The organism is Enterobacter sp. CC120223-11 (genome assembly GCF_900215375.1).
Classification (GTDB): Bacteria; Pseudomonadota; Gammaproteobacteria; order Enterobacterales; family Enterobacteriaceae; genus Scandinavium.
On sequence record NZ_OBEF01000024.1, the window covers coordinates 1 to 57,000 of the forward strand.

Annotated in this window: 54 protein-coding genes (1 of these 54 only partly in view); 36 read left to right on the forward strand and 18 right to left on the reverse strand. The window is 55.2% G+C overall.

The genetic code is table 11. The annotated features are described in order from the left end of the window. From CRO87_RS20600 to CRO87_RS20690, 19 genes are all read left to right on the forward strand, one after another. Window positions 1-349, forward strand: a 349-nt coding sequence (locus CRO87_RS20600) for a DUF3304 domain-containing protein (RefSeq protein ID WP_141398723.1), incomplete at its 5' end; no start/stop codon positions are given. After that, window positions 337-585, forward strand: a complete 249-nt coding sequence (locus tag CRO87_RS20605; protein ID WP_097164788.1) for a hypothetical protein — start codon at window positions 337-339, stop codon at window positions 583-585. The genes CRO87_RS20600 and CRO87_RS20605, both read left to right, overlap by 13 nt. 83 nt (window positions 586-668) lie before the next feature. Then, window positions 669-1,202 (forward strand): DUF3304 domain-containing protein, encoded by a 534-nt coding sequence (locus CRO87_RS20610; RefSeq protein WP_097164789.1) that lies wholly within the window; start codon window positions 669-671, stop codon window positions 1,200-1,202. After that, window positions 1,190-3,643, forward strand: coding sequence for a DUF2235 domain-containing protein (locus CRO87_RS20615; RefSeq protein ID WP_097164790.1), 2,454 nt, complete (start codon window positions 1,190-1,192; stop codon window positions 3,641-3,643). Before CRO87_RS20610 ends, CRO87_RS20615 begins: the two co-directional genes overlap by 13 nt. 14 nt (window positions 3,644-3,657) lie before the next feature. After that, on the forward strand, window positions 3,658-3,915 hold the full coding sequence (locus CRO87_RS20620; protein WP_097164791.1) for a PAAR domain-containing protein: 258 nt from the start codon (window positions 3,658-3,660) through the stop codon (window positions 3,913-3,915). A 98-nt stretch (window positions 3,916-4,013) separates the two neighbouring features. After that, complete coding sequence (locus CRO87_RS20625; RefSeq protein WP_097164792.1) at window positions 4,014-5,039, forward strand: hypothetical protein; 1,026 nt, start codon at window positions 4,014-4,016, stop codon at window positions 5,037-5,039. Continuing rightward, on the forward strand, window positions 5,026-8,469 hold the full coding sequence (locus CRO87_RS20630) for an ImcF-related family protein (protein WP_097164793.1): 3,444 nt from the start codon (window positions 5,026-5,028) through the stop codon (window positions 8,467-8,469). The genes CRO87_RS20625 and CRO87_RS20630 overlap by 14 nt, the downstream gene beginning before the upstream one ends. Before the next feature lie 86 nt (window positions 8,470-8,555). Continuing rightward, a complete protein-coding gene (locus CRO87_RS20635) occupies window positions 8,556-9,332 on the forward strand; it encodes a DUF4123 domain-containing protein (protein ID WP_097164794.1) in 777 nt (258 codons plus the stop codon). Between the two features lie 24 nt (window positions 9,333-9,356). Then, window positions 9,357-9,881 (forward strand): DUF3304 domain-containing protein, encoded by a 525-nt coding sequence (locus CRO87_RS20640; protein ID WP_097164795.1) that lies wholly within the window; start codon window positions 9,357-9,359, stop codon window positions 9,879-9,881. A gap of 58 nt (window positions 9,882-9,939) precedes the next feature. Then, window positions 9,940-10,461 (forward strand): DUF3304 domain-containing protein, encoded by a 522-nt coding sequence (locus CRO87_RS20645; RefSeq protein WP_097164796.1) that lies wholly within the window; start codon window positions 9,940-9,942, stop codon window positions 10,459-10,461. Window positions 10,462-10,519: 58 nt separating this feature from the next. Next, a complete protein-coding gene (locus CRO87_RS20650) occupies window positions 10,520-11,041 on the forward strand; it encodes a DUF3304 domain-containing protein (protein WP_097164797.1) in 522 nt (173 codons plus the stop codon). After that, window positions 11,029-13,428, forward strand: coding sequence for a DUF2235 domain-containing protein (locus CRO87_RS20655; protein ID WP_097164798.1), 2,400 nt, complete (start codon window positions 11,029-11,031; stop codon window positions 13,426-13,428). Before CRO87_RS20650 ends, CRO87_RS20655 begins: the two co-directional genes overlap by 13 nt. 62 nt (window positions 13,429-13,490) lie before the next feature. Next, on the forward strand, window positions 13,491-15,092 hold the full coding sequence (gene tssA / locus CRO87_RS20660) for a type VI secretion system protein TssA (protein WP_097164799.1): 1,602 nt from the start codon (window positions 13,491-13,493) through the stop codon (window positions 15,090-15,092). Between the two features lie 27 nt (window positions 15,093-15,119). After that, complete coding sequence (gene tssF / locus CRO87_RS20665; protein ID WP_097164800.1) at window positions 15,120-16,874, forward strand: type VI secretion system baseplate subunit TssF; 1,755 nt, start codon at window positions 15,120-15,122, stop codon at window positions 16,872-16,874. Continuing rightward, window positions 16,838-17,923: a type VI secretion system baseplate subunit TssG gene (gene tssG, locus CRO87_RS20670; RefSeq protein WP_097164801.1), complete on the forward strand. Its 1,086-nt coding sequence runs from the start codon at window positions 16,838-16,840 to the stop codon at window positions 17,921-17,923. The genes tssF and tssG overlap by 37 nt, the downstream gene beginning before the upstream one ends. After that, on the forward strand, window positions 17,901-18,446 hold the full coding sequence (tssJ, locus tag CRO87_RS20675; protein ID WP_097164802.1) for a type VI secretion system lipoprotein TssJ: 546 nt from the start codon (window positions 17,901-17,903) through the stop codon (window positions 18,444-18,446). Before tssG ends, tssJ begins: the two co-directional genes overlap by 23 nt. Then, a complete protein-coding gene (tssE, locus tag CRO87_RS20680; protein ID WP_097164803.1) occupies window positions 18,446-18,901 on the forward strand; it encodes a type VI secretion system baseplate subunit TssE in 456 nt (151 codons plus the stop codon). The genes tssJ and tssE overlap by 1 nt, the downstream gene beginning before the upstream one ends. A 55-nt stretch (window positions 18,902-18,956) precedes the next feature. Next, the gene (locus CRO87_RS20685; RefSeq protein ID WP_369680103.1) at window positions 18,957-19,409 is read left to right on the forward strand and encodes a hypothetical protein; all 453 of its coding nucleotides are present in this window, start codon (window positions 18,957-18,959) and stop codon (window positions 19,407-19,409) included. A 37-nt stretch (window positions 19,410-19,446) separates the two neighbouring features. After that, window positions 19,447-20,787 (forward strand): VasL domain-containing protein, encoded by a 1,341-nt coding sequence (locus CRO87_RS20690; protein ID WP_097164805.1) that lies wholly within the window; start codon window positions 19,447-19,449, stop codon window positions 20,785-20,787. Between the two features lie 26 nt (window positions 20,788-20,813). Here CRO87_RS20690 and CRO87_RS20695 read toward each other — a convergent pair whose 3' ends face one another. Continuing rightward, on the reverse strand, window positions 20,814-21,782 hold the full coding sequence (locus CRO87_RS20695; protein ID WP_097164806.1) for a GlxA family transcriptional regulator: 969 nt from the start codon (window positions 21,780-21,782) through the stop codon (window positions 20,814-20,816). Between the two features lie 111 nt (window positions 21,783-21,893). On the opposite strand from CRO87_RS20695, the gene CRO87_RS20700 reads away from it, so the two are divergent. Then, window positions 21,894-22,535, forward strand: coding sequence for an HD domain-containing protein (locus CRO87_RS20700; protein WP_097164807.1), 642 nt, complete (start codon window positions 21,894-21,896; stop codon window positions 22,533-22,535). Window positions 22,536-22,578: 43 nt separating this feature from the next. Here the strand turns inward: CRO87_RS20700 and CRO87_RS20705 are convergent, their stop codons facing one another. Then, window positions 22,579-22,896 (reverse strand): putative quinol monooxygenase, encoded by a 318-nt coding sequence (locus CRO87_RS20705; RefSeq protein ID WP_097164808.1) that lies wholly within the window; start codon window positions 22,894-22,896, stop codon window positions 22,579-22,581. 67 nt (window positions 22,897-22,963) lie between these two features. Continuing rightward, window positions 22,964-23,884 (reverse strand): transcriptional regulator CynR, encoded by a 921-nt coding sequence (gene cynR, locus CRO87_RS20710; RefSeq protein WP_097164809.1) that lies wholly within the window; start codon window positions 23,882-23,884, stop codon window positions 22,964-22,966. A 116-nt stretch (window positions 23,885-24,000) separates the two neighbouring features. Here cynR and CRO87_RS20715 point away from each other — a divergent pair, with 116 nt between their 5' ends. Beyond that, complete coding sequence (locus CRO87_RS20715) at window positions 24,001-24,471, forward strand: nucleoside deaminase (protein WP_255252526.1); 471 nt, start codon at window positions 24,001-24,003, stop codon at window positions 24,469-24,471. Here the strand turns inward: CRO87_RS20715 and CRO87_RS20720 are convergent, their stop codons facing one another. Beyond that, a complete protein-coding gene (locus tag CRO87_RS20720) occupies window positions 24,472-25,290 on the reverse strand; it encodes a LysR family transcriptional regulator (protein WP_097164811.1) in 819 nt (272 codons plus the stop codon). It lies immediately after the preceding gene. 107 nt (window positions 25,291-25,397) lie between these two features. Here CRO87_RS20720 and CRO87_RS20725 point away from each other — a divergent pair, with 107 nt between their 5' ends. Together CRO87_RS20725 and CRO87_RS20730 are read left to right on the forward strand one after the other, a co-directional pair. After that, entirely contained in the window at window positions 25,398-26,132 is a 735-nt protein-coding gene (locus CRO87_RS20725; RefSeq protein ID WP_097164812.1) for an SDR family oxidoreductase, read from the forward strand. Window positions 26,133-26,318: 186 nt separating this feature from the next. Then, complete coding sequence (locus CRO87_RS20730) at window positions 26,319-26,732, forward strand: hypothetical protein (protein ID WP_097164813.1); 414 nt, start codon at window positions 26,319-26,321, stop codon at window positions 26,730-26,732. 50 nt (window positions 26,733-26,782) lie between these two features. On the opposite strand, the gene CRO87_RS20735 is transcribed toward CRO87_RS20730, so the two are convergent. The 3 genes from CRO87_RS20735 to CRO87_RS20745 form a co-directional block, all read right to left on the reverse strand. Continuing rightward, on the reverse strand, window positions 26,783-26,974 hold the full coding sequence (locus tag CRO87_RS20735; protein ID WP_097164814.1) for a YegP family protein: 192 nt from the start codon (window positions 26,972-26,974) through the stop codon (window positions 26,783-26,785). Window positions 26,975-27,047: 73 nt separating this feature from the next. Next, window positions 27,048-28,226: a voltage-gated potassium channel protein gene (gene kch, locus CRO87_RS20740; protein ID WP_097164815.1), complete on the reverse strand. Its 1,179-nt coding sequence runs from the start codon at window positions 28,224-28,226 to the stop codon at window positions 27,048-27,050. 24 nt (window positions 28,227-28,250) lie between these two features. Beyond that, entirely contained in the window at window positions 28,251-28,637 is a 387-nt protein-coding gene (locus CRO87_RS20745; protein ID WP_097164816.1) for a hypothetical protein, read from the reverse strand. Between the two features lie 146 nt (window positions 28,638-28,783). Between CRO87_RS20745 and agp the strand changes: the two genes are divergently transcribed. Then, window positions 28,784-30,031, forward strand: a complete 1,248-nt coding sequence (agp, locus tag CRO87_RS20750; protein ID WP_097164817.1) for a bifunctional glucose-1-phosphatase/inositol phosphatase — start codon at window positions 28,784-28,786, stop codon at window positions 30,029-30,031. A gap of 49 nt (window positions 30,032-30,080) precedes the next feature. Here the strand turns inward: agp and CRO87_RS20755 are convergent, their stop codons facing one another. Next, window positions 30,081-30,308, reverse strand: coding sequence for a YccJ family protein (locus CRO87_RS20755; protein ID WP_097164818.1), 228 nt, complete (start codon window positions 30,306-30,308; stop codon window positions 30,081-30,083). 19 nt (window positions 30,309-30,327) lie between these two features. Continuing rightward, a complete protein-coding gene (gene wrbA, locus CRO87_RS20760) occupies window positions 30,328-30,933 on the reverse strand; it encodes an NAD(P)H:quinone oxidoreductase (protein ID WP_097164819.1) in 606 nt (201 codons plus the stop codon). 378 nt (window positions 30,934-31,311) lie between these two features. Between wrbA and CRO87_RS20765 the strand changes: the two genes are divergently transcribed. The 4 genes from CRO87_RS20765 to rutR all read left to right on the forward strand — a co-directional run bounded on the left by CRO87_RS20765 (window position 31,312) and on the right by rutR (window position 33,864). After that, the gene (locus tag CRO87_RS20765) at window positions 31,312-31,596 is read left to right on the forward strand and encodes a hypothetical protein (protein WP_141398724.1); all 285 of its coding nucleotides are present in this window, start codon (window positions 31,312-31,314) and stop codon (window positions 31,594-31,596) included. Window positions 31,597-31,970: 374 nt separating this feature from the next. Continuing rightward, a complete protein-coding gene (locus CRO87_RS20770) occupies window positions 31,971-32,147 on the forward strand; it encodes a general stress protein (RefSeq protein ID WP_097164821.1) in 177 nt (58 codons plus the stop codon). Window positions 32,148-32,288: 141 nt separating this feature from the next. Then, window positions 32,289-33,215, forward strand: a complete 927-nt coding sequence (locus tag CRO87_RS20775) for a DMT family transporter (protein WP_097164822.1) — start codon at window positions 32,289-32,291, stop codon at window positions 33,213-33,215. A 10-nt stretch (window positions 33,216-33,225) separates the two neighbouring features. Then, a complete protein-coding gene (rutR, locus tag CRO87_RS20780) occupies window positions 33,226-33,864 on the forward strand; it encodes an HTH-type transcriptional regulator RutR (RefSeq protein ID WP_097164823.1) in 639 nt (212 codons plus the stop codon). On the opposite strand, the gene CRO87_RS20785 is transcribed toward rutR, so the two are convergent. Together CRO87_RS20785 and putA are read right to left on the reverse strand one after the other, a co-directional pair. Continuing rightward, window positions 33,861-34,256 carry a lysozyme inhibitor LprI family protein gene (locus tag CRO87_RS20785; RefSeq protein ID WP_097164824.1) on the reverse strand — a complete coding sequence of 132 codons (396 nt, stop codon included), beginning with the start codon at window positions 34,254-34,256 and terminating at the stop codon, window positions 33,861-33,863. The two genes, rutR and CRO87_RS20785, sit on opposite strands and share 4 nt — an antisense overlap. A gap of 128 nt (window positions 34,257-34,384) precedes the next feature. Beyond that, window positions 34,385-38,347 carry a trifunctional transcriptional regulator/proline dehydrogenase/L-glutamate gamma-semialdehyde dehydrogenase gene (gene putA / locus CRO87_RS20790; protein WP_097164825.1) on the reverse strand — a complete coding sequence of 1,321 codons (3,963 nt, stop codon included), beginning with the start codon at window positions 38,345-38,347 and terminating at the stop codon, window positions 34,385-34,387. A gap of 399 nt (window positions 38,348-38,746) precedes the next feature. Here putA and putP point away from each other — a divergent pair, with 399 nt between their 5' ends. From putP to CRO87_RS20805, 3 genes are all read left to right on the forward strand, one after another. After that, a complete protein-coding gene (gene putP, locus CRO87_RS20795; RefSeq protein ID WP_097164826.1) occupies window positions 38,747-40,252 on the forward strand; it encodes a sodium/proline symporter PutP in 1,506 nt (501 codons plus the stop codon). Between the two features lie 211 nt (window positions 40,253-40,463). Then, window positions 40,464-41,000 (forward strand): POTRA domain-containing protein, encoded by a 537-nt coding sequence (locus CRO87_RS20800; RefSeq protein ID WP_097164827.1) that lies wholly within the window; start codon window positions 40,464-40,466, stop codon window positions 40,998-41,000. Window positions 41,001-41,101: 101 nt separating this feature from the next. Beyond that, window positions 41,102-41,530 carry a DUF3574 domain-containing protein gene (locus tag CRO87_RS20805; RefSeq protein WP_097164828.1) on the forward strand — a complete coding sequence of 143 codons (429 nt, stop codon included), beginning with the start codon at window positions 41,102-41,104 and terminating at the stop codon, window positions 41,528-41,530. Between the two features lie 82 nt (window positions 41,531-41,612). On the opposite strand, the gene CRO87_RS20810 is transcribed toward CRO87_RS20805, so the two are convergent. Beyond that, window positions 41,613-42,797, reverse strand: coding sequence for a NupC/NupG family nucleoside CNT transporter (locus tag CRO87_RS20810; protein ID WP_097164829.1), 1,185 nt, complete (start codon window positions 42,795-42,797; stop codon window positions 41,613-41,615). Window positions 42,798-43,047: 250 nt separating this feature from the next. Here CRO87_RS20810 and efeU point away from each other — a divergent pair, with 250 nt between their 5' ends. From efeU to phoH, 4 genes are all read left to right on the forward strand, one after another. Continuing rightward, the gene (gene efeU / locus CRO87_RS20815; RefSeq protein ID WP_097164830.1) at window positions 43,048-43,881 is read left to right on the forward strand and encodes an iron uptake transporter permease EfeU; all 834 of its coding nucleotides are present in this window, start codon (window positions 43,048-43,050) and stop codon (window positions 43,879-43,881) included. Between the two features lie 45 nt (window positions 43,882-43,926). Beyond that, window positions 43,927-45,054: an iron uptake system protein EfeO gene (efeO, locus tag CRO87_RS20820; RefSeq protein ID WP_097164831.1), complete on the forward strand. Its 1,128-nt coding sequence runs from the start codon at window positions 43,927-43,929 to the stop codon at window positions 45,052-45,054. Between the two features lie 4 nt (window positions 45,055-45,058). Continuing rightward, window positions 45,059-46,342 carry an iron uptake transporter deferrochelatase/peroxidase subunit gene (gene efeB / locus CRO87_RS20825; protein WP_097164832.1) on the forward strand — a complete coding sequence of 428 codons (1,284 nt, stop codon included), beginning with the start codon at window positions 45,059-45,061 and terminating at the stop codon, window positions 46,340-46,342. A gap of 623 nt (window positions 46,343-46,965) precedes the next feature. Further along, a complete protein-coding gene (gene phoH, locus CRO87_RS20830; RefSeq protein WP_176504347.1) occupies window positions 46,966-47,754 on the forward strand; it encodes a phosphate starvation-inducible protein PhoH in 789 nt (262 codons plus the stop codon). Between the two features lie 58 nt (window positions 47,755-47,812). Here phoH and CRO87_RS20835 read toward each other — a convergent pair whose 3' ends face one another. The 6 genes from CRO87_RS20835 to CRO87_RS20860 all read right to left on the reverse strand — a co-directional run bounded on the left by CRO87_RS20835 (window position 47,813) and on the right by CRO87_RS20860 (window position 55,726). Then, entirely contained in the window at window positions 47,813-48,151 is a 339-nt protein-coding gene (locus CRO87_RS20835) for a tryptophan synthase subunit beta (RefSeq protein ID WP_097164834.1), read from the reverse strand. A 17-nt stretch (window positions 48,152-48,168) separates the two neighbouring features. Further along, the gene (locus CRO87_RS20840) at window positions 48,169-50,103 is read right to left on the reverse strand and encodes a LapD/MoxY N-terminal periplasmic domain-containing protein (RefSeq protein ID WP_097164835.1); all 1,935 of its coding nucleotides are present in this window, start codon (window positions 50,101-50,103) and stop codon (window positions 48,169-48,171) included. 9 nt (window positions 50,104-50,112) lie between these two features. Then, a complete protein-coding gene (gene lapG, locus CRO87_RS20845; protein WP_369680104.1) occupies window positions 50,113-50,790 on the reverse strand; it encodes a cysteine protease LapG in 678 nt (225 codons plus the stop codon). Next, on the reverse strand, window positions 50,780-52,141 hold the full coding sequence (locus CRO87_RS20850; protein WP_097164836.1) for an HlyD family type I secretion periplasmic adaptor subunit: 1,362 nt from the start codon (window positions 52,139-52,141) through the stop codon (window positions 50,780-50,782). Before CRO87_RS20850 ends, lapG begins: the two co-directional genes overlap by 11 nt. Next, on the reverse strand, window positions 52,128-54,317 hold the full coding sequence (locus tag CRO87_RS20855; protein ID WP_097164837.1) for a type I secretion system permease/ATPase: 2,190 nt from the start codon (window positions 54,315-54,317) through the stop codon (window positions 52,128-52,130). Before CRO87_RS20855 ends, CRO87_RS20850 begins: the two co-directional genes overlap by 14 nt. Before the next feature lie 62 nt (window positions 54,318-54,379). Then, entirely contained in the window at window positions 54,380-55,726 is a 1,347-nt protein-coding gene (locus CRO87_RS20860) for a TolC family outer membrane protein (RefSeq protein WP_097164838.1), read from the reverse strand. 272 nt (window positions 55,727-55,998) lie between these two features. Here CRO87_RS20860 and CRO87_RS20865 point away from each other — a divergent pair. Beyond that, window positions 55,999-57,000: part of a retention module-containing protein coding region (locus CRO87_RS20865; RefSeq protein ID WP_141398725.1), annotated on the forward strand (this coding region is incomplete at its 3' end). 308 nt of the annotated region lie beyond the right edge of the window; the window shows 1,002 of its 1,310 annotated nt.

Here is a 57,000-nt window from a genome sequence, read left to right on the forward strand (position 1 = left end):
TGACGGTGGTGGTGGTGGGTGTTGTTATGGAGTACCTGCTGTGTGGAAACCCGGAATGATGGTTAATATAGACTGGGAAACTGGACGTGGGGACACCGACGGATTCCCAGGATTCGGTGATGATGCTAAGTACCTGGCATGGGAAAAAAAAATGAAGGCCGAGAATCGTCAGCACAGTAAAACAGTGCCACTGCCAGATTATACGGGACAGGAAACCTGCGGTATTACGGTGCACTTTTTACCCTGCGATGACGTCAAGGTAACGACCAGCTGCTGGTCACCCGCTAATGCAAATTATCCGATCAAACTGCCGCTGGAAATGAAGGAGCCGAAAGTATGTCCGAAATAACCACGGATCTGGCCTGGTACCCACCGGAATTTCCAGCGCAGGGTCGTTTGCCGTCGCAGGCGGCGCTGGTGGGGAAAAATTGTAAGCAGCAGGAGAGTCTGGAGCGAATCTATCGCAATGAACTTTGCAAGGCCGACAATAAGTTGGTAGATATGCCGTGCTGTAAAACGCTGCATATTAGCCTATTTTTTGATGGTACCGGTAATAACCTTAATAACGATATGTCTCAATGCTAAAAATGATTTAATTATGCCAGTCAGTGGCACAATTAAATCATTTTATCTGTAAGTGTGGACGGCGCAATAAAAGGAAAATAAGGATGAAGATAACAATCTCTGGCGTACTACTGAGTGTTTTTTTGCTGGCCGGATGCAGCCAGCCAAAAGCAGAAGCACAAACGCAAAGCGGTGGCTCTGGAACAATTGAAGCCATTAACCATACCAAATGGGCCATCAACCATTTCAGCGTTAACGGACAGTCGGGCATTGATATTATCGGACCCTTTGACGGTGGTGGTGGTGGGTGTTGTTATGGAGTTCCTGCTGTGTGGAAACCTGGGATGACAGTACGTGTAGATTGGGAAACCGGCCAGGGTTCTTCAGCTGGTTTTCCTGGGTTCGCAGATGAAGAAAAGTATCTTGCCTGGAAAACAAAAATTGATGCACAAAAGAAACATCATAGCCAAATAGTTTCTCTACCGGATTACACAGGACAAAAAACCTGCGGTATTACGGTGCATTTTTTACCCTGTGACGACGTGAAGGTGACAACCAGCTGCTTTACCTACGGTAGCCCTTCTTACCCGATCAAACTGCCGCTGGAAATGAAGGAGCCGAAAGTATGTCCGAAGTAACCACGGATCTGGTCTGGTACCCGCCAGAATTTCCGGCGCAAGGGCGTTTGCCGTCGCAGGCGGCGCTGGTGGGCAAAAATTGTAAGCAGCAAGAGAGTCTGGAGCGTACTTACCGCAATGAACTTTGCCAGGCCGACAACAAGCTGGTAGATATGCCGTGCTGTAAAACGCTGCATATTAGTCTGTTTTTTGATGGTACCGGCAATAACCTGAATAACGATTTTTATTTGTCTAATCCAAAACACCCAACCAACATTGCTCGTTTATTTCGTGCCACGATCGGCAATGGCACCGTTGGCGGCGTGTCTTCCTCTGCTGGGTTGATCGATTCTGATTCAGGTCTTAAGGGAAGTTACTACAAATACTACATACCTGGCGTTGGGACACCTTTCCCGGAAATTAACGATCTTGATTATTCAACCACAGGGCTGGCCTTTGCCAAAATGGGAGAGGACAGAATTAACTGGGCGCTGTTGAGAATTATTGACGCATTGAAACGCTCTTTGGTTCAACAAAACGACGATGCCAGTAAGCTTTCGGATGGAGAAACCCGAGCAGCTATTGAGGATATGGCAACCTCCTGGGCCTCATTTGGGTTAACCGGCAGCCATAATCGCTACGAGACCTTTACCGCAGAGTTGAAAAAGCTGAAGCCTTTATTGGGCCCGGCTCTGCAGCAACCGAGCCCCACTCAGCCAAAGCTGCTGGGAATTAAGCTGTATGTATATGGTTTTTCCCGCGGGGCGGCGGCAGCACGCGCCTTTGTCAGCTGGCTGAGTGAGCTGTTACCAAAACCTGAAGGAAGAAACCAAAAACCTGAGCAGTGTTTGATGGTAGACGACCTGAAAATCCCTCTCAGCGTTGAGTTTTTGGGGTTACTGGATACAGTGGCATCCGTGGGCATAGCGCATGTGGCGCCCGTGGCGGAAGGACATATGTCCTGGGCTGACGGGACTCAGGAGCTGCCGGAGGAAAAAACCTACAGTGGGTTAATTAAAAATTGCGTACATCTGGTTTCTTCCCATGAGCAGAGGCTAAGCTTCCCACTGGATTCTCTCCGCCGTGCTAACGGTAAATATCCGGCAAACAGTAAAGAGGTGGTGTATCCGGGGATGCACTCGGATATTGGTGGGGGTTATCCGCCTGGTGATCAGGGAAAAGCTTCTGCTAATGATGATCGACTTTTACTGTCACAAATTGCACTTAATGATATGTTTTTATTGAGTTTTAATAGTGGCTCTCCTTTAAAGGTGCCTGAAGACAGCCTCCCTGAATCATTAAAAAAAGATAAATGGAGGGCAATGCCACCCGATTTAGTAGAGCAATTTGGTGTTAAAAGTGATCTGCAGAACCGCTTCAACGCCTGGCGAGAATTAACGCTAAATCTCCCCCCGTCAAAAGAAAAAATCACTGACGAACAGGCGGCGGAATACATCCCCCCTCGGGCACCGGTCAGTCTCGAAAAAGCGTTTGAAAATCAGATAGCCTGGTTAACAGCGTGGCGCATCGATCGCTATGCCAAAGGCACAATGCTGACGACACCTTTTTACGAGCGGGCGACGGATAGTGATGCCCTCCCAGGGGCGCTGAAAAGTTCAGAAGCTAAACGGGAGCTGCAGCAGGGCGCGGTCAGGGCCCGGCGACAAGAGAAAATTGCCAGTCAGCCAGCAGATAAAATGGATGAATTAGTGCTGGAAGCCGGGGTAAAGGATTTTGACCCGGATATCGCCAAAACCCAGTTGAAGCAGGCAGCGACGGAATTTGGCGAAGACTATCGCCAGCAATTCCGCAGCCCGACAAGCATTGGCCAACTGGTGCTGGCGGTGATTCCTCGTAACTCCATTTTTATGCTGAACATTGACGACAGGCCGCGTGAATATGCCCTGATCAAAGCCTCAGCAGAGGCTAAGGTCGCGACGCTGTTCCCACCGCTTGGGGAAGCCTCGAATGCGGATACGCCTGCCGGGTTGGTCAGAGCGCTGTTTGACGACCAGGTGCATGACTCCCGCGCGTGGTTTATGCAATACACGCTTGGCACGCGCGAACCCTGGGGCGGCTATTTCCTCTACCGGATGATCTACTTCAGTAACAAATGCAATAAATCACTCTCTCCGTTGACCATTGCCGGTGATGTGGTTGGGGCGGCTACGCTTGTCGGTGGCGTTATCTTTAGCTTCAAACAGAAGGGCACGACGGCAAAACTGGCAGGCCTCGCAGGCACGGCTGGGCTGCTGACGCTGGAGTCTGAAGCGATGGATTATCTCACCGGCCTGGCAATTCCTATGGTGGACAACGCCGATGCGCTGAAAGCCTTCACCTCCGAACCCGGCGTGGTGACGGCGCAACAGACAGAAATTATCAGTGAGAAACGTCTGGAGATGGCGAAATCCATTATCCAGTCAGGATGGCTGGAAAAAGCACAATCGCTGGTGGCAACCTGAGCAGGAGGCAGTGAATGAAACGGGTGATTCGTCAGGGGGACGTCCTGAAGGAGTACGGCGGTAAGGTTCTGGTTGGGCACTATCTCTGCTTTGGTAAAGGGATTGCCGCTAAAGGGGATGCGGTTAAATGCAACAAGCATGGAATGACAACCATCGCCGAAGGCAGCTCACTTTCGAAGGTAGATGGTCAGCCTATTGCCCTGCATGGACACCGTTGTGCTTGTGGCTGCACGCTGGTGAGTTCTTTTCCTGATTTTGGTATCGGGCAGTGAGGGAGGTGCCGCAGTACCCTGCCTGGGAAACAGCTAAAACGCCGTCAAACCGTCGGTGGCTGCTGGCAGGGGCATTTCTTATTTTACTGGCCGGGGGGATGGGGGCGCTGATTGACGGAGAAAATCGTAGCGGGATGGCTTTTTCAGCAATGGGTTTTGCCCTGATCTGCATCGGTTTTTTCTGGCTTTGTCGGCTGCTTTATTTCCGCATCTCGTTACACCATACAACAGTCTGGCGACGCAACGTTGCGCATGAGCAAAGCCGGTGGTGGGAGGAGCATCAAAGCCTCCTTGGTCTGCAAGAAGTCCTGCTACTTGGCCCTTCAGGCGCGGATGTGGTGGATTGGCAAAGGGTGCTTAGCCGTATTCAGCGGCCCCCGGCAGAACGCCAGGAGAACGGTGGAAAAGCACTGCGTATTGCCCGCACCTTCTCTGCAGATAGCCTTACACGGGAGCAGCAGCTGGTTCGTGCTTTGGTGATGCAATGGAGGAATACGCCTCGTGACGGGCCACTGGCAATCTCACATTGTTTCTTTTTAGGGGATGCCGCTGTCTGGGCAGCTTTCTGCGAGCAAATGGAGGAGTCTTTTCCTGAAATCCACCTGCCGGACCAACCGGAGAACTGGCAGGGAGAAGCAACGCTCGCGAGGCTGACGGCCCTGCTTCGTGAAGATGAGAAGAGCCAACATCTGGTGGTTGGGTGCATGTCATACCCTGCTGAAGCTAATAGCCCCTTGCCCGCGGGCGAATCAGCATCTCTCTGGCTGGTAGGGGGGGATGCACCGGTGGTGATGACTCGAGGGGAGTTTTATGATGTGCCTGCCGCAGACCAATTGAACCTCATCTGTGAACGAGCGGTTGCTCAGAGCGATCTTCAGGACGATCCGCCCGCCTGCATCTTATTTTCACATCCTCAAATTACTCAGTTGGATGAGTGCGGCTGGAATACCACGCATAACCTGCAGGACAGCTATTGGGGTAAGCAGGGCAGTATGGAACCTCTTATTGTTATCTCTCTTGCTGCTCTTTTTGCCCAAACAGAAGCACAGCCATGCGGATGGGTAAGCACCGATCCTCAACACACTCTCGCTCTTGGAATAGTAAAGCCACATGGAAAAGGATAACGCCCTTAAACCAGACGCAAGTATCTCTACTGCCGTGACGGTGATAATCACCCTTGCTGTTGTCACTTTGCTGATACTTTGCGGCGGTCTCTTATACTGGTATTTTTTTGCTGATATCTCGCTGGGATGGGAATCGATTCGGCCCATCCTTATTGTCTGCGGGATTTGTTGGACTGCGTTAGTTTGTCTGATCACGCTGAGTTTTGTTGGCATTCAGCTGTGGCAAATTAGCCGGATTAAGAAGCTCTCCTCTCAAGGAGAGAAAAACAAAAATAGCAGGCAAAAATTCAAACAGCAGGGGCTGAAAGCCGGGATCGCGAGTGTTATGCGTAAACGCTATAGCCTCTTCTGGCGTCATAAAATCCGTCTTTTGCTGGTTACTGGTACCGATGCAGCCGTTGAGCAGCTTGTACCCGGTCTGCAAAAATCACAGTGGCTCGAAGGCAACCGCACCGTGCTGATTTACGGCGGCAGCCTGACGGAAGACATCGATAAAGATAAATTCGAAGCCCTGCGTAAACTGCGTCGGGGCCGCCCGCTGGACGGGATTATCCGCGTGCTGAACGCTTCGCAAAATCTCACGCCGCAGGCCAGTGACAACGATCTGCGGGGGCTGGAAAAAATCGGTGAGGTGCTGCGCTATCAGCCACCGGTCTGGCTGTGGCAGCTATGCGACAGCGCGTGGTCACAGGACGGGCGTACCGAACAGGCGGTGGGGGCTTCTTTCCCTCTGCGTGCAAGTCAGGAAGAAGTCGCTCAGCAACTGGAACAACTGTTGCCGAAACTCACTGAACAAGGCACGGGCCAGGTGGCTGTGAACATCAGCTACGATTTTCTGCTGCGTCTGGGGCAAAAGCTTAAAGAGGGCGGTATTACCCGCTGGGCACAGCAGCTCTCGCCGTGGCTTTTCAGCAACCAGCAGCGCGTCCCGTTGCGCGGTCTGGTGTTCAGTCTGCCGCAGGCGAATGAAAACACGATGGCGGATGAGGCAGTCTCGTTGCCGCTTTCCCGCCAGCATGCCCTGACCCTGCCTGCCACCTGGCAGGGGATTATTGATGACTCCACCCGTGTACGCGGTCGTCGCGTGGGTATGGCGTGGGAGCAGACGCTTGCCTGGATACTGATGGCTATTATCGGTGTCTGGGGCGCAGGCATGCTGCTTTCCTTTACCCTGAACTACAGCCAGATTTCCTCTGTGGCAAGTAAAGCCCACGATCTCGTTGAGCACCCTTCAGTATCCGACTATCAACTGACGGCGCTGCACGCCTTGCGTAATGATGCCGGTCGACTGCAGCACCATATTCAGGAAGGGGCGCCCTGGTATCAGCGCTTTGGTATGGACCATAACCAGCAGCTGCTCGATGCAATGCTCCCCTGGTATGGGGTGGCGAATAACCGTCTGATACGCGACCCGGCGAACGAGGCGCTGACCCAGAAGCTCAGCGCGCTGGCAAACTCAGCACCCAATAGCGATCAGCGTGCACAGCTGGCGAAGCCCGGCTATGACCAGCTGAAAGCCTGGCTGATGATGTCCCGTCCGGATAAAGCCGACGGCACGTTTTATGCACAGACCATGAAAGCCGTGCAGCCGACGCGCATGGGTATTTCAACAGGCCTGTGGCAGAGCCTGTCGCCGGACCTGTGGGCGTTCTACATCGCTGAACTGCCAAAGCAGCCGCAATGGAAAATCACGCCGGACACACAACTGGTCAGCCAGAGCCGCCAGGTTCTGCTGCAGCAGATTGGCCGCCGCAACGCAGAAAGCACGCTGTATGAAAACATGCTCAAATCCGTGCGTCGTAACTTTGCCGATGTATCACTGGAGGACATGACGAGCGGCACCGATGCCCGACGTCTCTTCACCACTGATGAAGTGGTGCCGGGCATGTTTACTCGCCAGGCCTGGGAAGGGGGCATTCAGCAGGCCATCGAGAAAGCGGCGAATTCACGCCGCGATGAAATCGACTGGGTACTGAGCGACAGCCAAAAATCCATTTCTGCGGATCTGTCGCCAGACGCGCTGAAAACCCGTTTGACCCAGCGCTACTTCATCGATTTTGCAGGAAGCTGGTTGAACTTCCTGAACAGCCTGCAGTGGAACACGGCGCAAAATATTGCGGATGTCACTGACCAGCTGACGCTGATGAGCGATGTCCGACAGTCGCCAATGATTGCGTTGATGAACACTCTTGCCTGGCAAGGCCAGACCGGGCAGCAGGCTGAAGGGCTGTCGGATTCTCTCATCAAGTCCGCGAAAGATCTTATCGGCAGCAAAGACAAACCGGCCATCGATCAGAGCGCCACCGGGCCGCAGGGGCCGCTGGATGAAACCTTTGGCCCTCTGCTTCAGCTTCTGGGTAAAAACAAAGGCAGCAACGTGATGTCGGCTGACACTTCCCTGAGCCTGCAGACGTATCTGACCCGCATCACCCGCGTGCGTCTACGCCTGCAACAGGTGGCCAGCGCCTCCGATCCGCAGGAGATGATGCAGACCCTGGCCCAGACGGTGTTCCAGGGCAAAAGCGTGGATCTCACCGACACCCAGCAGTACGGCAGTCTGATTTCGGCAAGCCTTGGCGAAGAGTGGAGCGGGTTTGGTCGAACGATGTTTGTGCAGCCGCTGACTCAGGCCTGGGAAACGGTTCTGCAGCCTTCAGCGGCCAGCCTCAATGACCGCTGGAGTCGATCTGTTGTGGCGAACTGGCGTACTGCCTTTGACGGTCGTTTCCCGTTCGCGGTGAGCAAGAGCGACGCTTCCTTGCCGATGCTGGCGGAGTTTATCCGCAAAGACACCGGACGCATCGACCGCTTCCTGACCACGGAGCTCAGTGGGGTGCTGCACAAAGAAGGCAGCCAGTGGGTGCCTGACAGCGCACACAGCCAGGGCCTGACGTTCAATCCCGCATTCCTCAAAGCGGTGAATCAACTGAGCCAGCTGTCCGATATTCTGTTTACCGATGGCAGCCAGGGAATCAGCTTCGAACTGCAGGCCCGTCCGGCGGCTCAGGTCGTGGAAACGCAGCTCACAATTGACGGGCAGCAGCTGCACTACTTCAACCAGATGGCCGACTGGCAGTCATTCCGCTGGCCGGGGGATACCTGGAAGCCTGGAACCATGCTGACCTGGACTTCAACCAGCGCGGGAGCCCGCCTGTTCGGCGACTACAGCGGGACCTGGGGCTTCATTCGCTGGCTGGACCAGGGCAAGCGCCAGCAGCTTGACCGCAGCCAGTGGATGATGAGTTTTACCGCGCAGGATGGCCGCACGCTGCAGTGGGTGCTGCGTTCACAGTTCGGAAAAGGTCCGCTGGCGCTGCTGGATCTGCGCGGTTTCACGCTGCCGGAGCAAATATTCAGCGTCGACAGTGCGGCCACGGCACAGGTGCTGATGGCCAACACCGATAACAGTGACATGGATGGAGTCGAATAATGAGCACACTGCAGAATCTGGTTTCAGCATGTCAGGTTGATTCAGCGTCAGCCATTGCAAGGGTTGTACGCAAGGAGATGTAAAAGATGGATTGTATTTCGCTATGGACAGATAAAATTCGCACGGCGTGCCAGCGTGTTGAAATTGAGCATATTGACGTGATTGTCGATCAATGTGCGGTTGATTTCTCAGTGCTTCCGGCGCTGTCTGGTTTCAGTCCCCCAATCTTGTGGCAATCTTTATATCTGGATATGCCAGAGAATATTTATCCTGAAGATGCGCCCGTGCTTGTACGGATTCATCTTACTGATGCGGAACAGATTTTGTGGTTTCAGAACCTTGCCGCGGAGATGACAAGCTCAGCCCCGCTGCTGATATGCGGCTCTAAATGGTCATTTGAACGGCTTTCACATTGGTTAAGAGACTGCGCGAATGCCCGGCATGAAGGGCGGGAAGGGATTTTTCGTTTTTGGGATACCCGTATCTTCCCATTTTTATTCAGCCACATTCTGGACGATGAACAAAAAAAACAGCTGCAGCAACCCGTAATATTCTGGAGCTGGCTGGACAGTGATAATCAACCCGTACTGGAACTCGGTGGTGGTGAAACGCTTGAGCCAGATGATTCAGCGGTGCAAATCGACTTGACCGATAGTCAGTATGAAAAGCTGATGTGCGTCAGCGACGCAAAGCAAATGATGAGTTATGAGGATATTCCTGACGAATTATTTGCAACACAGCAGGCGAAATTTGTCGCATGTTATGAGGCTATGTTGAAGGCGACAGAGCAGCGCATTCTTTTTGTTGATAAAAGAGAACAATGGGCGATGGAGTATCTTGCCAGACAGAACGCCGCCGTCTGATGAATCTCACACAAGGAACGTCAAATGAGGTGTCCATGTTGCTTTCTGATTGCAACCACAGTGTTGCTGACCGGCTGCGATCAATCCGATGCCCCGGTAAGCGGCGGCGGTGGCACCATCGACGCTGTTAACCATACGCACTGGGCGATTAATCATTTCAGCGTCAACGGGCAGTCGGGGGTTGATATTATCGGCCCGTGGCAGGGCGGCGGCGGGGCCGGGTATTTCGGCGTGCCTACTAAGTGGGAGCCGGGTATGACTGTGAAGGTGGAATGGGAAACTGGGGAGGCTTCTACTGATGACTTTCCTGGATATGCAGATAGGGTGAAATATTTAGCATGGGAAAGGAAAATAAAATCTAGTTATAAAGACCATAGCGCAACAGTTCCTGTTCCCGATTATAGCGGCCAGAAAACCTGTGGAATAAAAATTCATTTCTTCCCTTGCGATGAAATTAAAGTGACGACAAGCTGTTACGATTACGGCAATCCTGAATATCCGATCAAAGACCCGATTAGAATGGAAGAGCCAAAAGTATGTCCGAAGTGACCGGGGTCTTCTGCCAAAGGTGTAATGGTTTTTTCTTACCCCAGCAAGGAAGTGCTGAATGAAATATTCACTTATTACTTATATTTTAGCGATGTTGCTGACCGGCTGCGATCAGTCCGATGCCCCGGTAAGCGGCGGCGGTGGCACCATCGACGCTGTTAACCATACGCACTGGGCGATTAATCATTTCAGCGTCAACGGGCAGTCGGGTGTGGATATTATCGGCCCGTGGCAGGGTGGCGGCGGGGCCGGGTATTTCGGCGTGCCTACTAAGTGGGAGCCGGGTATGACCGTGAAGGTGGAATGGGAAACTGGGGTAGGATATTCAATGGATTTTCCTGGTTTTGGGAATGATGCAAAAGTGTTGGAATGGGAAAGGAAAATAAAATCACAAAATCGTGAGCATAGTCTTATAGTTCCCGTTCCTGACTATAGTGGCCAGAAAACCTGCGGAATAAAAATTCATTTCCTCCCCTGTGATCAAATTAAAGTGACGACAAGCTGTTACGATTATGGCAATCCTGAATATCCGATTAAAGACCCGATTAGAATGGAAGAGCCAAAAGTATGTCCAAAGTGACCGGGGTCTTCAGCCAAAGGTGTTATGGTTTTTTCTTACTCCAGCAAGGAAATGCTGAATGAAATATTCACTTATTACTTTTATTTTAGTTATGTTGCTGACCGGCTGCGATCAATCCGATGCCCCTGTAAGCGGCGGCGGTGGCACCATCGACGCTGTTAACCATACGCACTGGGCGATTAATCATTTCAGCGTCAACGGGCAGTCGGGTGTGGATATTATTGGTCCGTGGCAGGGCGGCGGCGGTGCCGGGTATTTTGGCGTGCCTTCAAAATGGCAGCCGGGTATGACTGTGAAAATTGATTGGGAAACTGGGGCAGGTGATATGGACGGTTTTCCTGGTTTTGGCGATGATAAAAAGTTGCTTGAGTGGTATGATAAAATGAAACTGTTGAAAAAAAACCATAGCGCAATAGTTTCCGTTCCTGATTATAGTGGCCAGAAAACTTGTGGAATAAAAATTCATTTCCTTCCCTGTGATAAAATTAAGGTCACAACCAGCTGTTACGATTACGGCAATCCTGAATATCCGATCAAAGACCCTATCCGAATGGAAGAGCCAAAAGTATGTCCAAAATAAAGCCGGACTTAGCCTGGTACCCTCCTGAATTTCCAAAGCAGGGCCGTTTGCCCACAGATCCTCTGTCTATCGTGCAGAACTGCAGGCTGCAGGACAGCCATGAAATAAATTACCGCAATGAGCTTTGTAAGGCGGCAGGTAAATTGGTTGACTCACCCTGCTGCAAGACGCTGCATATCAGCATTTTTTTTGATGGCACTGGAAACAATCTGAATAACGATCTGTATCTGTCGAAACCTGCCCACCCGACGAATATTGCGCGTTTATTTCGCGCCACTATCGGCCAGGGATACGCCGGTGGGGTTCAGGGGCATACTGAGGAGCTGGTTGATGTCGCCGGAACCTCGAGTAACAAATATTATAAATATTACATTCCGGGCGTCGGGACCCCTTTTCCTGAGGTTTCCGACCTTGATTACACGACTCCAGGCCTGGCGTTTGCGACCTACGGCGAAGAGCGAGTGAACTGGGGATTGCTGAGGATCGTTGATGCGCTGAGACGAACATCGGGATTAAGCGAAATCTCTGATGCAGAGAGTCATACAGCCATTAACAGCATGACCTCTAATCTGGGGACAGACGGGCCTTACAAGCGCAAAATTGTGTTTAACCAGCTACTCAATGCCACCGATCTGGCGGCTGCCATGAAGCTGGCGGTGACGCAGCCGGAGCCCGGAAAGCCAAAGCTGTTGGGCATCAAGCTGTATGTCTATGGCTTCTCTCGCGGCGCGGCGAGTGCGCGAGCCTTTGTTAACTGGTTAACCGATCTGCTGCCCGGCGCCAGGCAAAAGGGCAGCCTGATCGAACTCTGTCTGTTATCGGATGGGGTAAAAATCCCCCTGAGCATCGAGTTTCTTGGCCTGCTGGACACCGTTGCCTCCGTGGGGGTGGCAAACATCGCCCCGTTTGCCGAAGGGCATATGGGGTGGGCAGACGGCACCATGGAATTACCGGATAATGGGCTGATTAAAAAATGCACTCACCTGGTGTCCTCTCATGAGCAGAGGCTTTGCTTCCCGATGGACTCTATTTGCCGCAGCGACGGGACTTATCCGGGGTATGCTACCGAGGTGGTTTATCCAGGCATGCATTCTGACCTTGGTGGTGGATATCCTCCGGGAGATCAGGGAAAGGCATCGGGTGTTAATGATGGTAATCTGTTATCGCAAATTGCACTGCATGATATGTATGCTTCTGCATTTGATGCAGGTGCTCCATTAAAAGTATCTCCTCAAATACTATCTAAGGAGCTTTTATCTCAACTATGGCGAGTAATGCCACCTGACTTGCAATTAGAGTTTTTGATTTCAGAGGCGCTTGTAGAAAGATTCAACGCATGGCGCGAGCTAACTCTTAATTTAACCTCCGACAAGAGTGATGCCCCTACAGATGCACTCCAGTTCAACCCCATTCGCGCCAGCGTAAATATTATCACTGCGCTTGAAAATCAAATGGGCTGGATCACCGCCTGGCGAATTGGTCGTTATGCTAACGGGGCGTATAAATCGCAAAAATTCTACCAAGATTCCGCCCTGAACGGACAAAATAAGGACAGCGACCCTGTTACTCTGGCGGCTTCAAAGGCGGAACGTGCAAAGAAACAAAAAAATGTCGATGACGAGCGGATAAAGTTAATTGTGTCGCGTAGATATAAAGAGTTTATTCCCTTGCCGCCTGGGCCTAAAGATTTTGACCCAGCTATTGCTCAGGTGCAGCTAAGACAGGCGGCAGAGGAGTTTAACGCTGATTATCAATCCAGGCCCCGGCCCAGAACGGGAAGCTGGAAATATCAGGTTGTTGAGCCATTATCCAATGTCATGTATTCATTTAGTGAGAACGATTTCGCCGAGGAATATAAGCGAATTAAACAGTCTGGCGAGGAAAAATATGCAGTCCTTTTCCAGCCGCATCCTAATGAGGATGTGACCCGGTCGCCCGCTGGCTTAGTGAGATCGCTGTTCGATTCGCAGGTCCACGATTCACGTGCCTGGTTTATGCAGGCAACCTTTGGCGAAAGAGAACCCTGGGGCAGTTACTTCCTGTATCGGATGATCTATTTCGGTGAGTTGATGAGTAAGAATGTGCCATTGATTGCTAAGTATGGTCACTTCGTTGACCGGCAACTGAAATTAGCGTTAAAAAACTCCCTTATCATGTTTGATTTTACTCGCGGGGTAGGTAATACATCAGATGAAGGTGCCGCCAACGTTAAACAAATTATTTCTGTCACGCCAGCGTCTAAAAGTCTTGCCGAAATAATTAACGTTAATTCAAACATTCAACCGGCAATGACAAATACCATGACTGAATCCTTCATCCAGACCTGTAAAGCGGCGGATGAGGAAAAATTAGCTGAAGCGAAAGCCGATATTCTCAGACTGTGGTGACGAATAAATTCTGCTTTATCTTATGGCAGAAATGGATCCTGAAAGACTAATGGAATAACACCATGAGCACACTGCACAATCTTGTCTCAGCCTGTCAGGCTGATGAATCCCTGCTGCGTCAGCAGGCACAAGGGCGCACTGAAAACTGGCATCACTGGATTATGCCGATAAATGATGCTCATCCGACCGGTGAAGACCCCGGCTATGACGATGATTTTCAGCGTATCCGGGAGGAGGTCAACAAACTTTCCGGCATCGATACCGGGCTGATTTGCACGCTTGCCGAAAAACTGCTGACCAGCACTGCCAAAGATATCCGGATTGCCACCTATTACTGCTGGGCGCGTCTGCACCAGGACGGGGAACCCGGCTTTGCCGAAGGGCTTGAACTGCTGGCTGGATTGCTACAGCGCTATGGAACGCAGCTTCATCCTCAGCGCGAGCGGAGCCGTAAACCGGCACTGGAGTGGCTCGCAGGCTCCCGTGTGCTGGACAGCCTGTCACTGTATCCGGAGGTCGTGCGCGAGGATGCGCAACGTACCGCCGGGGCGCTGCTGCTCATCCGCGACAGCCTGGAGACAGAGCCGGAAGCGTCACGGCCAGAGCTGAATGGCCTGTACAGTGCGCTGGAATCTCGCCTGATGAAGGCCGGCGGCGTGGATGCTGTGGTACCGCAGAACGCCGGCAATAAGGCACAGTCACATAGCGCTACGCAGACGGCCGAGTCAGACGCGCCGGTTCTGAGCCGTATTACCTCCGGTCAGGATTTGCTGGCCCAGGCCCGTACACTCACCGGATATCTGCGTGAGCAACCCGATGGCTGGCTGGCCGCACATAGACTGATGAAAAGCCTGCGTCATGACACGCTGAGTGCTATTCCGGCCCCGGATGCCGAAGGGAAAACCCGAATCGAACCGCCGCGCGCCGACCAGCGGGCGATGCTCAAACGCCTGTATCTGCAGCAGAGCTGGCTGGAGATACTGGAGCAGGCGGACAGCACCTTCTCGCGTGGGGCCAATCACCTCTGGCTGGATTTGCAGTGGTATATCCATCAGGCACTGATGAAATCGGGGCAGAATGTACTGGCTGATATCATCGCCGCCGATCTGAAAGGGCTGCTGCGCCGCCTTACCGGGCTTGAAACTCTGGCCTTTAATGACGGTACGCCGTTCGCAGATGAGGTTACGCTGAACTGGATCAATGAATCCGTGCTTGACGATTTGCCCGGCTGGAAGGATGAGGCGGTGTCCACTGTGGCAATTTCCAGTGACGAAGTCCTGGCTCTTGAGCCGGAGGTGCTGGCCAGGGCCGACAGTGAAGGCATTGACGCCGCGCTGAACTGGCTACAGCTCCGCCCCGGTTACACCTCTGCTCGCGATCGTTGGCTGATGCGCCTGCTGATGGCACGTGTGACCGAGCAGTACGGTAAAAATGAAATGGCCCTGCACCTGCTGAGCGAACTCGACAGCAGCGCTCGTACGCTGACGCTTGAAATGTGGACGCCTGAACTGATGTTTGAAGTCAAAGCCAGAAGGTTGAAGCTACTGCGTGGCAAGGCAGGGCGCAGCGATGCGGATAAAACGCGCCTGCAGGCCGAAATGGATGCGTTGCTCTCTGGTTTAATTGCTTTAGATCCTGCCCGTGCAGCAGTTCTCTGCGCCTGATGACTAAGTAGACTGATTATAAAAGCTATGGATGACTTAACCCTGCGTTATTACGACGCCGAAATGCGCTACCTGCTTGAAGCAGGTGAAGAGTTTGCCCGGGCTCACCCTGACCGGGCGGCAATGCTCAATCTCGATAAAGCGGGGGCGCGCGACCCCTACGTGGAGCGGCTGTTCGAGGGCTTTGCCTTCCTGATGGGGCGGCTGCGTGAAAAGCTCGATGACGACCTGCCTGAACTGACCGAAGGGCTGGTCAGCCTGCTGTGGCCGCATTACCTGCGTACCATTCCGTCAATGTCGGTGGTGGAGTTCACCCCTGACTGGCGGGAGATGAAAGAGCAGATGCGTATCGTCAAAGGCTTCGAGGTGAACTCACGGCCAATCGGTGAGAAGGGCACTCGCTGTCGGTACACGACAACCAAAGAGATTACCCTTCAGCCGTTGTCGCTGGAGCACGCCCGCCTGTCGACCGATCCTGACGGACGTTCGGTCATCAGCCTGCGCTTCAACTGCAGCCATCTTGCCGACTGGAGCCGTGCCGATCTCAGTCAGATCCCGTTCTACTTCAACGCAGACGCACCGCTGGCCTGCGCCATGCATGAGGCCTTTACCATGAATGTGGCCCGTCTCTGGTTGCGGATGCCGGGTGACATGGACAGAAGACCGCTCGACGGGTATTTCACCGCGCTGGGATTTGGCGATGACGACGATCTATGGCCGAAAGGGAGCAGCAGCTTTAGCGGTTACCAGCTGCTGCTGGAATATTTCACCTTCCGCGAGAAATTTATGTTCACGGGGCTGCGTGGGCTGGAGACCGTGGTCTTTCCGGCTGAGCTCCCATGGTTTGAAATCGACGTGGTGCTGGCGGAGCGCTGGGAACATGACTTCAGCTTTACCGAAAAGCATCTGCGCCTGAACTGTGTGCCGGTGATTAACTTGTTCCCGCTGGAATCCGACCCGCTGACGCTCAATTCATTGCAGACCGAATACATGCTGCGTCCAATGCGCGTTCAGGATGGCCACACTGAGATTTACGCTGTTGATTCGGTGATGTCATCGAGCCTGCATACCTACGTTCCGTTTTCGAGTTTCCGCCATAAAGGCGGAATGATGCGCCATGAAGCACCGGAGTATTACTACCATACTCGCGTGCGTCGCGGCCCGTCAGGACTGCATAACACCTGGCTTATCCTCGGCGGTGAAGCCTTTGATAACCATACGGTACCGGAAGACGAAAGCCTGTCGCTGACGCTCACTGGCACCAATGGCCAGCTGCCACGGCGTGCACTGCAGAGCACGGTGCTCGATACGGTGATGAAAACCACTTCGGCCAGTATGGCCGTGCGCAACCTGTGTGCACCAACGTTACCCTGTTATCCACCGGCTCAGGACCGTTTCCACTGGCGTGTGCTGAGTCATCTCGGCAGCGGATTCCTTTCGATGATGAACAACGCCGATGTGCTGCGTGGCACGCTGGCGCTGTACGAGTGGACGGACAGCGAAATGAACCGCCGCCGCCTGGAAGCGATTATCGACGTGCAGCACAGTGAAACTGAGCGCTTTGAGCAGGGCTATCTCGTGCGCGGCGTGCAGATTGAAGTGACCCTCGACAGCCACGGTTTTGCCGGGCGCGGGGACATCTGCCTGTTTGGTGAAATGCTGAGTCGTTTCTTCGCGCTGTACACCGATATCTATCTGTTTAATCGCCTGATTATCATCCTGCAACCGACCGGAGAACGCCTGGAATGGGAAGAGAAGCACAACCGCCGCATTCCCGGCTGACCCCGCGGCTGGAGGCGGACCTTAATCGGATTAATTTTTACCGCTTCTGCCAGCTGCTGGAGAAACAGAACCCGGACAGGCCGCTGATGGGCTCAACCAGCCATCCTTCTGACGATCCGGTGCGTTTTGCGCCGCATCCCGGAATGGGCTTCCCGGCGAGTGAGCTGAAGGCTGTCGAATATGACGAAGATGATGACAGCCAGCCACCACTCATCCGCACGACCTTCATGGGGATGTACGGTGTCGATTCCCCCTTACCAACGGCGTACCTTGATGACATCACCCAGCGTCGCGAAGGGCACGAGGCATTGCAGGGTTTTCTGGATATCTTCAGCCACCGCATCCTGACGCAGTTTTACCGTATCTGGCGAAAGTACTCTTATCCGGCGACCTTTGAACCCGGTGGTACGGACGCTATTTCGCAGTCGTTACTGGGTCTGGTCGGGCTGGGTATTCCCGGCACGTCGAACCACATCGCCACGCCGGTTTCGCGTTTTCTGGCGCTGCTCAGCGTACTGCGCCAGCCGGGTAAAACCCAGGAAGGAATGCAGGCCCTGGTCAGCCTGCTGGCACCTCACACAACGGTGCAGGTGAGCCCGTATTGCCTGCGCCCTGTGGAGGTCAGCCAGCCGCTGGGTTTTTATGGTGATGACGATTTTCTTCTGGATGGCAACACGCCGCTGGGTGAAGAAGCCATGGATGCTAACAGTCAGTTGCTGATTGCTCTGTCCACCGATAACGAACAGGAATCACAGGGCTGGAAACCTGATGGCCTGCTGTATCAGGACTTTCTCGTAATGCTGCGGGTGTATCTGGGCTGGCGCTTTAAGGCAAAAATTCGGCTGACGGTGAGCACCCGCATGCTGACGGCACCGCCGCTCGGCGAGGGACCTTTCTGGCTGGGAATGAATGGCGTACTGGGCGCCGAAGGGGATGAACTCTCTGATGATATTCCCGAGAGCTTTACGACTGAGCTGGGTTATTACAGCGGCCTGAAGTCCGCAACACCACAACAAGGAAATCGACGTGTTACGTACAAGTTTGACTAAACCCGCTCTTTGGCTGCTGCCGCTATTGGCCTTCGGCCTGACCGGATGCGGCCTGACGCAAAGCGTCACCGACGGCACAAAATCCGCCTTCACCTCCGTCTTCTACAAGAAAATTAAAACGTTGCATCTGGACTTCACCGCCCGTGAGGCCCTGAACACCGACGCCCGGGAGAGCAATTCCTTGTCGGAATCGGTCGTTGTCCGTGTGTATCAACTCAAGGACCGGAAAACGTTCGACAAGACGGTTTATCAGCAGTTGCTGAAGGACGGGGACACCCTCCTCAAGGCTGATTTGCTGGCGACCCGCGATGTGGTGGTAAAACCGGGAGGGGATGCCAGCCTTGATATGCCGATGGAAGCCGACGCGCAGTTCGTGGCTGTCGTAGGGCTGTTTCGCCACCCGGATATGGTGAACAACACCTGGAAACTGGTCATTGAGCGGGAAGAACTGGATCCGGATAAGCCCCGTATTCTCGAAGCCGGAAACAACCATCTGACGCTACAGCCTGTTAAGGATAAGTGATGCCCCAGGGACACAACACGCCTTCGCTGTATGAAATGCTGACAGGCAACTTCACCGGCGGCCTCGATCTCCATCAGGTCAGCGAGCAAAACCAGGTGATTTTGTCCGTTCTCGACAACATGCAGCGCATTCTCAACTGCCGCGCCGGAACGCTGGCGCACTTGCCGGACTACGGCCTGCCGGATATGACCAAAATCCTGCAAGGCATGCCGGGCACCGCGCATCAGCTGTTGAAGACGTTTTCCGACGTGCTGCTCAAATATGAGCCACGCCTGAAAAGCATCAAAGTTGTCCTGCTCGACCAGCACATCCCCGGCGAGCTGCGCTATGCCATCGATGCTGAACTGAAAGGCATCGGTCTTGTGCGCTACGGCACGGATTTTATGCCGGAAGGGCGGGTGCTGATTCGCCATCTCAAACAACAGAGCTACCTCGACACCAAAGCTCATCTATAGTTTTTTATCATCTGACGAAGATCACAGGGACAGCATGTCAGCCAAAGCACGATTCATGAAAAAGCTGCAGGAGCAGCATCCCCGCAGCCGCGCGTTCGACAGTAAAAGCGAGGCCGATATCGCCGAGTTTTGCGATCGAATGCGCCAACTTCAGGAAACAATGGAAAGCTGGCTTACCGACACGGGGATTGCCGTGGAGGCGGTTTCCGTGTCGCTGGTCGAGTTTCTGATTGGCGGCAATGCGTTCAGCGTGCCGGGCATTCATCTGCGCTATGAAAACCGGATGGTGAAGTTCACGCCGGTGTTTTTGTACGGGCAGGGCGTGGTCGGCTGTGTTGAAGTGACGCTCTGCACGCAGGGGAAGATAGCCTCGCTGTATCGCCTGTTTATGCGTTCAAGCGACGACGTGAGCTGGACCTGGAGCGTCAGCGGCAACAGGGCCGCACCCCGGGTCGCTTTTAACGAAGATGCTTTTTTCGACATGATCGGTGCGCTGTTGCCCGAGTAAGCCTCGCCTTTTTCTTATCCTCAGGGATGAAACCACTATGCACGATGTACAACCCCGCCCGGTGAAAACCGGCAGTGACCCGCGCGCGCTTTCTGACTTTATCGCGCTGCGTGACGAGATGGCCAAGCTGATGCATCCGGCGCGCCCGGACGTGAACTGGCCGCAGGTGGAAGCGCTGTCGCTCTCGCTGTTTGAACTGAACGGCGTCGAGCTCCAGACCGGGGCCTGGTATACGCTCGCCCGCAGTCACCTGGGCCGCATTAATGGCCTGAATGAAGGGCTGACTATCCTCAATGCGCTGCTGAGCCACCAGTGGGCGCAGCTCTGGCCGCAGCCGGTTCATGCGCGTGTGGAAATCCTCAACGGGCTTTTTCAGCGCTTACAGAAGCTGTTCCGCACCTTTACGCTCGGACATGGAGATTTACCTGCGCTGATGCAGGCGGAAGGGCTATTGCAGTCGATGAACGACATTCTGGCGCGACAGGAGCTGAAGCATGCTTGCCAGACGACCCCGCTGAAGCAGCAGATAAACAGCGCATTAACCCGACTGGAAAACAGCCCTTCGCACGAGAGTTCGCAACCTGCGGTAACGCTCCCACCACAGGCGCTGGCCGCGGTGCCCACTGATGAAAAATCATCTCCCGTCAGCCGTCTGGTGTACGTCATTCGCCCTGAGCCAGAGGTGAACGTGCAGGTGGTACATGAAACACTACCGCCGCCAAAGCGCTGGCCGGTGTTTCTGGCGGGGGCCTGTTCCGCGCTGGTTGTTGGCGCCATCGCATTGACGGGCTGGCACTACGCGCATCGGACGGATGAAGCAACGGTCGCGCTGACCGCTTCGGTTGTGCCCCTTCCTCAGGCGCTGAACAGCGAACAAATCCACGCATTCCAGCTGTCGGATAAAGCCAGACCGGACCCGAGAGCCTGGCTGAAAAATGCGTCATCGCAGCTGGACAGGCTGGCAGCATTGCCGCCTGACTGGGCTTATCAGTATGGAAACGGGCTGCTCGGGCAGGCAAAGGCGCTGTGGCCCGATGCGCCTGAGGTAGCCGAAATGGACAAGCAGTGGCAGCAACGAACGGCTGCTAACGCGCTTCCCGAGAGCGCCTGGACAGGCTGGCACAATGGCATGCAGCAGCTTCAGGAGCTGGCCGATCGGCTGAACAGGCTCGATGGTCAGAAAGGCAAATACATCACCGTAAGTGAACTGAAATCCAGCGTTTACGAGATGATGACCCAGTTTCGCAACACCGTGCCGCTTGAGGAGCAGCTGCGTGTGTTGCAAGCTCAGCAAGGAAGCGCCGCGATAGCCACACAGCAGCAGATTCAACAGCATTTTAACGGCCTTCAGCTCAGATATTCATCGCCAGCGCAGTAGCGCGATGGGAATGAAGTTATCTTAAATCAGTAAACGCTGCGCAGATGCAGCCGTCGGTACATCGGCGGCGTCATCCCCATTTGCCTGATAAAGGCTCGCCGCAGGCTGTCTGCGCTGCTGTAGCCAACCGCGCTGGCGATGGTCTTCAGCGGCACGTCCGAACTCTCCAGCATCTGTTTAACCTGACTGATACGACAGGCTTCCAGCCACTCGCCCGGACGCGTGTTCAGCTGCTGCTGAAAGAGGCGGTTCAGGTGGCGGGTGCTGAGGCCGATATGATCGGCAAGATCCTTCAGGGAATGAATGCTGCCAAGGTGGGTTATCGCCCAGCGCTGGAGCTCCTGCAGGGCTTCGCGCCCGCTCAGGGAGAGTTCTGCACTTCGGACATAGTGCCCCTGATTCACGGGCCGCCTGAAAAACATCACCAGATTGCCGGCAATATCCTTTGCCAGCTCCCCGCCCAGATCCTCCTCAACCAGCCTCAGTGCCAGATCCATCCCCGAAGTGACGCCTGCCGCCGTTCTTACGGGGCCATCCGCCACGTACAGTGCGTCCTTATCAACGCGAAGGTCCGGATGCGCTTTCGCGAGGTCATCTGCGGATGACCAGTGCGTGGTCACGGAGCGATTGGTCAGCACGCCAGCCTCAGCCAGCAGAAAGGCGCCTGTGCAAATCGAGCCATACCGACGGCTGCGCTCACACAGCGTTTTGATGCCAGCGGTCACGTCATGACTGAAGGTCCGTCGGGCGGCATTGGGCATGCCTGCAACCAGAAAGGTGTCCGGTCTGAATGTTTCACAGTCGTCCAGACGGAGATGGCCCATAACCTCAATTCCAGAGGATGCCCGGACGGTGTCCGCCTCCAGCGTCACGATCTTCAGGTCATACACTTCCCGATGCAGCAGAGTATTGGCCTCGGCAAACACGTCGAGCGGCCCGGAGACGTCAAGCAGCTGCACGCCCGGTACCGCCAGTATCGCAATGGTGCGTTTCACTCGCTTTTATGTCTCCTTTGCTCGTAATGTCTTTATTTGTCGTTATAAGACTAATGATGACATGTATGGTGCCACGTACACTGAGCTGACTCAATCAACAGGAGCAGAAAAATGTACTCAGCACTGAAAAATATCGCCATCCCCGACAGCAAACTTGCCAAAGCGGCCACCGAATTTGTTCGGGACACGGAGAACGATCTGCTGTTTCACCACTCCAGCCGTGTCTACTACTGGGGCGCGCTTGCCGGGCAGCATCGCGGACTGAAGGTGGACAAAGAGCTGCTTTACGTGGGATGCATGTTCCACGATGTGGGCCTGACGCACGAACATTGCAGCTGCGACAAACGCTTTGAAGTGGATGGGGCGAACGCGGCGAAGGATTTTTTACAGAGCCACGGCGTGTCTGAAGAGGACGTCACCAAAGTCTGGACGGCCATTGCGCTGCATACCACACCGGGCATTCCTGAATTTATGGCTCCTGAGATTGCGCTGCTGACGGCCGGTGTGGAAATGGACGTGCTCGGTATGGGTTACGAGACGTTCAGCGAAAACGATCGCCAAGCCGTGACGGCGCAGCACCCGCGCTCGCCGCGCTTTAAGGAGGAGATCATCGAGGCGTTTTACAACGGCATCAAACACAAGCCGCAAACCACCTTTGGCAACGTGAAGGCCGATGTGATTAAGGACAAGGAGCGGGACTTCCAGCCGCTGAACTTCTGCTCGATTATCAGAAATTCGGCCTGGGACAGATAAGCAGAAGGGGGCAGCAGCCCCCATTTCGCAGGGCCAATAAGTGTTAAATCGCGGTCAATCGCTGAACGCTGATGTTCTCAAGCTTGCCGTCGAGAATGGCAAGGAAGTCGTCGTGATAGGGCATCGCCACGTGTTTTTTCAGATCGTCTTCAGACTTCCAACGTTCAATAAACATGAATGATACCGCGCCCTGAGTCGCCAGATCACGGACATCGGGAATGGCGCGGCTTTCATGCAAATCATATTGCAGGCAGCCTGCTTCCTGATGCGTGGGTTTCACCATAGCGCGGGCGGCGCTGCGGATCGTTTCGATATGTTCCGGGAAAGGGGTTAAGGTGGCGACAATCTTAACTTCACTCATGAAGACTCCTTCAGAACAGCATAAATAACGGGCCGACGCGCAAGCACGACAGACCAGCAGGAATTATTCAGGGTAGTGCCTGATCGTTAAGTGTTCCAACCGGGCCGATCCCCATCTTCTCTAAAATCTCCCGCAGCAGCGGGCTTAGCGCTGCGGCTGCGGCGTGATGCGAATTTCTTAGCGCCAGTAAAACGCCCGTACGTTCGGACAGCGGGGGCGAGAGGCTCATTGCACAAAGGTCATTCCGGGAGTGTGCGAGGGTGTCCGGTAGAATAGTTGCAAGCTGCGTGCGGGATATCATCTCAGTAATGGCGCCGAGGGTGTTGGTTTCCATGGCAATGTTCAGCCTGAGACCCTGCCTGCGGCACTGGCTGTCGATGTCGACGCGCGTGGCAAAGCTCTTGTCCAGTAAAACCAGCGGTTGTTCGGCGAGATCGCTCAGGGGGATCTGCTGATACTGTGTCAGCTCATGCGTTTTGCCCACCATCACGACCAGCGATTCCCTGAGCACCGGGGTTGCCGTCAGCTCAGCGGCATGATCGCCTGCAAACCCAAGCCCGAGGTCCAGCTCATCGTTCAGCAGCTGTTGCTCAATCTGCTCCTGGGTCGCTTCGCTGAGGGTGAGTGCTATCGCAGGGTAGCGCTGCCAGAAGGCCGCCAGCAGCGGGCCAACCAGCCACGGCGTATAAGTTGGCGTCACGCCAAGGCGCAGATGCCCGCGGCTTAAATCCTCCACGTCATGAACGGCACGGGCTCCGGCCTCCAGTGCGTTCAGCGCCTGACGGGCATGCTGCTGAAAAACGAGACCGGCATCGGTAAGGCGGATACTGCGGCCGGTGCGGTCAAAAAGCGCCACGCCGAGGGTTTGCTCCAGCAGCCTGATTTGTTGCGAAAGCGCGGGCTGGGAGATGTAAAGGGCTGCCGCTGCGCGGGTGAAGCTGCCGCGTTCGGCCACGGCAAGAAAATAGTGGATGTAGCGTAGGATCATCTCGCGACCTATAAGCTGTGATTATAGGTTCAATAATAATTGAGACTTTTATCTTATCAAATGGCGTCGTTATCCTTTTTACGCAGGTCAGAACCTGAAATCGTAAAAAGGAGCCCATGATGGATTTTGTAAAACGCACGATAGCGCTGGCGATGAAAAATGTGGAAGAGGGCGGTCGACCGTTTGCGACGGTAATTGTGCGCAACGGGGAGATAGTCGCCCAGAGCCCAAACCAGGTGGCGCAGACCAACGATCCAACGGCGCATGCGGAGATCCTTGCCGTGCGCGAAGCCTGCCGCAAACTCGGCACTGAAAATCTCAGCGACTGTGACATCTACATCCTGGCAAGCCCTTGCCCGATGTGCCTCGGCGCACTGTACTACTGCAGCCCGCGCAAGGTGGTTTACATCACCACCCGAGAGGAGTACGTCCGCTACTACCGCGACGATCGCAAATACTTCGAGCTGGAAACGTTCTACGGCGAATTTGCCAAACCGGTTGCCGAACGCCGCCTGCCGATGGTGCACCAGGCGGATCCTGAGGCCATTAACGTCTACAAGCGCTGGCAGGCGCTGAACGTTAAATAGCTATTTTCCGAGGCTGTCGAGCAGCTGCTCCACCGCCGGGTTAGCCAGCGACTGGGCGGCATAGCAAATGCCAATCCGGCGCATCATTGGGTAGCCCGGCAGCGGGCGGGAGGCGAGGGCGCAGCGCAATTGCACCAGGCAGTCAGGGGCAATCGTGATGCCAAAACCGGCCTCCACTAAATCCAGCGCCAGCGAGAAATTGCCCGCGTGAGCGCCGGGTTTATCGGCCGAGTGACCGTAAAACGGCAGGAAGCGCTGGTGGGACTCATGCTCCGGCGCCATCACCCACGTCTGATGATGCAACTCTTCCGGCAGCAGTTCTTCCGTCTGACCAAGCGCATGTCCAACAGGATAAGCCAGCACGTAACTCTCTTCATACAGCGGGAAGAAAAGCTCATCTTCACAGCGCAGGTTGTCGCAGCCTAAGCGCACATCACCCGTACAGCCAGGCAGCAGCGTCAGCAGCATGCCGGAGGCGTCCTGCGACGTTTTTGCCAGCAGGTCGGTCAAAAACGAGGAGGCGATATCTTCCTCAATGCCGATGTGCAGCGGCAGTTTGTCCTGCCTTTTACGGAAGCGGGAGACAAGGCCTGACATATCGTCAATCATCCTGCGGGCGTGCGGATAGAGCACCCTTGCATCTTCCGTGACGTCAACGCCCCGGCTTTTGCGGATGAACAGCGAGATGCTTAACTCTTCCTCCAGTGCCTTGATGGTGGCAGAGAGCGCAGGTTGTGTAAGACTTAACTGTTGGGCCGCGCGGGTGATGTTTCGTTCTTCAAACACGCGGATGAAGGCAGTGAGCTGACGCTTATCCATAGAAATTTATTATGACAGTGAAAAAAACAAACCATTTTTCACCAAATCAAAACGGATTTAAAGTGCAGTTCAGCAATTAAGATAAATTAAATTTATGAGGCACATCTATGAGTACGGCGACGAAACCTTTGGTAGTGATTACGGGTGCAAGCTCCGGCATCGGTCTGGCAACGGCAAAACTGCTGTCGAGCCGCGGCCATGCTTTGCTGCTGCTGGCACGCCGTGTCGAGCGCATGGATGCACTCAACCTGCCCAACACGCTTTGCTGCGCGGTTGACGTGACCGATCGTCAGGCGTTTGCCGACGCAGTCAAAAAAGCCGAAGCGAAATTTGGCCCGGTTGATGCGCTGGTGAACAACGCCGGTGTGATGCTGCTGGGCAATATTGAGCAGCAGGATCCGAACGAGTGGGATCAGATGCTGGACGTCAACGTGAAAGGCCTGCTGAACGGCGTGCACGCCGTGACCAGCGGCATGATTGAACGTAAAGCGGGCACCATCATCAATATCAGCTCCGTGGCAGGCCGCAAAACCTTCCCGAATCATACCGTCTATGTGGGCACCAAATTTGCGGTACACGGCATGTCTGAGAACCTGCGTGAAGAGCTTTCCCCGCATAACGTTCGCGTTGTGGTTATCGCGCCAGGCGCGGTAGAAACCGAACTGCTGAGCCACACCACAAGCGATGCGATCAAGTCCGGCTATCAGGCGTGGAAAGAGGATATGGGCGGCAAAGTGCTGGCCCCGGAAGATATCGCTCATGCGATTGAATACGCCTATTCACAGCCGCAGTACGTCTGCATTCGTGAAATTGTGCTGGCGGCTACCCGTCAGGGTGCCTGAGTCCGTTAAAGCACTGCATTGAGCGCCCTGTGGGGCGCTTTTTTGTTTCTTCTTCCCGCCCGTTATTTTCCTTTTCCTCAAACGTCTCTCATCAGAGCGCCTTGATCCAATTAGGATTTATCGCCTTGTCGCCTGGAGCTGCGAAAAATAGAGTAGACACCGGACTCAGATAAAAAGGAATACACAATGAAAAAGACAGCTATCGCTTTGTCCCTTCTGTTTATCACCACCGGTGCTATGGCACAGGGTGAAATGCAGCACGCAACAGACGAAACCGTTCAGGCGGCCCACGCGGGCGCAGACACAGCAAAAGAAAAACTGCACCAGACCGAGCACCGCACTCAGGAGCAGATCCACAAAGCGCAGAGCGACGGCTCAGCCACCGACAAGATGAAGCAGGACGGTGAGAAGGCGTGGAACCGCACCAAAGAGGGCAGTGAAAAGGCCTGGGATAAGACCAAGCAGGGTTCTGAAAAGGCCTGGAATGGCACCAAAGAGGGCAGCCAGAAAGCCTGGGATGCCACTAAAGAAGGCAGCGCTAAAGCCTGGGACAAAACCAAGGCCGGTGCGCAAGACGTGAAAAAGAGCGTGACGGAGTAATTCTTCTCAGCGCACAAAAAAGCCCGCTATTGAGCGGGCTTTTTTACATTTTACGACTCAGTTTTATCGCGTACGTCGGTGGTGGCCCCGTTTTTCTGCACGGAGGCAATGCCTTTTTGCGCCGCGGCTTTGGTGGAATACATCTCGCTGCGGGCAATCACTTCATGGTTGGCGGCCTTCAGCACGAAATAGTACGGCTCTTTGGTTTCTTTATCGGATTTCTTGATTTCAAAATAGCCCATCGTCTTCTCCTTGGTTGAATGTCCAACTGCCTGTTTAAGCATAGATCTTCATACCACTCCTGCCAGATAACCGTCAATGACTCTCCTGGAACAGGAGATCCATCAGGTTACCCGCCTCCATTTTTTCCCCGCTGAGCTTACGCAACAGCAGCTCACTGGCCAGGGTTTGCAGAGAGAAGACGATATCGGGCTGAACGCGTTTGATTTTGCTCAGGTTCTTATCGGAGTTCACCAGTGCGAGGATTTTAGTGTCGCCGGAAACGACTTCTTTGGCCGCCAGCACGATAAAGGCGTTATCAGAATCGTCATTGCGCAGCACAAGAATATAGCGTGCCTTGTCGGCACCTGCCTCACGGAGCGTTTTGTCCGATGACGGATCGTCGACTATCAGGTCGGCGTCGGCCGGGTATTCATGGTTGACGCCAGGGGGAACAATGACCGTCACGGTTTCACCCTGCTCAGTCAGCCCAGTGTAAACGCTCAGCGCCAGCGGCGTGGCACCGATAACAATCATGTGGTTCTTGCGCATGGCGTGTGAAATCCTACCTTTGATCATTCGTTTAAGATTGCCGCCGATAACAGGCCCAACAATGGCGCTGATGGACGTGGCAAAGACGGTAATGCCGAGAATAATAATGGAGACGGTAAACAGACGGGCCGCGGCGGTGGCCGGGACGATATCACCGAAGCCGACGGTGGACATGCTGACCGTCGAAAAGTAGAGCGCCGTGGAAAGCTCGTTGATAGCCGGGTGGAACTCATCGCCCAGATAGAGCGAACCGCTGAGGGCATACGTCAGCAGGGAAGCAAAGCTTATCAGCGCGAACAGCGTGCCTGCCGCGAGACTCGACTGGCTGAACTCGCGCCAGAACCACAGCAGGAAAAAGCCGTCGATAAGCGACAGATAGCCGATGTGGTGGCGACCGTCGTGCAGCAGGAAGTTAAACAGCGCGACGGCAATCAGCAGGATAAGCGTAAAAGACCATGCCACCCGGGCGCGCAGAAACAGCCCGATGCTCATCAACACCAGCGCAATACCCAGCACGACCTGGGGCAGCGTCAGCAGGCCAAAGGTGGAAATCAGATCTTTCCAGCCGGTGAAGGTGCCGCGCGCCTGCGGGATGAAATGGTACAGGTGCAGCAGCAGCGGCTTCAGGAACATGCACCCAAGCACCAGCGTCAGCACGCCCAGCAGGCGATAGGGCTGAAAAAGGGTGCGCAGGCTGATAATTTTTTTAAACAGGGCTTTCATGACCGTCATTCCTTTGCTCTGCGCTTATTGGCGGTACAGGCTGCCCTGACCGCGGCGAGCACGCCCCCACAATTCGTCATCGCTGAGGGTGGTCTGAATCAGTTCAACCGGCGCGCCGTTATCGTTAATTACCGCCACAAAATAATCATCAATGGGTTCGTAGGGGCCAAGGATCACCTCTTCGCCTTCGATGGCGCGCGCCAGATTATTCACTTTCAGCGCCACGTGCGGCACGGTTTTGAGCAGCGGGTGGAGCGGAGAATCATCGGTGAAGCGATGCCACTGCACGCGAAATTTCCCCGGGTTATCGACGGTATACATCCCCGCCTTTTCACTGAACACGCCTTCGGTTTTGCCGTCCTGCAATGGGATACCAAAGTGGTGAAATTCGTAGGTTACGTCTGATTTCATAGGGAAACTCCTGCGGTCCGGTCTGCGTAGTATAAGGTCTTTTCCTTATACGAAGGGGAAATTGCCCGGTTTGCTGCCTGCTTCCCGGTAAAATGTCATGAATCTGTCACAATTAAACCCGTTTATTCACGCAAGAGGGTTTAGGGATGAGAAAAAGCGTACTGGCCGCAGCGATTGTCGGCGCCACTCTGGCAAGTTCTGGCGTTCAGGCTCAGCAGGCTCCGCAGGGGTATCAGCTCCAGCAGGTGCTGATCATGAGCCGTCATAATCTGCGCGCACCGCTGGCTAATAACGGCAGCGTGCTGGAGCAATCCACGCCGAATAAATGGCCGGAGTGGGATGTGCCCGGCGGGCAGCTCACCACCAAAGGCGGCGTGCTTGAAGTCTATATGGGTCATTACATGCGGGAATGGCTGGCGGAGCAGGGCATGGTGACGAGCGGCGAATGTCCGGCAGCGGACACGGTATATGCCTATGCCAACAGCTTACAGCGCACCGTCGCAACGGCGCAGTTCTTTATCACCGGGGCTTTCCCGGGCTGTGACGTACCGGTTCATCACCAGGAAAAAATGGGCACCATGGACCCCACCTTCAACCCGGTGATCACCAATGACTCAGCCGCCTTCAGTGAGCAGGCCGTGAAGGCGATGAGCGATGAGCGGCAGAAAATGCATCTTGATGACAGCTATAAGCTGCTGGAGCAGATCACTGATTATCAGAACTCGCCGTCGTGCAAAGAGAAAAAGGTCTGTTCACTGCCAGAGGGAAAAGATGAGTTTATCGCGCCCTATGAAAAAGAGCCGGGCGTAAACGGGCCGTTGAAGGTTGGCAACTCGCTGGTGGATGCCTTTACGCTTCAGTACTACGAAGGTTTTCCGCTCGACCAGGTCGCGTGGGGGCAAATCAAAACCGACCAGCAGTGGCGCGTACTCTCTGAGCTGAAAAACGGCTATCAGGACAGCCTGTTTACCTCCCCGGCCGTGGCGCGCAACGTGGCGGCCCCGCTGGTGAAATACATTGATAAGACGCTGGTGACTGAAGCCGCAAAAGCCCCGAAAGTGACCCTGCTGGTGGGGCATGATTCCAATATCGCTTCGCTGCTGATGGCGCTGGATTTCAAGCCTTATCAGCTGCAAAACCAGTATGAGCGCACGCCAATCGGCGGAAAAATAGTGTTCCAGCGCTGGAAGGACACGGCGCGTAATCGTGAACTGATGAAAATCGAGTATGTCTATCAGAGCACTGAACAGCTGCGAAATGCCGACGTACTGACGCTCAAAGCGCCGCCGCAGCGTGTGACGCTGGCGCTGAATGGGTGCCCGGTGGATGCCGACGGATTCTGTCCGGTGGAGAAATTCAATGCGGTGTTAAACAGCGCGGCGACAGGGAAATAAAGCGCGCTAATAGCAGACTCCCCCGTGAGGACGGGGGAGTCCGTGAAGGTCAGACGTTTTTACGTTCTATGGTCTGCTCGCCCCAGAACAGCGAATCTTTATCGGTTTTGTCAAAGGCCAGCGACAGTACCTCATCGCTGCCTTCTTCCCATATTTTCTCCGCCAGTTTTTCGTCGTATTTGGCGAGTTCAAAAATGGCCTCAGCGATTTCCGGCGACGTGTTGCGCAGGCTGGCCCATTCGCCCACGCGATGCGCTTTGGATTCCTGTGTTGGCATTCACACCTCCTGACAAAGATTAAGCGTTGAGTTTTACGGCCAGTTCAGCAACGTGTTTGCCCTGGTAGCGGGCAATGGCCAGCTCTTCCTGGCTTGGCTGACGGGAGCCGTCTCCGCCTGCAATAGTGGTCGCACCGTATGGTGTACCGCCGCGCACCTGAGAAACGTCGAACAGCTCCTGAGCACCGTAGCCGATAGGCACAATCACCATGCCGTGGTGGGCGAGAGTGGTCCAGGTGGAGCTGATGGTGTGCTCCTGGCCGCCACCGGTACCCGTAGAGCTGAAGACGCTACCGAGTTTGCCGTACAAGGCACCCGAGGCCCAAAGACCGCCGGTTTGATCGAGGAAGGTGCGCATTTGTCCGGCCATATTGCCGAAACGGGTTGGCGTGCCGAAGATGATGGCGTCGTAATCCGCCAACTCCTGCGGCGTAGCGACTGGCGCGGTGTGAGTTTTGCCCCCGGCTTTGGCAAATACTTCCGCTGACATGGTTTCAGGCACCCGTTTGACGGTGACCTCTGCACCATCAACGCCGCTTGCTCCTTCGGCAACGGCCTTAGCCATTGTTTCGATGTGTCCGTACATGGAATAGTAGAGAACCAAAATTTTAGCCTTTCCACTCATAGCGTTATGCTCCGTTTTCACACTGTGTATATTCAGGGTACTCCTCAAAGTGTTGGTCACATCCCTGTTCAGGTCAACTTTTTGGCAGGATTTACGAAAAGTGGATTAGCTATCGTCCACGGCCTCATCGAAAGACCATTTCACAGATCCTCTACAACTTTATGCACCTGATAAATCGGGCTGTAACAACCCAAATCAATAACCTCACTAGATTATTTACAAACTGAATTTTTCTCATGTGAAATCATTTTGGAGGTTATTTTAAATCAAATTCTAGCCACGCTTTGCAGGCTTAAATAACCCCACTGTGAAGGCGTGAAATACCCCGGTCTGCGCGGTATCGAACAGTCAGTACATAACAATTCAAAAGATGAGCAAATGATGATCAGCATAAGAAATACCGTCCTTGGCCTGCTGATGGCAGGGGCGTCCTTAGTGTGTCAGGCCGCCCCAGGCCAGCCTGTTTATCAGGGCTACGGTGTCCGCTTCACGATTGAGAACGGCTACTTCGTTTATCTCAACGAAAAACCCTGTGCCCTCGATGAAAAAACCAACAAGGCAGCGGTGTACAGTTCAGGTCTGTACCAGGTCATTGTTTATAAGAGCGGGAAAGTCTCGTTGATGAAGCAGGGCGTTTACGTCGGCGATCTTCGCCGCTCATAGCCATGAAAGGCCGGGCCCTTTCGGCAAAACGCCAATCAGGAAGGCGGTCAGTAGATTTCAGGTTCGGATGGGGCCGATATGGTGTTTTTCTCAGGATGAGAGTGGAATAAAAACGCCCGAAATTGTCGCAATTTGACACACTTTCCTGGGCGTTTTTTCATAAATCAGAAGAGACGCTTATCGTCCACGCAGCGGCACTCTCATACTTTTTGCCTGGTGCATGTTGCAGATTATTACAAGCCGCTGGAGGAATAAGCGGCATCCACTAAGCTTAATTCCACGCGGCATAAAACAGGGCATCGGCCCGGGTCGCACAGTGGAATCTTCCACATTCACGTAATGCAATATGATGTCTGTACAACCGGAGGTCGGTAATGGCAAACCATCGTGGCGGTTCAGGTAATTTTGCTGAAGACCGCGAAAGAGCATCAGAAGCAGGTCGTAAAGGTGGCCAGCACAGCGGGGGGAACTTCAAAAACGATCCTCAACGCGCATCCGAAGCTGGCAAAAAAGGGGGAAAAAACAGCCACGGCAGCAATCGTAACAGCTAGTGGTCTGACGCCCTAAGATGTGGCGACCCGAGCCCATCACTCCCCGCCGCCGACGCTGTCGGCGGTTTTTTTATGTCTGCGGGTTGCAGCGCTATTCAGCTATCGGCACACTGATGGGCTGAATGTCTGCCCGGCGGTACTATGTCCCTTCTTTCTCGTTATCAATTCTCCGTTAAGCCTCAGGAAGCGCTCCTGATTGTTATCACGATGTTCTGGGGCGGCACCTTTCTTGCGGTGCAGTATGCGGTCACGCTGAGCGATCCCTTTTTCTTCGTGGGTCTGCGATTCGCCACGGCGGCTATCGCGGTTGGATTACTCTCCCTGAAATCAATGAGGGGCCTGACGCTGCTCGAACTGAAGGCTGGCGTGGCGATCGGTATCGCCATTGCCTTTGGTTACAGCCTGCAAACCTGGGGGCTTCAGTCGATTTCCAGCAGCAAATCGGCTTTTATTACCGCGATGTATGTCCCGCTGGTTCCACTGCTGCAATGGCTTTGCCTGGGACGGATGCCAGGGCTGATGTCCTGCATTGGTATTGCGCTCGCCTTTATTGGCCTGGTCTTACTCGCCGGGCCGGGTGACAATTTACTGGCATTGGGCACGGGCGAACTCATCACCCTTGCAGGTGCGCTCGCCATCGCTGCCGAAATTATTCTGATCAGTGCCTGGGCCGGAAAGGTCGATGTGAAGCGAGTGACGGTTGTGCAGCTGGCGACAGCCTCGCTGGTGGCGTTCACCATGATGGTGCCTGCCGGTGAATCCGTACCGACTTTCTCCCCGGGGCTGCTGGCTGTGGCGCTGGGGCTAGGTATTTTCAGCGCCATTATTCAGGTGGTGATGAACTGGGCGCAGCGCAGCGTTTCACCAACCCGAGCCACGGTTATCTACACCGGCGAACCCGTCTGGGCGGGCATTTTTGGCCGCATGGCGGGGGAACGTTTGCCGATGCTGGCGCTGCTCGGAGCCGCTTTTATCGTGGCGGGTGTTCTGGTGAGCGAACTGAAGTTCAAAAAGAAGAAAGCCGCATTGCCGGAAGGGAATGACCCGTCCTGTGCAGAGCAGGAATAAGGAGAGCCAAATGGCCCAGACAGCCAGCAAAAAAACGGGTAAGCGCAGTCAGGCGGTTAATGCCAAAAAGGAAGCTATCCTGAGCGCGGCGTTAAACACCTTCTCACAGTTTGGTATTCACGGCACGCGTCTGGAGCAAGTGGCGGAGCAGGCTGGGGTGTCGAAAACCAATTTGCTCTATTACTACCCGTCGAAAGAGGCGCTGTACGTGGCGGTCATGCGCAACATCCTCGATATCTGGCTCGCGCCGCTGCGTGCCTTCCGCGAGGAGTTCGCCCCGCTGGAGGCGATTGGCGAATATATACGCCTCAAGCTGGAGGTGTCACGCGATCATCCGCAAGCCTCCCGGCTGTTCTGCCTGGAAATGCTCCAGGGCGCACCGCTGTTGATGGCGGAGCTCACGGGGGATTTAAAATCCCTCGTGGATGACAAGTCGGCGATCATTTCCGCCTGGGTGAAAGAGGGGAAGCTGGCGCCGGTAGATCCCAATCATCTGATTTTCATGATCTGGGCCACCACGCAACATTACGCGGACTTTTCCACCCAGGTGGAGGCGGTCACCGGGAAAACGTTGCGCGATGGGGAGTTCTTCCAACAGACGGTGGAAAGCGTACAGCGCATGATTATCGAAGGGATCCGCCTGCGTTAAGGCGCACGCGGGACCGGGCAGCCCATATCGCCTTCCTCGCAGTTCAGCATCGATTTTAGCCATTCGGTTCGTTCATTTGTTTTGGCCGTGTTGCAGTCCAGGCGGATCATCGGCTGGACGCTGCCGCCCTCGGTGCCGGAGGCGATAAACTCACAGTCGGCATCGCGCAGGGCAATCCACTTTTGCTGTGCCGTTTTCAGCAGCCCTTTGTGCTCCTCAGGCAAGCGTTTCATTACCGTGGCGTAGGCTTCATTCAGCTTTTTATCAGCCGCCTTATACTCCTGGTCGGCACAGATATTCATATCGGTTTGGGTGGTTGCTTTGGCGCAGTCGTCAGCCAGCGCATGGGCGCTGAACAGCAGCGCGATAGTGGTCAGAATTAAGCGTTTCATCTATTACTCCAAAATTACTTCAAAGAAAAAAAAGCCCCGTTTCCGGAGCTTAGTGTACTGGCTAAATTCTGCCTGTCTTTTCCAGACGGCACTTTGTTGAAGTGCCGTTTGGCATCGTAATCGCCGCGTTAACCGATTGTCATCAGGCTGGCGTTACCGCCTGCGGCTGCCGTGTTCACGCTGAGCGAACGTTCAACGTAGAGACGTTCCAGCAGCAGATTGGTTTCGCCGCGGGCAAAGCCCTGCACTGAAATAATCGCGCCGTCACGCGCCGCAACCTGTTCGCACAGCTCACGCAGCTGGTCGGAATCGCCGTGGTAGATAACCGCGTCGAAGTCCTCTCCGACAATGTGCTCACGCTTCGCAAAACGAATGCGATCGCCGACGGCTTTCGGCAGCTGTTTCGCCAGGCTCTGATGCAGGCTCTCGTTTGGCCACAGGACTTCACAGCCCACTGCGGTGACAGCGGCCAATTGTGCCAGCGCATCTTCTTCGTTATCCGCAAGGCACAGCACGCGTTCACGCGGCATCACAGTCCAGGTGTTACGCTCGCCTGTCGGGCCCGGCAGCACGCGCTGGGTACCGGCCTGCGCCAGTTCCGCATAGCGTGAGCACAGCGCCAGCAATGCAGGGCGGCTATTTGCCCACTCACGCAGTGCAACCAGTGGCTGTTCGAGCAGGGCTTTCAGCTGCGCATCCACCGGGCGCTCTGCGTCCTGACGGTTCAGCGTGGTGAGCAGCGCGTCGTCCGGACGGCTGGAGAGCAGGCGGTAGAGGTACATCGGACCACCGGCTTTCGGGCCCGTACCGGACAGACCTTCGCCGCCGAACGGCTGTACGCCCACCACGGCGCCGACCATATTACGGTTGACGTAAAGGTTGCCGACGTTGGCGCTGCCGGTGACCTGAGCGATGGTTTCATCGATACGAGTATGCACGCCGAGGGTCAAACCGTAGCCGGAGGCGTTGATCTGTTCAACCAGGCCACTGAGTTCGTTGCGGTTGTAGCGCACCACGTGCAGCACCGGGCCGAAGACCTCTTTTTGCAGTTCGTCGAAGCTTTCCAGCTCGATAAGCGTCGGTGGCACAAAGGTGCCCGCAGCCCATTCACGGCGATCGTCGCTGTTTTCGCGGGCAGCCTGGAAGACCGGGCGGCCTTTGCTGCGCAGCGCCTGAATATGACGCTCAATGTTGCCTTTGGCTTCGGCGTCTATCACCGGGCCGATATCCGTGGTCATACGCCCAGGGTTACCCATCCTGCACTCTGCCATTGCGCCTTTTAGCATGGTGAGAGTGTGATCGGCGATGTCATCCTGCAGGCAGAGCACGCGCAGGGCAGAACAGCGCTGTCCGGCACTGTCAAAGGCTGAGGCCAGCACGTCCACAACAACCTGCTCGGTCAGCGCGGAAGAGTCGACGATCATCGCGTTCATGCCGCCGGTTTCCGCAATCAGTGGCGTCGGGCGACCCTGAGGGTCGAGGCGGCTGGCGATATTGCGTTGCAGCAACGTGGCGACTTCAGTTGAACCTGTGAACATCACGCCGCGAACGCGGTTGTCTGAGGTCAGCTGTGCGCCCACGGTCTCACCGCGGCCCGGCAGCAGCTGCACCACGCCTGGCGGCACGCCTGCTTCCAGCAGAATGTTGATGCCCTGAGCGGCAATCAGCGGAGTTTGCTCGGCAGGTTTGGCCAGCACGCTGTTGCCCGCAGCAAGGGCTGCGGCAATCTGTCCGGTGAAGATCGCCAGCGGGAAGTTCCACGGGCTGATACAGACGACCGGGCCGAGCGGACGATGCGTTTCATTGGCGAAGTCATCGCGCACCTGGCCGGCATAGTAGTGCAGGAAATCAACAGCCTCGCGCACTTCAGCGATGGCGTTGGAGAAGGTTTTCCCTGCCTCACGCACCAGAATGCCCATCAGCTGCTGCATTTGACCTTCCATCAGCACGGCGGCACGTTCAAGGATCGCGGCACGCTCCTGCGGCGGGGTGGCGAACCAGATTGGCGCATTATTCACTGCACTGGTCAGCGCCTGCTCCACTTCCTGTTCGGTGGCATCGCGGCTAAAGCCGACAACGTCTTTTGGCTCGGCAGGGTTGATCACCGGCTGCATGTCGCCATCTTCCACTGGCTGTTCCAGCATCGGTTTTGCCTGCCATTTCTGCAGGGCGCTGTTGAGCAAGGAAGAGGAAAGGGAAGCGAGGCGGTGTTCGTTCGCCAGATCCAGACCCGCAGAGTTGTCGCGGCCTTCGCCATACAGCGCGCGCGGCAGCGGGATCTTCGGATGCGGCAGGCCAGCCTGGCCTTCCTGCTGCGCCAGTTTTTCGACGGCGCTGACCGGGTCAGCAACCAGTTCATCCAGCGGCAGGGAGGTGTCGGCGATGCGGTTGACGAAGGAGGTGTTCGCGCCGTTTTCCAGCAGGCGACGCACCAGATACGCCAGCAGCGTTTCGTGAGTACCGACCGGGGCATAAATACGGCACGGACGGTTCAGCTTGCCGTCGGCCACTTTACCGACAACCTGCTCGTACAGCGGTTCACCCATGCCGTGCAGGCACTGGAATTCATACTGTCCAGGGTAATAGTTCTGGCCTGCCAGCTGGTAAATTGCCGCCAGCGTGTGGGCGTTGTGGGTAGCGAACTGCGGGTAAATCAGGTTCGGTACCGCCAGCAGCTTTTTCGCGCAGGCGAGGTAGGAAACGTCGGTGTACACCTTGCGGGTATAGACCGGGTAACCTTCCAGACCGTCCATCTGCGCGCGCTTGATTTCGCTGTCCCAATACGCACCTTTCACCAGGCGGATCATCAGGCGACGGCGGCTGCGGGTGGCGAGATCCGTCAGGTAGTCAATCACGAACGGGCAGCGCTTCTGGTAGGCCTGAATGACGAAGCCGATACCGTTCCAGCCCGCCAGTTCCGGTTCGAAGCAGAGTTTTTCCAGCAGATCGAGGGAGATCTCCAGACGATCGGCTTCTTCGGCGTCGATGTTGATACCGATATCGTACTGGCGCGCCAGCAGGGTCAGGGATTTCAGACGCGGGTAAAGCTCTTCCATCACGCGGTCATACTGCGCGCGGCTGTAGCGTGGGTGCAGAGCGGAAAGCTTGATGGAGATGCCCGGGCCTTCATAGATGCCACGGCCATTTGAGGCTTTGCCAATCGAGTGGATCGCCTGCTGATAAGAAACCATGTACGCCTGTGCATCGGCGGCGGTCAGGGCCGCTTCACCGAGCATGTCGTAGGAGTAGCGGAAGCCTTTTTCTTCAAGCTTGCGGGCGTTCGCCAGCGCCTCGGAGATGGTTTCCCCGGTGACGAACTGCTCGCCCATCAGGCGCATCGCCATATCCACGCCTTTGCGGATCAGCGGCTCGCCGCTCTTGCCGATGATGCGGTTCAGGGAGCGAGACAGGCTGGCTTCGTTGTGAGTCGACACAAGTTTGCCGGTGAACAGCAGGCCCCAGGTGGCGGCGTTGACGAACAGCGACGGGCTGCGGCCAATGTGCGACTGCCAGTTGCCGTTGCTGATTTTGTCGCGGATCAGCGCATCGCGCGTGGCCTTGTCCGGAATACGCAGCAGCGCTTCGGCCAGGCACATCAGCGCCACGCCTTCCTGAGAAGAGAGAGAGAACTCCTGCAACAGGCTCTGGACCATGCCCGCGCGACCGCTGGCGTTCTTCTGATTACGCAGCTTTTCTGCCAGCTGATAAGCCAGCTTGTGTGCCTGCTCGGCAACGGGCTGAGGCAGACGTGCCTGCTCCAGCAGCATCGGCACGGCATCCGTTTCAGGGCGACGCCACGCGGCGGTGATGGCAGAGCGCGACACCGACTGCGGCAGAATTTGTTCGGCGAACTCAAGGAATGGCTGGTGCGTTTCTTCGGCCTGAAGGGCACCTTCATCGCTTTCGTTAGCGGCTCCGGAGAGCAGCGCCGGCAGTTCCGGTAACGCTTCGTCGTTTTCCAGCTTTTCCAGATAGTTAAAAATGGCCTGCTTAATCAGCCAGTGCGGCGTGCGGTCAATGCGGGTTGCGGCGCTTTTAATTCTTTCGCGCGTGGCGTCGTCAAGTTTAACGCCCATGGTTGTGCTGCCCATGCCTGAAGCTCCTGTTGTTCGTATAGTGCTGCTTTAGTTGCACAGAAATATCTATCATGTTGCAACTTTGTGCAACCGTGTTAAGTGTGACTTCGCCAGCAATCAGGAAAAGCAATGGGTTGTTAAAAGCTTTTAACAATGAAAAGCACGCTAATAATCGGGTATTACGCCAGGATTTATGCGGTGGTTAACATTTTTCAAAGGTGCAACCCATAAAAGCGTGAGCAAGTGCAACCTATAGAAAAATGGTCTGATTACCGGGATGTAATATCTGTAAATGCAGTGTTAAATCGTTTGTGAATAAATACCGCTTACGGCAGGATACGCTCCTTCCGTAAAAAAGAACCTGACTCTTCGTTCCGGATTCAGGGATAAAAAGCGTTTTCTGGAGAATGATTTATGGCTAGTACACCGATGGTGGTGACCTTTCTTATTTATATTTTGGGGATGATCCTGATTGGCTTTATTGCCTGGCGCTCAACCAAAAACTTTGACGACTATATTCTGGGCGGCCGCAGCCTCGGGCCATTCGTGACGGCGCTTTCTGCTGGCGCATCCGACATGAGCGGCTGGCTGCTGATGGGCCTGCCAGGCGCGATTTTCATCTCCGGTATCTCCGAAAGCTGGATTGCCATCGGCCTGTGCCTGGGCGCGTGGATTAACTGGAAGCTGGTGGCGGGGCGTCTGCGCGTCCACACCGAGGCGAACAATAACGCCCTGACGCTGCCGGACTACTTTACCGGTCGCTTCGAAGATAAAAGCCGCGTGCTGCGTATTATCTCGGCGCTGGTGATTCTGCTGTTCTTCACCATCTACTGTGCATCCGGCATTGTGGCGGGGGCGCGTCTGTTTGAAAGCACCTTCGGCATGAGCTACGAAACGGCTCTGTGGGCCGGTGCGGCGGCAACCATCCTCTACACCTTCATCGGCGGCTTCCTGGCCGTGAGCTGGACCGATACCGTGCAGGCGAGCCTGATGATTTTCGCCCTGATCCTGACGCCAGTTATTGTGATTCTGACGGTCGGCGGCTTTGGTGATTCGCTGGAAGTGATTAAGCAAAAGAGCATTGAGAACGTCGACATGCTCAAGGGCCTGAACTTTGTCGCCATCATCTCGCTGATGGGCTGGGGCCTGGGCTACTTCGGTCAGCCGCACATTCTGGCGCGCTTCATGGCGGCCGATTCGCACCACAGCATTGTTCATGCCCGTCGTATCAGTATGACCTGGATGATTCTGTGCCTCGCGGGCGCGGTGGCAGTGGGCTTCTTCGGTATCGCCTTCTTTAATACCAATCCGCAACTTGCAGGCGCGGTAAATCAGAACAGCGAGCGCGTATTTATCGAACTGGCGCAGATTCTGTTCAACCCTTGGGTGGCTGGTATTCTGCTCTCCGCCATTCTGGCGGCGGTGATGTCGACCCTGAGCTGCCAGCTGCTGGTGTGCTCCAGTGCGATTACTGAAGATCTGTACAAAGCGTTCCTGCGTAAAGGCGCGAGCCAGAAAGAGCTGGTTTGGGTGGGGCGTCTGATGGTGCTGGTCGTGGCGCTGGTGGCGATTGTCCTGGCGGCGAACCCGGAAAACCGCGTACTGGGCCTCGTGAGCTATGCATGGGCAGGTTTCGGCGCGGCGTTCGGGCCGGTGGTGCTGTTCTCCGTCATGTGGTCACGCATGACCCGCAACGGCGCACTGGCGGGTATGATTATCGGTGCCGTCACCGTCATCGTCTGGAAGCAGTTCGGCTGGCTCGGCCTGTATGAAATCATCCCTGGTTTCATCTTCGGCAGCATCGGGATTGTGGTGTTCAGCCTGTTAGGCAAAGCGCCGTCAGCGACGATGCAGAAACGTTTCGCGGAAGCTGATGCGCATTATCACTCTGCACCGCCGGTAAAGCTTCAGCCTGAGTAACGTACTGTCGCAGCACAACGGGGTTGCCGGTCAATCGCTGGCAACCCCGTTTTTTTGATTGAAAGAGTTCCCTTAACCTTTGCCTCCCTTTGTTTGTCTGCTCATCTAAAATCGTTGCATTACTATATATAAGCCTTTTCTGGTTTTATAAAATCAAACGCACTTGATATTTGCGTTCTGAAAGTAATAACACCGGGAAGTGTTGATAATAATGAATCTTAACCAAGAGGGTTTCACTTTATTCGCAGGCGCGGCTTTGCTCGCCCTGAGTTTACTGACTACGACGGCGGGGGCATCAATGCACGCCAGCGAGTCGATTTACCTTAAGCAGGATAAACTGTGGACTGAGCTGCTGAATCTGGATCAGGGCAAAGTTCACTCTTCACGAAATAATGAAAAAGCAAATGCGCTGCAGTTTCCGCAAGATGAAACCTGCTGGCAGATTCAGCGGGTTGTGATGACGACCAGGGCAAAAGATGTTTCACTGGATTTTCTACAACCGCTGATAAAACAGGCCGAAGGAAAGTGTCTGGGTCACAATGGCATCACTTTCCTGACAAGAAAAATCCATAACGAGTTTATCCGGAAAGGTTTTATCAACAGCTATGTTGATACGCCTTCACAGGATTTGCGTAGCGGAACGCTAAAATACAAAGTCAATCCGGGCAGGGTGACGGACAGACCACTCCTCACAGAAAGTTACCATCATCTGACGTTGAATACTTCGTTGCCTAAGCCGTGGCTATAAATCTGAGTGCGCCCACGTGAATACTGTCCGGCTTTTCTCTTGCTAATTATCTGAAAATGCGCTGATATCTTCCGGCATAAAAACAATGAGGATAGCAGACAATGAAAATCAGAACGGGCTTAGCCGCCGCCGTGCTGGCAATGGCACTGAGTGGCTGTACAACACCATCGCAGAAAACCGTTGCGGACACGCAGAGCTGCAAAGCAGAAAACCAGATGCAACAAACCACGCTTTATTTCGGCCTGAGCCGTCCTGCGGGCAAGGATATTACCGCTCAGGAGTGGCAGCAGTTTGTTGACCGCGACGTCACGCCGCGCTTTAAGGATGGCCTGACGGTGTTTGATGCCCGCGGCCAGTGGCTGGGCAATGACGGCATCGTGGCGCGTGAGCAAAGCAAAGCCCTGATGCTGATTCACGGAAAGGATGCGCAGAGCGAAACCAATATTGAAGCCCTGCGAGGCGTCTATAAATCTCGCTTTGCGCAGGAGTCGGTGATGCGGGTCGATCAACCGGTGTGCGTGCAGTTCTGATTGTTAAACGAAAATGCCCGGCGGCACTGAGCTTGCCGGGCCTGCGTAGGCCGGGTTAGCGTAGCGCCACCCGGCACTCATTTTAAAGCACCAGCCCCGCAAAACTCGCCGAAAGCAGGCTCACCAGCGTCGCGCCATATACCAGGCGTAAGCCAAAGCGGGAAACCACATTCCCCTGTTTTTCGTTCAGCCCTTTAATGGCGCCCGCCACAATGCCGATAGAGGCAAAGTTCGCGAAGGATACAAGGAACACGGAGAGAATACCCAGCCCACGCGGCGTCATTTCAGCGGCAATTTTTTGCAGTTCAATCATCGCCACAAACTCATTCGCCACAAGCTTGGTCGCCATGATGCTGCCCGCGTGCAGGGCATCGCTCAGCGGAATGCCAATCAGCCACGCCAGCGGATAGAAGACGTAGCCCAGAATAGCCTGGAAGCTCAGGCCAAACAGCATCGAGAAGAGGGCGTTCACGGCGCTGATAAGCGCAATAAAGCCAATCAGCATAGCCAGAATAATCATCGCCACTTTAAAGCCAGCGAGGATATATTCCCCGAGCATTTCAAAGAAGCTCTGCGACTCATGCAGTTTCTCAAGCTTTATTTCCGCTTCAGCATCCGGGCGCGTCGGATTAATGACCGACAGAATAATAAAGGTGCTGAACATATTCAGAATGAGCGCCGCCACGACATATTTCGCGTCGAGCATGGTCATGTAGGCACCCACAATTGACAGCGATACCGTCGACATTGCCGTCGCGGCCATAGTGAACAGTCGACGGGAAGAGAGATCGCCCAGCACGCCTTTGTAAGCAATGAAGTTTTCCGACTGGCCGAGGATCAGCGAACTTACCGCGTTAAAGGATTCGAGTTTGCCCATGCCGTTCACTTTCGACAACAGGGTGCCAATTACCCGAATAAAAATTGGCAGAATGCGCCAGTGCTGAAGAATACCGATCAGTGCGGAAATAAACACTATCGGACAGAGAACGCCTAAGAAAATAAAGGCCAGACCCTTGTCGCTCATCCCGCCAAATACAAAGTTGCTGCCCTCGGCGGCGAATTTCAGCAGCGATTCGAACACGCCTGAAACAGATTTAATCAGAACTAAACCGCTCTCGGCATGAAGGAAGAAGAACGCCAGCGCCATTTCAATAAGGATTAACTGCGCCAGGTAGCGAACGCGGATTTTTTTACGGTCAAAACTGACCAGCCAGGCAAGTGCAAGGATAACCACCAGCGCCAGCAGGAAGTGAAGTAAATTAGCCATTTCAGTGAGTTTGCAGGTAAACGGGGCGCATATTTAGCCACAGCGCCGCGCCGACGTAAACGATTACCTGTTGCTATGCTTAGATAAATTACTTTCTTTGCTTACCATTTCGCCGGAAACCTTTTACAACCTGACATCATTATCCGCACATTTCACTTGTGTTTCTTTTCAGTGTAATGATAATCACTATCACTCATATTTACGAAACTTTGCATCCATTGACTGCGGTTCACACTCAAGGGTTTCAGGCATGTTTGTACCATTTCTCATTATGTTACGCGAAGGGCTCGAAGCAGCGCTTATCGTCAGCCTTATCGCCAGCTATCTGAAGCGCACGCAGCGGGGCCGCTGGATTGGAGTGATGTGGATTGGCGTATTCCTCGCCGCCGCGCTGTGCTTAGGGCTGGGCATTTTCATCAACGAAACCACCGGTGAATTTCCGCAGAAAGAGCAGGAGATGTTTGAAGGCATCGTGGCGGTGATTGCGGTGTTCATCCTGACCTGGATGGTGTTCTGGATGCGCAAAGTGTCGCGCAACGTGAAGAAGCAGCTGGAAGAGGCGGTGGATAATGCGCTCGAGAAGGGCAACAACCACGGCTGGGCGCTGATCCTGATGGTCTTTTTTGCCGTGGCGCGTGAAGGGCTGGAGTCGGTGTTTTTCCTGCTGGCGGCATTTCAGCAGGATCTCGGCATCTGGCCGCCGCTCGGCGCGATGCTTGGCCTCGCCACTGCGGTGGTGCTCGGCTTTATGATTTACTGGGGCGGTATTCGCCTGAATCTCGGCGCGTTCTTCAAATGGACCAGCCTGTTTATTCTGCTGGTGGCCGCCGGGCTTGCGGCAGGCGCTATCCGTGCTTTCCACGAAGCAGGCCTGTGGAACCACTTCCAGGACGTGGCCTTTGATTTGAGCAACACCCTTTCGACACACACGCTGTTTGGCACGCTGCTTGAGGGCATTTTCGGTTATCAGGAAGCGCCAAGCGTCAGCGAAGTAGCGGTGTACTTTATCTATCTGATTCCGGCGCTGGTGCTGTTTGCACTGCCGCCACGCCCTGACACGACGCCGTCGCGCAGCGCACCATAATCTGCAAATTAGTTACAACATACTTATTGAATAAAAGGGATGGTTATGACGATTAATTTCCGCCGTAGTGCGCTGCAGCTGGGTATCGCTGCGCTGTTCTCCTCTGCGTTTGCCGCACAGGCCGCCGATATTCCGCAGGTTAAGGTCACGGTCACTGACAAACAGTGTGAACCGATGAACATCACCGTGAATTCAGGCAAAACCCAGTTCATCATTCAGAACCACAGCCAGAAAGCGCTGGAGTGGGAAATTCTGAAAGGCGTGATGGTGGTGGAAGAGCGCGAAAATATTGCGCCGGGCTTCACGCAGAAAATGACGGCTAACCTGCAGCCGGGCCAGTATGAAATGACCTGTGGCCTGCTCACTAACCCGAAAGGGACGCTGGTTGTTAAAGGCGAAGCAACGGCGGATGCAGCGAAAGCTAACGCGGTGCTGAGCCTCGGCGATGCGATTGCGAATTACAAAACCTACGTGACGGCGGAAACCGCTGAGCTTGTAAAAGGCACCAAAGCCTTTACCGATGCGGTGAAAGCGGGCGATATCGAAAAAGCGAAGGCGCTTTATGCCCCAACGCGTCAGCACTACGAGCGTATCGAACCGATCGCAGAACTCTTCTCTGACCTCGACGGCAGCATCGACGCCCGTGAAGATGACTACGAGAAGAAAGCTGAAGATCCGAAATTCACGGGCTTCCACCGCCTGGAAAAAGCGCTGTTTGCCGACAACTCGGTGAAAGGGATGGAAGGCTACGCGACGCAGCTGAACAGCGACGTGCTGGAGCTGCAAAAGCGCATCAGCGAGCTGGCATTCCCACCGTCTAAAGTGGTTGGTGGTGCAGCGGGCCTGATTGAAGAAGTGGCCGCCAGCAAAATTAGCGGCGAAGAAGATCGCTACAGCCACACCGACCTGTGGGACTTCCAGGCTAACGTCGACGGCGCACAGAAAATCGTGAACCTGCTGCGTCCACAGCTGCAAAAAGAGAACAGCGCGCTGCTGGCGAAAGTGGATGCCAACTTTAAGAAAGTCGACACCATCCTCGCGAAGTACAAAACAAAAGACGGCTACGAGACTTATGACAAGCTGACGGATGCCGACCGCAACGCGCTGAAAGGGCCGATCACGACGCTTGCTGAAGATCTGGCGCAGCTGCGTGGGATCCTCGGACTGGATTAAGCGTATGGCACAGAGCAAACCGCACGACGTGACCGAGCCGTCTCGTCGTCGCTTACTGAAAAATATCGGCGCGCTGGGAGGCGCGCTGGCGCTGACCGGGGGCTGCCCGGTCGCGCACGCCGCAAAACCGCAAAGTGCGCCGGGTACGTTATCGCCTGATGCGCGCATGGAGACGCAGCCTTTTCACGGTCAGCATCAGGCTGGGGTATTAACGCCTCAGCAGGCGTCGATGATGATCGTGGCGTTCGACGTACTCGCCAGCGACAAAAGCGACCTGGTGCGTCTGTTTAAGCTGCTTACCGATCGCATCACTTTCCTGACCACCGGCGGCCCGGCACCCGATACGCCAAACCCACGTCTGCCGCCGATGGATTCGGGGATCCTCGGGCCTTATATCGCGCCGGATAACCTGACCATCACGGTTTCTGTCGGGCAGTCACTGTTTGACGAACGTTTTGGCCTGGCAACGCTTGCGCCGAAAAAACTTCAGCGAATGACGCGTTTTCCCAATGATTCGCTGGACGCGGCGCTGTGCCACGGCGATTTGCTGCTGCAAATTTGCGCCAATACACAGGACACGGTCATCCACGCGCTGCGCGACATCATCAAGCATTCGCCGGATCTGCTGAGCGTGCGCTGGAAGCGGGAAGGGTTTATCTCTGACCACGCCGCGCGCAGCAAGGGCAAAGAGACGCCGGTGAATCTGCTGGGCTTCAAGGATGGCACCGCCAATCCTGACAGCAAAGATGCGAAACTGATGGATGAAGTCGTCTGGGTGACGGACGGGCAGGGGGAACCGGCGTGGTCCGTCGGCGGCTCTTATCAGGCGGTGCGCATTATCCAGTTCCACGTGGAGTTCTGGGACCGCACGCCGCTGAAAGAGCAGCAGACCATCTTCGGGCGCGATAAGCATTCAGGCGCGCCGCTTGGCATGAAAGAAGAGCACGACGTGCCGGACTATGCCAAAGACCCGAACGGCGACGTCATTGCGCTCGACAGTCATATACGCCTGGCGAACCCGCGCACGCCGGAAACCCAGTCCAGCCTTATGATGCGCCGAGGTTACAGCTATTCACTCGGCGTCAGCAACTCGGGCCAGCTGGAGATGGGATTGCTGTTTGTCTGCTATCAGCACGATCTGGAGAAAGGCTTCCTGGCCGTGCAGAAGCGGCTCAACGGCGAAGCGCTGGAGGAGTACATCAAGCCCATCGGTGGCGGGTATTTCTTTGTGTTGCCCGGCGTGAAAGCCCAAACCGGCTATCTTGCCCAGACGTTGCTGGAAGCCTGAGTCAAATAAGTCCTGCCCGGCGGCACTTCGTTTGCGCGGGCCTACTGAACTTTGTAGGCCCGGTCAGCACAGCGCCACCGGGCGTTATTGACTCTGGTAAATGATTACCTGCCTTATTGTTTCATTCTGACACAATTTCCCTCCCGCTACGTTCATCATTTTTCCCTATTGGCAGGTCATTGATATATTTCTGTAATATTGTTGTCAGAAACTGGCATCGGGAACAGTGAGGCTGATTCGTTAGGTTTAAGTAAAAAATATGTTGCAATTATGCTAATTACTGATGTACTTAATACAACAGCGGTAGTTCCCGGCAGTGACGTTCACTTAGGAGATCGCTAATGGTTGGGTCCTGTACTGGACAGAAAAGCAAACATAACCGCAGCACCCGGCGCGGGGGTCACACCTCCGGCAGCGACTTCTTCACCACTAAATTTCCCTCTTCCACAGCAGAAGCTAAAGAATCACCCGATGTGATGCGCGGTGTGCGTAGTCGCGTCATCACCTCTCATCAACCAGCAAGCAATGGCTTACAAGGAAGCCAAACCTCAGACGTTAGTGCGCATAATCGTGCTGATGTAACCGGCACGTGTAATGTTGACCAACAACTCAAGGTGCTATCCATGGGAAGACAAAAAGCAGTGATCAAAGCTCGTCGCGAAGCAAAACGTGTGCTGAGACGGGATTCACGGAGCCACAAACAACGTGAAGAAGAATCGGTCACCTCGCTTGTGCAGATGGGCGGCGTAGAAGCAATTGGCATGGCGCGGGACTGCCGTGATAATTCTCCAATTGAAGCGCGCAATGAAGCTCAGGCGCACTACCTGAATGCAATTGAGAGTAAACAGCTGATCTTCGCCACCGGCGAAGCAGGGTGCGGGAAAACCTGGATCAGCGCAGCGAAAGCGGCAGAGGCCCTGATTCATAAGGACGTGGAGAGGATTATTGTCACCCGTCCGGTTCTGCAGGCCGATGAAGATCTTGGCTTCTTACCCGGCGATATCTCCGAGAAGTTTGCTCCCTATTTCCGCCCGGTGTACGACATCCTGGTGAAAAGGCTGGGATCATCCTTCATGCAATACTGCCTGCGCCCGGAAATTGGCAAGGTGGAAATCGCGCCGTTCGCCTATATGCGCGGACGTACCTTTGAAAATGCGGTGGTGATTCTGGACGAGGCCCAGAACGTGACCGCAGCGCAAATGAAAATGTTCCTGACGCGCCTCGGGGAGAACGTGACGGTCATCGTCAATGGCGACATAACCCAGTGTGATTTACCGCGGGGTGTGCAGTCAGGGCTGAGCGATGCGCTGGCGCGTTTTGAAGAGGACGATATGGTCGGTGTCGTTCGCTTCGGTAAAGAGGACTGCGTGCGATCCGCGCTCTGCCAGCGTACGCTACACGCCTACAACTGAGTCTGCTTCCTTTGATGACAAAGCCCGGGAAACCGGGCTTTGCTGTTTCTGAAAGGTGCTAAATCAGCGGTTCATCCTCAGCGATTAAATCGTCCAGCGTGCCAAGGGTGCGGCGGGCTTTGGCGCGGCTAATCAGCTTGCTTTGCGCGGTGGGAGGCAGGTCGGTAATGGAGAGCAGGCCCTTTCGCATCAGCACCTCAATCAGGTCTTCCAGCACGCGTACCATTTCAAGGTCACTCTGCTGAAGCTGTTGCAGTGTCGCCGCGCGCAGCGCCTCTTTTTTAAACCACTCTTCGATTTCAGGCGTCGTCTGCGTGCGCTGCTCCGTCGCCTGCGGGAAGGCGCTGGCCTCGATGCGAACTATCTGTCCCTGGACGTCTCTTTGAATAAAATGCATCGCTTTTCTCCTGTGCGTTATTTTGTGAAGGTGCTTGCATCGCTGAAAAAGCGACCCATGGCACCGTGCAGCCCGATGTCGGTCAGCGCTGCCAGCTCACCGGCGGTTTCTACGCGTTCAGCAATAAGAGGCAAATCGATTTGCCGCGTGGCCCAGTAAACGGCTTCGATAAACAGCTTTTTATCTTCTTCGCCATCGATGTTGCGGATAAAGCTACCGTCGACCTTCAGCCAGGCCAGTCCCCAGTGCGGCAGGTTGCCAATCAGGTGGAAACGCCCGCCGAAATGCTGAATCCCCAGGCGGCAGCCCAGCGCGTTCAATTTCTGGACAAACAGGCTGACGTTTTCTGCGGCGGGCAGCTCGTTTTCATCCAGTTCAAACGTCAGTCGGGCGGCCTGAGCGCGGGTCTGTCTGAGAGGCAGCAGCAGGGCGTCCATGCTGGCCTCATCCTCAACGCTTTCGCCGCAAATGCTGAGGGCTATCTGAACCTCGCTATGCTCCATCGCCTTTAAGGTGAGCGAGAGCATCACCTGGTCCATTCTTTTCCCCAATCCGAGGCAGTGGATCCACGGCAAATAGTGCCCGGCGGGGATCAGTTCGCCGTCCGGCTTTCTGATGCGTGAGAGGATTTTTTCATGCAGCAGCGTGCCGCTGGCATCGCACCGGAAGACCGGCTGAGAAAAAAGCTCAAAGGCCTCATTGCGCAGCACCTCGTCCAGACGTGCATGCCAGTGGAAGCGATCGTCATCGTTGCTGAGCGACGGATCGTTTGCGACGAAGTGCAGACCCGTTTCCGCAATGGTCAGCATCTGGTCTGCTTTAAGCATCACTTTCTGCGGCGTATCGTCGGGGCTCAGCGTAACCTGCGCAAAACAGGCCACGGGGTTCACGTCGCTTAGCCCGGCGTGATACAGGGCAGTGAGTTGGGTGGTCAGTGCGGTAGTCAGATTACGCAGTTCAACAGGCAGGATGCCAGGGGCAATCAGGGCGAGTTCACTGCCACGAATTCGGGCAAGGAAACCTTTGCCGTTGAAGAAACGCTCGTGAAGCCCGGACAGGATCTCTGAAACTGCCATGAGAAGCTGATCCGTTCCGGCACCTCCTTTACGCTGATTGAGGCCGATCAAATCCTGCACGCGAAGCAGCAGTAAGACGCCGGATGCCTGCTCGTCATCGTCAAGCAGGGAGTGCAGTTTCATTTTGAAGGCACGGCTGTTGTGCAGCCCGGTCAGGCTGTCGCTATAGGCCTGCTGGTGCAGTGTTTCGCTGCGGCTTGCCTGTTCGCTGAAGCGTGCTTTAAGCTGAGCGACCATCACGTTCATCGCCTCGACCACGCGGCGGAGTTCGGGCGTGGCAGGCGGCTTGGGCAGATAAAGAAACTCACGGCGGCTGATGGCCATTGCCTGCTCAACAACATAGTTAAGCGGGCGCAGGCGGCGATGTAGTAACACCATTCCCACCGCCACACACACCACGCTCCCGCCGCTCAGCAGCAAAAAGCTGGCGACCAGGCTTTTCCACAGGCGGTCCAGGGCAAACATTGGGTGACTTTCGACCTCAACGCGCGCCACCTGCTGCCAGCCTTTCATCACCACAGCTTCGCCCTGACCGGGTTCCAGCTGTACCAGACGGGTGAACCAGTCTGGCACGCCGAGCGTCTGCGGGGTCTGACGCTGCTCAATCAGTTTTTTTTGCGTCGTGAGATCGGTCACCTCAATGCGGGAGAAGTAGCTGCGATCGAAAATTGAGTTGACCAGCAGCTCCGTCATGACCGGGTCGTCAATATTCACGGTCAGCGAGAGGCCCAAGGCCGTGGCGCTGTCCTGGGCGTGCGCCATCAGCTGGTTCTGGTACTGTTCGCGGGCGTTATCCAGCGTCAGATAAAAGCTCGCGCAAAAGAGGGTCAGCGTAAACAGGCAGATCCCCATCACGAGTTGTTTATAAAGCGACATAGCGGCGTCCTATTCCTTAAGGTCGAATCCCTCAGCCCGCATTCGGGCGAGAAGGTCCTGCCAGCGAGACAGTTTTTTACTGTCGTTAATGCGTTTGCTCGTTCCGGCTGGCCGGGCCAGCCATAATCCCTGACCGTTGAACGAATAAACCGGCAGCAGATCCTGGCGCTGTGTTGCCGGAACTATGGCGTTCTGAAGGTTATCCAGCACCAGCGGAACGGCATCGGGCGTGGCATACCAGGTTAAAACCATATGGGCCTGATTCAGGGTCAGGGATTTGACGTAGGTCATTCGCAGCTGTTCGACCGGAACGCCCATTGCCCGCAGCGTGAAGTACTTCGCCAGCGCAAAATCCTCACAGTCTCCGGCACCTTTGCGCAGCAGCTCAACTGGCGTGGCCCAGTAATCGTGTTGCTGCCAGACCACCTTATCGTCACGAAAGCGGATGCGGGCGTTAAAAAATTGATTCGCTTGGGCCAGCTTCTGCCGAATGTCATCCTGGGCGTGCTGCTGAACGAGTGCGGCCCATGCATCAATATTCTGCTGTGCAACCGGAAGAGCAGGGCCATACAGTTTCTGACTCAGGCGATTGACGGCGCTGGCGTTCCACATCGCCCAAAGGCCAGGCGATAGCAGCAGTAACGCCAGCCCGAGGCTGCACAGCCTGACGCTGCTATCAGCGTTCACGGAGCGCTTCGGCCTTGGCACGCAATATCGGTTTTAACAGATAGCTGAGCACAGTTTTGCGTCCGGTCAGAATATCTACGGAAACCACCATGCCGGGCATGATTAGCAGCGGATCGCTCTCATTGCCTAAATGATTGCGTTCGGTTCGCAGGCGGATTTGGTAGAAGCTCCGGCCTTCTTTGTCGGTAATGGTGTCGGCGCTGATGTGCTCCAGCGAGCCCGGAATACCGCCGTAGATGGTGTAGTCATAGGCGGTGAACTTGACTGTCGCTTTCTGGCCAGGGCGCAGAAAGGCGATGTCCTGCGGCCGGACTTTGGCTTCAACCAGCAGCGTATCGTCAAGCGGCACAATTTCGACCAGCTCGCTGCCTGGCTGAATGACGCCGCCGATGGTATTGACCAGCATCTGCTGCACAATGCCGCGCACCGGGCTTGTGACCAGCGTGCGGTTAACGCGGTCCTCAATCGCCTTGCCGGAGGCTTCGATTTTGCTGAGGCTGGTTCGCGCCTCATTCAGCTCAGACAGGGTTTCGCTGCGATAGCGTCCCTTCGCCTCAGCGATATTGCTTTCGGTTTCTTTGACCGCGGATTTCGCCCGCGGAATGGCGAGCGTCACGGAGTCCAGCTGACCTCGCGTTTCTACCTCTGAGCGGCGAAGACGCAGCACTTCCACCCGGGAAATGGCGCCCGCGGCGACCAGCGGCTCTGACATTCGTACTTCCTGCTGGAGCAGACCGAGGCTGTTGCTGAACTGGATTTTCTTTGCTTCGTAATCGAGCAGATCATGACGTTTTTGCGCCAGCTGTTCTTCCAGCCCGGCTATCTCGCTATGAAAGCGTACGCGCTGGGTTTCCAGCAGCTCACGTTCGCCCTGAGCGATAACAGGTGCATCGCGCTCTAATTCCGGCGTGAGCGTCAGGGGTTTGTCCTCAAGCTGCGCCTGAAGACGGGAGATTCGGGCCAGCAGGGCGTTGCGGTCGGCTTCACTTTCGCCTGCGTTGGACTGAAAACGGGTGTCGTCGAGGCGCAGCAGCGGCTGCCCAACCTCAACAATTTGCCCCTCATGAACAAACACCTCCGACACAATTCCGCCTTCAAGGTTCTGGATTTTTTGCAGGCGCGAAGAGGGGATCGCCTTGCCTTCGCCGCGCGTGACCTCATCCACCTCGGCGCAGGCTGCCCAGACAATCAACGCCAGAATGAAGGCGAAGCAGGACCAGAGCGTGATGCGCGCAGTGCGGGGAGCTCCTTCGGTGATGGTCCGTTCTATTTCATTGACGGAGAAGGGTTTATCGGACTCGCCTGACGCGAGGCGTTTAAAAAAGGCGATGACAGCGTTAATGACTCGCATGGATTTGCCCCTGTTTCAGCGCGGCCAGCACGTTATCGCGCGGACCGTCGGCAAGAATACGCCCCCTGTCGAGGATGATAAGCCTGTCGACCAGCGCCAGCATTGAGGCGCGGTGGGTCACCAGTATGACGGTGCGGCCTGCGGTACATTCGACGAGCGCACGACGCACGGCTTCTTCGGTGGTGTTGTCCATGGAGCTGGTGGGCTCATCCAGCAGCAGAATGGGCGGATCGAGGAGCAGGGCGCGCGCCAGGACGACCGCCTGACGTTGGCCCCCCGAAAGATTCAGCCCCCGCTCGCCAACCTGCATGTTATAGCCGTCCGGGTGTTTGCGGGCAAACTGGTGAACGCCTGCCAGGCGCGAGGCGCGCAGCATCACGTCATCATCAACATAGCCTGCGCCGCTCAGTAAATTTTCCCGTAACGTTCCGCTGAACAGATGCAGATCCTGCGGAACATAGCCGATGTTATGGCGCAGGTCGCTGACGTCAATCTGCCTGGCGTCAATGCCGTCAATCAGGATTTCCCCGGCGTTGGGCTGATAAAACCCAATCATCAGCTTCGCCAGTGAGCTTTTGCCCGACCCGCTGCGGCCGATGATCCCCACGCGTTCACCGGGGGCAATGGCGAAGCTGACCTGGTGGAGTGAAGCCTGTTTCTGCTGTGGGTAGGTGAAATCCACCTCCTGAAACGCAATGGCCCCTTCGAGTTTTTCGCGGGCAACGGGCGCGCTGCCCTCCTGGCGCTCCTGTGGCAGATCCATCATGCTCTCTGTAGTTTCCATGGTCATCTTTGCCTGCTGATAGCGAGTGACCAGGCCGCTGAGCTGGCCCAGCGGCACCAGCGCGCGTCCGTTCAGCATGTAACAGGCGATCAGACCGCCCATGCTGAGATTACCGTCAATAATCAGATAGACCCCGGCGACAATCATCGCCACGCCGGAAAACTGCTGCAGCCAGGCGGTGAAGTTCATCGCCAGCGTCGAGAGTGTTTTGACCTTAATCTCTTTTTTGCTGAGTGTGCCGAGGGTGTTTTCCCACAGATACTGGCGCTCGCTTTGGGCGTTATTGACCTTGATTGCGTCCAGCCCGCTCAGGGTTTCAATCAGCACCGCCTGGCGTTCAGAGGCGAGCTTCATGGTGTCGTCGATGGTGTCGTTGAGCGGTTTCTGAATCGCCCAGCTCACCGCAAGCGCCAGGGGAAAGGCCACCAGCGGAACAAAAACCAGCGGCCCGCCGATCAGGCCAATCACCAGCAGCATCAGGAGCGTGAAGGGGATATCGATCAGGGCGGCGAGCGTCAGTGAAGAGAGGAAATCGCGAAGCGACTGGATTTCGTGAATGTTTTGCGCAAAGCTGCCAAGCCGCGCCGGACGGGCCTTCATCGCCATGCCGGTAATGCGGCTGAACAGCGTCGCGGAGACAATCATGTCCGTTTTCTTGCCCGCCAGATCGAGACAGCGGCCGCGCAGCGTCTTCAGCAGTAAATCAAACAGAAAGGCCACGGTGATCCCCGTGGCCAGCACCCACAGGGTTGAAGTTGCCTGGTTAGGGACCACGCGGTCGTATACGTTCATCACGAACAGCGGCGTACCCAGCGCGATGATGTTGATAAGAAAACTGGCAACCACGGCGTCGCTGTAGAGCGTGCGGGAGAGCCGCAGGGTATCGCGAAACCAGGTCCGGGTGCGGGGGATAAGCGCCGTTTTGGTGCGCTCCCGCTGGTGTAAGGGGCGAAGGAATACCGTAACACCGGTGTAGGTTTCGGCAAGGATGTGCGCGTCGACCAGCACTTCGCTGCCCATCACTTCGCTGGACATAATGCGTGCCTGGCCCTGATTGTTCCAGCCGATCAACACGGCGGTGCGCTGCTCTTTCAGCAGTAGAATCGCCGGTAAGGAGACGGCGCTGAGGGTGGTGAGTTCACGTTTCAGCATACGCGTGCGAAAGTGCGCCCTGGCGGCAGCCCGCGAAAACATGTCCGGCGTCAGGCGATTTTCCTTCAAGGGCAAACCTGCCGTCAGCGATACCCGGCTGGCCTCGCGCCCGTGCAGCGAGCAGATAATCAGCAGGCTGTCCAGAAGCGGGTCGTCGTAACGGTGGCGGGGATCGAGATTGAGATCGTCCTGAACGTCTGCGGGCGAGTGGGGAGATGAAGGGACTGAATGTAGTGCCATGGCTTATATCCTTATTATTCTCCGCCGCAGCAGAGAGAGGATATTCCCTCTGCTGCGTCGAATTATTTCAAGTCCGGTAATGCCGACTGCGACTCTGCCCAGGTTGCTTCACTGGCGGAGAGAGGCTGAATGGAGAGTGATTTTAATAATTCACCTGTGCGAGCCTTAATACGATATCCGGAGAACAGCTCTACGTATTGCATCTCAATATTACGACGCTGTGCGGTAAAGACTTCATTTTCGCTGTCGAGTAAATCTAATAAGGTTCGCTCACCAATGCTGAATTGTTTTTGATAAGCATCACGCACTTTATAGCTCTGCTCAGCATATTGTTCGGCAATGGGCACCTGCTTGCGTGAATTTTCAAGGGCATTCCATGCCAGGCGTAATTCTTCCGTTAATTGCCGGCGGGCATTATTGCTGACGTCCTGTGCTTCGCGAAGTTTATAAGCATTAGAGGTCATGTTGGCTTTATCGCTACCGCCATTAAACAGGTTGTAGCGCATTCTGAGCATCGCCTGCCACTCCTGGCTGTGCCCGCGGGTGCCGTCAATGTTGTTATCCATTGTGCGACCCAGTTCCACATTCACATTCGGGTAGAAGGTGGATTTCGACGCTTCGTACTGCTGACGGGTGGCCTCGACGTCTGACTGCGCAAGCTTCAGCAGCGGGCTGTTTTCCAGCATCACCTTTTGTGCTTCCTGCACCGAGTCCGGTGTGGCGACCACGGCTGGCTGGATGAGATCCTGCGCTTCTGTACCGGTGATGCTGAAGAAATTAGTGCGGGAGTCGTCAAGGTTGGTCTGCTCGGTCAGCAGGTTGTTCCGCGCCTGGGCCAAACGCGCCTGCGCCTGTTCATAGTCGGCCTGACGCCCCACGCCTTGTTGGGTGCGCAGCGTTATCTGATCGAAAATGCGTTCGTGGCTTAGCAGGTTATCTTCAGCGAGCGTCACAAACTGCTGGCGCATCAGAACGTCCAGGTAAGCCTGAATGGCGCTCAGGGCGGTGTTTTCGCTGCTGTTGCTGACGCCGTAGGCGCGGGAGTTAACGGTGGCTTTCTGCCGGGCGACTTCGCTGGTGGTCGCAAAACCATTGAATACGTTTTGCGTAAGCGTGAGCGAAGATTCACTGCGGTTCAGGTTACGACGATGATCGTTCGCCGCGCGGGTGGTTGAATTGTCCGTTTGCTCCCAGCCCGTTCCGGCATTCAGATTTAACGACGGTAAATAACCGCCTTTGGCGGCCTTCAAGTCATAATCCGCAGAATAACGGCTGTTCATTGAAGCACTGACATCCGGATGAGTGTTAAGCGTATTTTTAATGGCCTGTTCCAGCGTTAATGCACAGGCCGCACCACTAAATAATAAAGGTAGTGATACTGCATATAATACAGGGCTGTGTTTTTTCATGATTCATTCCCTTCACAGTTTGTTTTCCAGTTGCTCGCTAAGATAGACCAAATCGTTAAATGGATAATCGCCAAAATACGTGCTTTTACAAAAATAACATAAAGGTATCGTTACTAATGCAAGGGGGAGTGTATATAGTGAAAGGAGCGTTCTAAATTATATTTATTCAGTTTTCATTTCGTAATTAAGACAATATTTTCGTGTATGGATGTTGGCTTAGGAACGGTAAATTATCTTTTCACACTGGCTATTGCATCTCAGGGAGAAATGCTATGTCGACAGTTATGGGAACCATTAAAGCAGTCATTGGGCAGGTCTGGATTGTTGGGGCAAACGGCACTCAGCGACAGGCAATTGAAGGAGAGGTGCTTCTGCGCGGCGAGGAGGTGGTGACCGGGCAGGGCGCTGTGACCCTCACTCTTCCGGATGGAAAAAACCTCGATCTCGGGCGCGCCAGCACCTGGAGCGGAAATAGCGCAGAATCATCGACACAGGATCTTGCCGCTGCTCAACAGGCCATCGCCCAGGGTGGCGACCCGACACAAATCCTTGAAGCTACGGCTGCGGGTACGCCGACGGCGATAACCGAAGATGCAGGTGATGGCGGCGGCGGGCACAGCAGCGTGGTGCTCGATCTTACCGGGCAGATCCTCGACCCGACGGCGGGGTATCCGACTTCAGGCATAGACGCGGCTTTCACGGGACCTTTAGAGGAACAAACGCTGATATATACGGCGGCAGACCCGGGGAGTGACGCCAATTTACCGCCTGTCGCACCACCAGTGACACCGCCGGTGCCGCCCGTTACGCCTCCGGTGAATCCGCCAGAGCCCCCTGTAACGCCACCGGAGCCGCCGGTTAAGCCCCCGCTTCCACAGGCAAGTATCACCCTCGATGCCATCGCGACCGACAACATTCTCAATATGAAAGAGGCGGCCGAACCCACAACGCTTGTCAGCGGAACTACCGGGCATGATGTTAAGCCTGGCGATACCGTGACGGTCACCGTCAACGGCAACGAGTATTCGACGGTCGTTGGGGAAGAGGGACGCTGGTCCGTTGAGGTAAATACCAACGATCTACTGGCATCGGGAGACGTTGAGGCAAACGTGACCACGCGTGATGAACACGGTAACGAAGCGACGGCGAATGCGCAGGGCAGCGTTGGGCAGGCAACGCTTTCGGTCAAAATTACCATCGACCCCATTGGCGGTGACGGTTACCTCAACAATGCTGAGTTGAAAGAGGAATCGACGACCCTGAGCGGTAGGGTA

What these genes read in the sequence shown, in the direction of transcription:
- CRO87_RS20605 (WP_097164788.1), top strand. Translation starts at nt 337, where the DNA reads ATGTCCGAAATAACCACGGATCTGGCCTGGTACCCACCGGAATTTCCA.
- CRO87_RS20610 (WP_097164789.1), top strand. Translation starts at nt 669, where the DNA reads ATGAAGATAACAATCTCTGGCGTACTACTGAGTGTTTTTTTGCTGGCC.
- CRO87_RS20615 (WP_097164790.1), top strand. Translation starts at nt 1,190, where the DNA reads ATGTCCGAAGTAACCACGGATCTGGTCTGGTACCCGCCAGAATTTCCG.
- CRO87_RS20620 (WP_097164791.1), top strand. Translation starts at nt 3,658, where the DNA reads ATGAAACGGGTGATTCGTCAGGGGGACGTCCTGAAGGAGTACGGCGGT.
- CRO87_RS20625 (WP_097164792.1), top strand. Translation starts at nt 4,014, where the DNA reads ATGGGGGCGCTGATTGACGGAGAAAATCGTAGCGGGATGGCTTTTTCA.
- CRO87_RS20630 (WP_097164793.1), top strand. Translation starts at nt 5,026, where the DNA reads ATGGAAAAGGATAACGCCCTTAAACCAGACGCAAGTATCTCTACTGCC.
- CRO87_RS20635 (WP_097164794.1), top strand. Translation starts at nt 8,556, where the DNA reads ATGGATTGTATTTCGCTATGGACAGATAAAATTCGCACGGCGTGCCAG.
- CRO87_RS20640 (WP_097164795.1), top strand. Translation starts at nt 9,357, where the DNA reads ATGAGGTGTCCATGTTGCTTTCTGATTGCAACCACAGTGTTGCTGACC.
- CRO87_RS20645 (WP_097164796.1), top strand. Translation starts at nt 9,940, where the DNA reads ATGAAATATTCACTTATTACTTATATTTTAGCGATGTTGCTGACCGGC.
- CRO87_RS20650 (WP_097164797.1), top strand. Translation starts at nt 10,520, where the DNA reads ATGAAATATTCACTTATTACTTTTATTTTAGTTATGTTGCTGACCGGC.
- CRO87_RS20655 (WP_097164798.1), top strand. Translation starts at nt 11,029, where the DNA reads ATGTCCAAAATAAAGCCGGACTTAGCCTGGTACCCTCCTGAATTTCCA.
- tssA (WP_097164799.1), top strand. Translation starts at nt 13,491, where the DNA reads ATGAGCACACTGCACAATCTTGTCTCAGCCTGTCAGGCTGATGAATCC.
- tssF (WP_097164800.1), top strand. Translation starts at nt 15,120, where the DNA reads ATGGATGACTTAACCCTGCGTTATTACGACGCCGAAATGCGCTACCTG.
- tssG (WP_097164801.1), top strand. Translation starts at nt 16,838, where the DNA reads ATGGGAAGAGAAGCACAACCGCCGCATTCCCGGCTGACCCCGCGGCTG.
- tssE (WP_097164803.1), top strand. Translation starts at nt 18,446, where the DNA reads ATGCCCCAGGGACACAACACGCCTTCGCTGTATGAAATGCTGACAGGC.
- CRO87_RS20685 (WP_369680103.1), top strand. Translation starts at nt 18,957, where the DNA reads ATGAAAAAGCTGCAGGAGCAGCATCCCCGCAGCCGCGCGTTCGACAGT.
- CRO87_RS20690 (WP_097164805.1), top strand. Translation starts at nt 19,447, where the DNA reads ATGCACGATGTACAACCCCGCCCGGTGAAAACCGGCAGTGACCCGCGC.
- CRO87_RS20700 (WP_097164807.1), top strand. Translation starts at nt 21,894, where the DNA reads ATGTACTCAGCACTGAAAAATATCGCCATCCCCGACAGCAAACTTGCC.
- CRO87_RS20705 (WP_097164808.1), bottom strand. Translation starts at nt 22,896, where the DNA reads ATGAGTGAAGTTAAGATTGTCGCCACCTTAACCCCTTTCCCGGAACAT.
- cynR (WP_097164809.1), bottom strand. Translation starts at nt 23,884, where the DNA reads ATGATCCTACGCTACATCCACTATTTTCTTGCCGTGGCCGAACGCGGC.
- CRO87_RS20715 (WP_255252526.1), top strand. Translation starts at nt 24,001, where the DNA reads ATGATGGATTTTGTAAAACGCACGATAGCGCTGGCGATGAAAAATGTG.
- CRO87_RS20720 (WP_097164811.1), bottom strand. Translation starts at nt 25,290, where the DNA reads ATGGATAAGCGTCAGCTCACTGCCTTCATCCGCGTGTTTGAAGAACGA.
- CRO87_RS20725 (WP_097164812.1), top strand. Translation starts at nt 25,398, where the DNA reads ATGAGTACGGCGACGAAACCTTTGGTAGTGATTACGGGTGCAAGCTCC.
- CRO87_RS20730 (WP_097164813.1), top strand. Translation starts at nt 26,319, where the DNA reads ATGAAAAAGACAGCTATCGCTTTGTCCCTTCTGTTTATCACCACCGGT.
- CRO87_RS20735 (WP_097164814.1), bottom strand. Translation starts at nt 26,974, where the DNA reads ATGGGCTATTTTGAAATCAAGAAATCCGATAAAGAAACCAAAGAGCCG.
- kch (WP_097164815.1), bottom strand. Translation starts at nt 28,226, where the DNA reads ATGAAAGCCCTGTTTAAAAAAATTATCAGCCTGCGCACCCTTTTTCAG.
- CRO87_RS20745 (WP_097164816.1), bottom strand. Translation starts at nt 28,637, where the DNA reads ATGAAATCAGACGTAACCTACGAATTTCACCACTTTGGTATCCCATTG.
- agp (WP_097164817.1), top strand. Translation starts at nt 28,784, where the DNA reads ATGAGAAAAAGCGTACTGGCCGCAGCGATTGTCGGCGCCACTCTGGCA.
- CRO87_RS20755 (WP_097164818.1), bottom strand. Translation starts at nt 30,308, where the DNA reads ATGCCAACACAGGAATCCAAAGCGCATCGCGTGGGCGAATGGGCCAGC.
- wrbA (WP_097164819.1), bottom strand. Translation starts at nt 30,933, where the DNA reads ATGAGTGGAAAGGCTAAAATTTTGGTTCTCTACTATTCCATGTACGGA.
- CRO87_RS20765 (WP_141398724.1), top strand. Translation starts at nt 31,312, where the DNA reads ATGATGATCAGCATAAGAAATACCGTCCTTGGCCTGCTGATGGCAGGG.
- CRO87_RS20770 (WP_097164821.1), top strand. Translation starts at nt 31,971, where the DNA reads ATGGCAAACCATCGTGGCGGTTCAGGTAATTTTGCTGAAGACCGCGAA.
- CRO87_RS20775 (WP_097164822.1), top strand. Translation starts at nt 32,289, where the DNA reads ATGTCCCTTCTTTCTCGTTATCAATTCTCCGTTAAGCCTCAGGAAGCG.
- rutR (WP_097164823.1), top strand. Translation starts at nt 33,226, where the DNA reads ATGGCCCAGACAGCCAGCAAAAAAACGGGTAAGCGCAGTCAGGCGGTT.
- CRO87_RS20785 (WP_097164824.1), bottom strand. Translation starts at nt 34,256, where the DNA reads ATGAAACGCTTAATTCTGACCACTATCGCGCTGCTGTTCAGCGCCCAT.
- putA (WP_097164825.1), bottom strand. Translation starts at nt 38,347, where the DNA reads ATGGGCAGCACAACCATGGGCGTTAAACTTGACGACGCCACGCGCGAA.
- putP (WP_097164826.1), top strand. Translation starts at nt 38,747, where the DNA reads ATGGCTAGTACACCGATGGTGGTGACCTTTCTTATTTATATTTTGGGG.
- CRO87_RS20800 (WP_097164827.1), top strand. Translation starts at nt 40,464, where the DNA reads ATGAATCTTAACCAAGAGGGTTTCACTTTATTCGCAGGCGCGGCTTTG.
- CRO87_RS20805 (WP_097164828.1), top strand. Translation starts at nt 41,102, where the DNA reads ATGAAAATCAGAACGGGCTTAGCCGCCGCCGTGCTGGCAATGGCACTG.
- CRO87_RS20810 (WP_097164829.1), bottom strand. Translation starts at nt 42,797, where the DNA reads ATGGCTAATTTACTTCACTTCCTGCTGGCGCTGGTGGTTATCCTTGCA.
- efeU (WP_097164830.1), top strand. Translation starts at nt 43,048, where the DNA reads ATGTTTGTACCATTTCTCATTATGTTACGCGAAGGGCTCGAAGCAGCG.
- efeO (WP_097164831.1), top strand. Translation starts at nt 43,927, where the DNA reads ATGACGATTAATTTCCGCCGTAGTGCGCTGCAGCTGGGTATCGCTGCG.
- efeB (WP_097164832.1), top strand. Translation starts at nt 45,059, where the DNA reads ATGGCACAGAGCAAACCGCACGACGTGACCGAGCCGTCTCGTCGTCGC.
- phoH (WP_176504347.1), top strand. Translation starts at nt 46,966, where the DNA reads ATGGGAAGACAAAAAGCAGTGATCAAAGCTCGTCGCGAAGCAAAACGT.
- CRO87_RS20835 (WP_097164834.1), bottom strand. Translation starts at nt 48,151, where the DNA reads ATGCATTTTATTCAAAGAGACGTCCAGGGACAGATAGTTCGCATCGAG.
- CRO87_RS20840 (WP_097164835.1), bottom strand. Translation starts at nt 50,103, where the DNA reads ATGTCGCTTTATAAACAACTCGTGATGGGGATCTGCCTGTTTACGCTG.
- CRO87_RS20850 (WP_097164836.1), bottom strand. Translation starts at nt 52,141, where the DNA reads ATGCGAGTCATTAACGCTGTCATCGCCTTTTTTAAACGCCTCGCGTCA.
- CRO87_RS20855 (WP_097164837.1), bottom strand. Translation starts at nt 54,317, where the DNA reads ATGGCACTACATTCAGTCCCTTCATCTCCCCACTCGCCCGCAGACGTT.
- CRO87_RS20860 (WP_097164838.1), bottom strand. Translation starts at nt 55,726, where the DNA reads ATGAAAAAACACAGCCCTGTATTATATGCAGTATCACTACCTTTATTA.